At 71.8% G+C, this 57,029-nt stretch carries 52 protein-coding genes and 1 pseudogene; 20 read left to right on the top strand and 33 right to left on the bottom strand.

Going from position 1 to position 57,029, the window contains the following annotated elements:
- Positions 1–27: 27 nt before the first annotated feature.
- The gene (locus A3G1_RS0130245; RefSeq protein WP_018353253.1) at positions 28–1,047 is read right to left on the bottom strand and encodes a S1 family peptidase; all 1,020 of its coding nucleotides are present in this window, start codon (positions 1,045–1,047) and stop codon (positions 28–30) included.
- 135 nt (positions 1,048–1,182) lie between these two features.
- Entirely contained in the window at positions 1,183–2,391 is a 1,209-nt protein-coding gene (locus tag A3G1_RS0130240) for a PucR family transcriptional regulator (protein WP_211216411.1), read from the bottom strand.
- A gap of 80 nt (positions 2,392–2,471) precedes the next feature.
- Between A3G1_RS0130240 and A3G1_RS0130235 the strand changes: the two genes are divergently transcribed.
- The 3 genes from A3G1_RS0130235 (at position 2,472) to A3G1_RS0130225 (ending at position 7,045) form a co-directional block, all read left to right on the top strand.
- Positions 2,472–3,398 (top strand): proline dehydrogenase family protein, encoded by a 927-nt coding sequence (locus A3G1_RS0130235; protein ID WP_018353251.1) that lies wholly within the window; start codon positions 2,472–2,474, stop codon positions 3,396–3,398.
- Positions 3,399–3,592: 194 nt separating this feature from the next.
- The gene (locus A3G1_RS0130230) at positions 3,593–6,199 is read left to right on the top strand and encodes a proprotein convertase P-domain-containing protein (protein WP_018353250.1); all 2,607 of its coding nucleotides are present in this window, start codon (positions 3,593–3,595) and stop codon (positions 6,197–6,199) included.
- Between the two features lie 105 nt (positions 6,200–6,304).
- The gene (locus A3G1_RS0130225) at positions 6,305–7,045 is read left to right on the top strand and encodes a class I SAM-dependent DNA methyltransferase (protein WP_018353249.1); all 741 of its coding nucleotides are present in this window, start codon (positions 6,305–6,307) and stop codon (positions 7,043–7,045) included.
- Here A3G1_RS0130225 and A3G1_RS0130220 read toward each other — a convergent pair.
- Complete coding sequence (locus A3G1_RS0130220; RefSeq protein ID WP_018353248.1) at positions 7,042–7,437, bottom strand: DUF1801 domain-containing protein; 396 nt, start codon at positions 7,435–7,437, stop codon at positions 7,042–7,044. The two genes, A3G1_RS0130225 and A3G1_RS0130220, sit on opposite strands and share 4 nt — an antisense overlap.
- Positions 7,438–7,555: 118 nt before the next feature.
- On the opposite strand from A3G1_RS0130220, the gene A3G1_RS0130215 reads away from it, so the two are divergent.
- Positions 7,556–10,786 (top strand): S8 family peptidase, encoded by a 3,231-nt coding sequence (locus tag A3G1_RS0130215; RefSeq protein WP_040480333.1) that lies wholly within the window; start codon positions 7,556–7,558, stop codon positions 10,784–10,786.
- 47 nt (positions 10,787–10,833) lie between these two features.
- Here A3G1_RS0130215 and A3G1_RS0130210 read toward each other — a convergent pair whose 3' ends face one another.
- Entirely contained in the window at positions 10,834–13,005 is a 2,172-nt protein-coding gene (locus A3G1_RS0130210) for an esterase-like activity of phytase family protein (protein WP_018353246.1), read from the bottom strand.
- A 126-nt stretch (positions 13,006–13,131) separates the two neighbouring features.
- Complete coding sequence (locus tag A3G1_RS0130205) at positions 13,132–13,383, bottom strand: hypothetical protein (protein ID WP_018353245.1); 252 nt, start codon at positions 13,381–13,383, stop codon at positions 13,132–13,134.
- 53 nt (positions 13,384–13,436) lie between these two features.
- Here A3G1_RS0130205 and A3G1_RS0130200 point away from each other — a divergent pair, with 53 nt between their 5' ends.
- The 6 genes from A3G1_RS0130200 (at position 13,437) to A3G1_RS0130170 (ending at position 21,649) form a co-directional block, all read left to right on the top strand.
- The gene (locus A3G1_RS0130200) at positions 13,437–15,368 is read left to right on the top strand and encodes an ABC1 kinase family protein (RefSeq protein WP_018353244.1); all 1,932 of its coding nucleotides are present in this window, start codon (positions 13,437–13,439) and stop codon (positions 15,366–15,368) included.
- Between the two features lie 328 nt (positions 15,369–15,696).
- Complete coding sequence (locus tag A3G1_RS0130190) at positions 15,697–16,512, top strand: serine/threonine-protein kinase (protein WP_018353242.1); 816 nt, start codon at positions 15,697–15,699, stop codon at positions 16,510–16,512.
- Positions 16,443–17,666, top strand: coding sequence for a hypothetical protein (locus tag A3G1_RS0130185; protein WP_018353241.1), 1,224 nt, complete (start codon positions 16,443–16,445; stop codon positions 17,664–17,666). The genes A3G1_RS0130190 and A3G1_RS0130185 overlap by 70 nt, the downstream gene beginning before the upstream one ends.
- A gap of 88 nt (positions 17,667–17,754) precedes the next feature.
- Positions 17,755–18,513 (top strand): NUDIX hydrolase, encoded by a 759-nt coding sequence (locus A3G1_RS0130180; protein WP_018353240.1) that lies wholly within the window; start codon positions 17,755–17,757, stop codon positions 18,511–18,513.
- A complete protein-coding gene (locus A3G1_RS0130175) occupies positions 18,510–19,628 on the top strand; it encodes a 5'-methylthioadenosine/S-adenosylhomocysteine nucleosidase family protein (protein ID WP_018353239.1) in 1,119 nt (372 codons plus the stop codon). Before A3G1_RS0130180 ends, A3G1_RS0130175 begins: the two co-directional genes overlap by 4 nt.
- Complete coding sequence (locus A3G1_RS0130170; protein WP_018353238.1) at positions 19,628–21,649, top strand: hypothetical protein; 2,022 nt, start codon at positions 19,628–19,630, stop codon at positions 21,647–21,649. Before A3G1_RS0130175 ends, A3G1_RS0130170 begins: the two co-directional genes overlap by 1 nt.
- Here the strand turns inward: A3G1_RS0130170 and A3G1_RS0130165 are convergent.
- Entirely contained in the window at positions 21,632–22,687 is a 1,056-nt protein-coding gene (locus tag A3G1_RS0130165) for a WD40 repeat domain-containing protein (RefSeq protein ID WP_018353237.1), read from the bottom strand. The two genes, A3G1_RS0130170 and A3G1_RS0130165, sit on opposite strands and share 18 nt — an antisense overlap.
- 361 nt (positions 22,688–23,048) lie before the next feature.
- Positions 23,049–23,201, bottom strand: coding sequence for a hypothetical protein (locus A3G1_RS40980; RefSeq protein ID WP_018353236.1), 153 nt, complete (start codon positions 23,199–23,201; stop codon positions 23,049–23,051).
- 390 nt (positions 23,202–23,591) lie between these two features.
- Between A3G1_RS40980 and A3G1_RS42010 the strand changes: the two genes are divergently transcribed.
- Complete coding sequence (locus A3G1_RS42010; RefSeq protein ID WP_245563629.1) at positions 23,592–24,953, top strand: M23 family metallopeptidase; 1,362 nt, start codon at positions 23,592–23,594, stop codon at positions 24,951–24,953.
- Positions 24,954–25,105: 152 nt separating this feature from the next.
- Positions 25,106–25,951: a PhzF family phenazine biosynthesis protein gene (locus A3G1_RS0130150; RefSeq protein WP_018353234.1), complete on the top strand. Its 846-nt coding sequence runs from the start codon at positions 25,106–25,108 to the stop codon at positions 25,949–25,951.
- Between the two features lie 139 nt (positions 25,952–26,090).
- Here A3G1_RS0130150 and A3G1_RS40975 read toward each other — a convergent pair whose 3' ends face one another.
- Positions 26,091–26,264: a hypothetical protein gene (locus A3G1_RS40975; protein WP_018353233.1), complete on the bottom strand. Its 174-nt coding sequence runs from the start codon at positions 26,262–26,264 to the stop codon at positions 26,091–26,093.
- 286 nt (positions 26,265–26,550) lie between these two features.
- On the opposite strand from A3G1_RS40975, the gene A3G1_RS37545 reads away from it, so the two are divergent.
- The 3 genes from A3G1_RS37545 to A3G1_RS0130130 all read left to right on the top strand — a co-directional run bounded on the left by A3G1_RS37545 (position 26,551) and on the right by A3G1_RS0130130 (position 28,225).
- Entirely contained in the window at positions 26,551–26,820 is a 270-nt protein-coding gene (locus tag A3G1_RS37545) for a hypothetical protein (RefSeq protein WP_157641505.1), read from the top strand.
- 173 nt (positions 26,821–26,993) lie between these two features.
- Positions 26,994–27,953, top strand: coding sequence for a LysR family transcriptional regulator (locus A3G1_RS37540; protein WP_018353231.1), 960 nt, complete (start codon positions 26,994–26,996; stop codon positions 27,951–27,953).
- A complete protein-coding gene (locus A3G1_RS0130130; protein ID WP_018353230.1) occupies positions 27,938–28,225 on the top strand; it encodes a helix-turn-helix domain-containing protein in 288 nt (95 codons plus the stop codon). Before A3G1_RS37540 ends, A3G1_RS0130130 begins: the two co-directional genes overlap by 16 nt.
- A gap of 7 nt (positions 28,226–28,232) precedes the next feature.
- On the opposite strand, the gene A3G1_RS0130125 is transcribed toward A3G1_RS0130130, so the two are convergent.
- The 3 genes from A3G1_RS0130125 to cmk form a co-directional block, all read right to left on the bottom strand.
- Positions 28,233–28,973 carry a S1 family peptidase gene (locus tag A3G1_RS0130125; protein WP_018353229.1) on the bottom strand — a complete coding sequence of 247 codons (741 nt, stop codon included), beginning with the start codon at positions 28,971–28,973 and terminating at the stop codon, positions 28,233–28,235.
- Between the two features lie 111 nt (positions 28,974–29,084).
- Entirely contained in the window at positions 29,085–30,443 is a 1,359-nt protein-coding gene (gene der / locus A3G1_RS0130120; protein ID WP_018353228.1) for a ribosome biogenesis GTPase Der, read from the bottom strand.
- Entirely contained in the window at positions 30,440–31,105 is a 666-nt protein-coding gene (gene cmk / locus A3G1_RS0130115) for a (d)CMP kinase (RefSeq protein ID WP_026212672.1), read from the bottom strand. Before cmk ends, der begins: the two co-directional genes overlap by 4 nt.
- Positions 31,106–31,266: 161 nt before the next feature.
- Here cmk and A3G1_RS0130110 point away from each other — a divergent pair, with 161 nt between their 5' ends.
- Positions 31,267–32,295 (top strand): hypothetical protein, encoded by a 1,029-nt coding sequence (locus A3G1_RS0130110; protein ID WP_157641504.1) that lies wholly within the window; start codon positions 31,267–31,269, stop codon positions 32,293–32,295.
- A gap of 48 nt (positions 32,296–32,343) precedes the next feature.
- Positions 32,344–33,162, top strand: coding sequence for a serine hydrolase (locus tag A3G1_RS37535; RefSeq protein ID WP_018353226.1), 819 nt, complete (start codon positions 32,344–32,346; stop codon positions 33,160–33,162).
- A 39-nt stretch (positions 33,163–33,201) separates the two neighbouring features.
- Here the strand turns inward: A3G1_RS37535 and A3G1_RS0130100 are convergent, their stop codons facing one another.
- The 7 genes from A3G1_RS0130100 to ald form a co-directional block, all read right to left on the bottom strand.
- Positions 33,202–33,987, bottom strand: a complete 786-nt coding sequence (locus tag A3G1_RS0130100; protein WP_026212670.1) for a pseudouridine synthase — start codon at positions 33,985–33,987, stop codon at positions 33,202–33,204.
- A 151-nt stretch (positions 33,988–34,138) separates the two neighbouring features.
- Complete coding sequence (scpB, locus tag A3G1_RS0130095; RefSeq protein ID WP_083937224.1) at positions 34,139–34,834, bottom strand: SMC-Scp complex subunit ScpB; 696 nt, start codon at positions 34,832–34,834, stop codon at positions 34,139–34,141.
- Between the two features lie 32 nt (positions 34,835–34,866).
- A complete protein-coding gene (locus A3G1_RS37530; RefSeq protein ID WP_018353223.1) occupies positions 34,867–35,805 on the bottom strand; it encodes a segregation and condensation protein A in 939 nt (312 codons plus the stop codon).
- A gap of 83 nt (positions 35,806–35,888) precedes the next feature.
- Positions 35,889–36,269, bottom strand: a complete 381-nt coding sequence (locus tag A3G1_RS0130085) for an MmcQ/YjbR family DNA-binding protein (RefSeq protein ID WP_026212669.1) — start codon at positions 36,267–36,269, stop codon at positions 35,889–35,891.
- Between the two features lie 37 nt (positions 36,270–36,306).
- The gene (locus A3G1_RS0130080) at positions 36,307–37,203 is read right to left on the bottom strand and encodes an AAA family ATPase (RefSeq protein WP_018353221.1); all 897 of its coding nucleotides are present in this window, start codon (positions 37,201–37,203) and stop codon (positions 36,307–36,309) included.
- Positions 37,204–37,352: 149 nt separating this feature from the next.
- Entirely contained in the window at positions 37,353–38,300 is a 948-nt protein-coding gene (gene xerD, locus A3G1_RS0130075) for a site-specific tyrosine recombinase XerD (RefSeq protein WP_018353220.1), read from the bottom strand.
- A 173-nt stretch (positions 38,301–38,473) separates the two neighbouring features.
- On the bottom strand, positions 38,474–39,589 hold the full coding sequence (ald, locus tag A3G1_RS0130070) for an alanine dehydrogenase (RefSeq protein WP_018353219.1): 1,116 nt from the start codon (positions 39,587–39,589) through the stop codon (positions 38,474–38,476).
- A 259-nt stretch (positions 39,590–39,848) separates the two neighbouring features.
- Between ald and A3G1_RS0130065 the strand changes: the two genes are divergently transcribed.
- Both A3G1_RS0130065 and A3G1_RS0130060 read left to right on the top strand, forming a co-directional pair.
- Positions 39,849–40,094: a TM2 domain-containing protein gene (locus A3G1_RS0130065; protein WP_018353218.1), complete on the top strand. Its 246-nt coding sequence runs from the start codon at positions 39,849–39,851 to the stop codon at positions 40,092–40,094.
- Positions 40,095–40,293: 199 nt separating this feature from the next.
- Positions 40,294–40,641, top strand: coding sequence for an NINE protein (locus A3G1_RS0130060; RefSeq protein ID WP_245563628.1), 348 nt, complete (start codon positions 40,294–40,296; stop codon positions 40,639–40,641).
- Between the two features lie 138 nt (positions 40,642–40,779).
- Here A3G1_RS0130060 and A3G1_RS0130055 read toward each other — a convergent pair whose 3' ends face one another.
- The 12 genes from A3G1_RS0130055 to A3G1_RS0129995 form a co-directional block, all read right to left on the bottom strand.
- Positions 40,780–41,274, bottom strand: a complete 495-nt coding sequence (locus A3G1_RS0130055) for an NUDIX domain-containing protein (RefSeq protein WP_051110721.1) — start codon at positions 41,272–41,274, stop codon at positions 40,780–40,782.
- 62 nt (positions 41,275–41,336) lie between these two features.
- A complete protein-coding gene (locus A3G1_RS0130050) occupies positions 41,337–43,034 on the bottom strand; it encodes a CTP synthase (RefSeq protein ID WP_018353215.1) in 1,698 nt (565 codons plus the stop codon).
- Positions 43,035–43,401: 367 nt separating this feature from the next.
- Entirely contained in the window at positions 43,402–45,669 is a 2,268-nt protein-coding gene (locus tag A3G1_RS37525; RefSeq protein WP_018353214.1) for a hypothetical protein, read from the bottom strand.
- On the bottom strand, positions 45,666–46,703 hold the full coding sequence (locus A3G1_RS0130035; protein ID WP_018353213.1) for a glycosyltransferase family 4 protein: 1,038 nt from the start codon (positions 46,701–46,703) through the stop codon (positions 45,666–45,668). Before A3G1_RS0130035 ends, A3G1_RS37525 begins: the two co-directional genes overlap by 4 nt.
- 142 nt (positions 46,704–46,845) lie before the next feature.
- Positions 46,846–47,799 carry a hypothetical protein gene (locus tag A3G1_RS0130030; protein ID WP_018353212.1) on the bottom strand — a complete coding sequence of 318 codons (954 nt, stop codon included), beginning with the start codon at positions 47,797–47,799 and terminating at the stop codon, positions 46,846–46,848.
- 105 nt (positions 47,800–47,904) lie between these two features.
- Complete coding sequence (locus A3G1_RS0130025; RefSeq protein ID WP_026212668.1) at positions 47,905–48,831, bottom strand: copper transporter; 927 nt, start codon at positions 48,829–48,831, stop codon at positions 47,905–47,907.
- Positions 48,828–50,009, bottom strand: coding sequence for a putative cytokinetic ring protein SteA (gene steA / locus A3G1_RS0130020; RefSeq protein ID WP_018353210.1), 1,182 nt, complete (start codon positions 50,007–50,009; stop codon positions 48,828–48,830). The genes A3G1_RS0130025 and steA overlap by 4 nt, the downstream gene beginning before the upstream one ends.
- 110 nt (positions 50,010–50,119) lie before the next feature.
- A complete protein-coding gene (recN, locus tag A3G1_RS0130015; RefSeq protein WP_018353209.1) occupies positions 50,120–51,877 on the bottom strand; it encodes a DNA repair protein RecN in 1,758 nt (585 codons plus the stop codon).
- Positions 51,878–51,936: 59 nt separating this feature from the next.
- On the bottom strand, positions 51,937–52,827 hold the full coding sequence (locus tag A3G1_RS0130010) for an NAD kinase (protein ID WP_018353208.1): 891 nt from the start codon (positions 52,825–52,827) through the stop codon (positions 51,937–51,939).
- Complete coding sequence (locus A3G1_RS0130005) at positions 52,824–53,660, bottom strand: TlyA family RNA methyltransferase (RefSeq protein WP_018353207.1); 837 nt, start codon at positions 53,658–53,660, stop codon at positions 52,824–52,826. Before A3G1_RS0130005 ends, A3G1_RS0130010 begins: the two co-directional genes overlap by 4 nt.
- 10 nt (positions 53,661–53,670) lie before the next feature.
- Positions 53,671–53,820 carry a hypothetical protein gene (locus tag A3G1_RS41245; protein WP_018353206.1) on the bottom strand — a complete coding sequence of 50 codons (150 nt, stop codon included), beginning with the start codon at positions 53,818–53,820 and terminating at the stop codon, positions 53,671–53,673.
- Positions 53,817–54,317: a phasin family protein gene (locus tag A3G1_RS0129995; protein ID WP_018353205.1), complete on the bottom strand. Its 501-nt coding sequence runs from the start codon at positions 54,315–54,317 to the stop codon at positions 53,817–53,819. The genes A3G1_RS41245 and A3G1_RS0129995 overlap by 4 nt, the downstream gene beginning before the upstream one ends.
- A 93-nt stretch (positions 54,318–54,410) precedes the next feature.
- Here A3G1_RS0129995 and A3G1_RS0129990 point away from each other — a divergent pair, with 93 nt between their 5' ends.
- Positions 54,411–54,749 carry an SCP2 sterol-binding domain-containing protein gene (locus A3G1_RS0129990; protein ID WP_018353204.1) on the top strand — a complete coding sequence of 113 codons (339 nt, stop codon included), beginning with the start codon at positions 54,411–54,413 and terminating at the stop codon, positions 54,747–54,749.
- Positions 54,750–54,780: 31 nt separating this feature from the next.
- Here the strand turns inward: A3G1_RS0129990 and A3G1_RS0129985 are convergent.
- The 3 genes and pseudogenes from A3G1_RS0129985 to A3G1_RS40195 form a co-directional block, all read right to left on the bottom strand.
- Positions 54,781–55,557, bottom strand: a pseudogene (locus A3G1_RS0129985) (HAD-IIA family hydrolase); the annotation flags it as partial.
- 2 nt (positions 55,558–55,559) lie between these two features.
- A complete protein-coding gene (locus tag A3G1_RS0129980; protein ID WP_245563636.1) occupies positions 55,560–56,426 on the bottom strand; it encodes a tetratricopeptide repeat protein in 867 nt (288 codons plus the stop codon).
- Positions 56,427–56,455: 29 nt separating this feature from the next.
- A partial coding sequence (locus A3G1_RS40195; protein WP_211216410.1) for a hypothetical protein occupies positions 56,456–57,029 on the bottom strand: 574 nt, incomplete at its 5' end.

Here is a 57,029-nt window from a genome sequence, read left to right as displayed (position 1 = left end):
GATCGATGGCCGTCACCCAATCAAGATCTAGAAAATGCTGACGTTGTACCTGCCGAGCGCCTCGGTCACCGGCTGGTAGAACGTCGTGCCACCCGACTGGCAGTTGCCGCTGCCGCCCGAGGTCAGGCCGAGCGCCTTGCTGCCGTCGTAGAGCGGGCCGCCGCTGTCGCCGCCCTCGGCGCAGACGTTGGTCCGGATCATGCCCTTGACCGTGCCACCACCGGAGTAGTGGACGGTCGCGTTCAGGCCGGTTACCGTGCCGCTCTTCGTACCGGTGGTGCTGCCGGTGCGCTTCACGGACTCGCCGACGAAGGCCTCGGCTGCGGAGGCGATGTCCTGCCCGCCGACCGTGCCGCTGATCGTGATGCTGGTGTTCGTGTAGCGGACGATGCCGTAGTCGTTGCCGGGGAAGCTGCCGCCGGCCGTGTCACCCAGCTTCGTGCGGTGCTGGCCGTCGGAGAACCACTCGCCAGCGATGTCGGTGCAGTGCCCGGCGGTGAGGAAGGAGTACGTCGTGCCACTGCGGACGTTGAAGCCGAGCGAGCAGCGGTACTGCCCGCCGTAGATCGCGTCCCCGCCGGAGGTCAGCGTGGTGATCGGCCCCGGCAGCCATGCGGTCGTGGCCGCGCCGCCGGAGCGGGCGACGGCGTCGAGTACCTTGGCGAGCCGCTGGCCGCTCAGCGCCGGGTCGAGCTCGACCAGGAGCCGGCTGCCCGCCACGTCGACGGACCACGCGGTGCCGGCCACGCCCGGGTCGAGGGTCGCGGCGAGCGAGTTCAGGGTGTGCGTGCTGCGCCCGACGATCCGGGCCTGCCCGCCAGCGGCCCGGACAGCGCTGGCTGCGGCGGCATCGGTGACGTTGACGATGAGCTGGCCTGAAGCGTCCCGGTACACGCCGGCGGTGCGGTGCTCGCCGAGACCGCTGGCGAGCGCCGCGAGACGCGAGCCGTCAGCCGGGGCTGCCTGGACCGGTGCCTGGACGGCGAAGGTGCCGGCCAGCAGGGTCGCTGCGAGGGTGACTGACAGGCGGCTTTTCGTGGATTCCATGAATCCTCCCAGGTCAGCGGCCACGCCGCCCCCGAAAGGCCGCAAGGTTCGTGCTGCCGATCGTCCAGTGCGGACAAGATCAGACGCAACAGTGAACGATGGACATTGACAGTTCTCGAATTATTGTGACGACCGTCACGCAAGAAGCGGGGCGAGGGTGAGCCCCAGGTGGAGCCGCAGCCGGTCCTCGCCGTCGGCCAGGTCAAGCCCCGTGACCTCCTGGATCCGGCCCAGCCGGTAGTAGAGGGTCTGCCGGTGCACGCCCAGCGCGGCTGCTGTCCGCTGCACGTTCCCGGCCTGCGCGAGGTACTCGCGGGCGGTCGCGGCGAGTACCGGGTCCTCGTGGGACAGCAGCCGGCGGACCGGCGCGTCGAGGACGGCGTCGCGGAGCTCACGGTGCGGGCCGCAGGCGAGCAGCCGGTACACGCCGGCCTCTGCCCAGCTCACCACCGGCCGCAGCGCCGGGACGTGCTCGGAGACCCGGATCGCCAGCCGGGCCTCCCGCCAGCTCTCCCTGGCCTGGAGCAGGTCGGGGCGCGGGATGCCGATCCCGGCCACGACGTGCTCGCGCTCGCCCGGGCCGAAACGCTCGGCGTACAGGTCGCGGGCCTGCCGGGCCACGTCCAGCGCCGTACCCGGCTGGGCGAGGAGCGTCACGTGGTCGAGGCTCGCGGCGGCGAGGGCCGAGCCGGGCAGCCGCCACAGGTTCATGGGGACGGTGCGCGGGGCGGCCGGCGCGACCGCGCGGAGCACGATCGCCACGACGGGCGCGTCCCGGTCGGCCAGGCCCAGCTCGGCGATCTCCTCGGCCGCCGAGGCCGCGGTGTCCGGGTCGGGTGACAGCAGGCTGAGCAGCCGGTCGCCGGCCTGTTCCCTGGCGCGGGCCTGCTGGGCCATGATCGCCCCGGCGCGGGCGGCGCTGTGCATCGCAGCGCCGAGCAGGGCGTCGTCCAGCTCATGGCGCTCGTCGAGCAGCCAGAGGTACCCGTACGTGACGCCGTTCCACCGGGCGGGCAGGCAGACCCGGGCCAGGATGCCGCGCCCGGGGTCGGCGGCCGTGCGGACCGGCCGGTCGCTGACAGCGATGCCGAACTGCTCGAACCAGGCCCGCACCTCCGGGGCCGAGCGGCGTTCGAGGATCGAGCGCTGCCGGATGGTGTCGATGCCGGCCCCCGGCTGCGCGCCGAACGCGACCAGGTTGAAATCGCGGTCCTCGAGGGTGGCCGGGGCGGCGACGAGCCGGGAGACCTGGTCGACGATGTCCTGGAGTTCGGGCAGCACGGTACAGATCATGCCAGGCCCGTTGAGCATCTGTACGAGAAACCCGGCGGGCCCTTGCGACATCTGGCTATGGTGCCGGGCCGCCAGGGGGCCTACGTTTCTGGCTGTTTGCTTGGATCATTACTGCTCAGGTGGAGTGCCGCATGTTCTCTCAGCCCCTCCTGATGGCCTCGCGCAGCGCGAAGATGCGCAAGGCCATCACCGCCATCCCGGTCACCCGCCGGGTGGTGGGCCGGTTCGTCGCCGGCGAGACCCTCCCCGAGGTCGTCGCCATCACCGAGGGGCTGCTCAGCGAGGACCTCACGGTCACGATCGACAACCTGGGCGAGGACACCCTGGACGTCGCCGACGCGATCGCCACCCGGGAGGCGTACGTCGCGCTGCTGTCCCGGCTCGCCGACCTCGGGCTGGGCCGCCGGGCCGAGGTCTCCCTCAAGCTGTCGGCGCTCGGCCAGTCGCTGCCGTCCGGAGCCGAGCAGGTCACCCTCGACAACGCGCTGGCGATCTGCCAGGCGGCCGAGAAGGCAGGCACCACGGTCACCATCGACATGGAGGACCACACCACCATCGACCGCACCCTCGGTACCGTGACCGAGCTGCGCCGCGACTTCCCGTGGGTGGGCGCGGTGCTCCAGTCGATGCTGCTGCGTACCGAGGCCGACTGCCGCGACCTGGCCACGGCCGGCTCGCGGATCCGGCTGGTGAAGGGCGCGTACCTGGAGCCGGAGTCGGTGGCCTTCCAGGACAAGAAGGACGTGGACCTCGCGTACGTCCGCTGCCTGCGCACCCTGATGCACTCCGAGGCGTACCCAATGCCGGCCACCCACGACCTGCGCATGATCGAGATCGGCCAGCAGCTCGCCGCCGACGCCGGCCGGGCGAAGGACAGCTACGAGTTCCAGATGCTGTACGGCATCCGGCCCGCCGAGCAGCGCCAGCTCTCCCGGGAGGGGCACACCGTCCGGGTGTACCTGCCGTACGGCACCGACTGGTACGGCTACTTCATGCGGCGGCTCGCCGAGCGCCCGGCCAACGTCGGGTTCTTCCTCCGCGCCCTGGTCAGCAAGTAGTGATCGTGGGACCCCTCATGTCGCCCCAGCAGCATGAGGGGTCCCACGTTTTCCTTGCCACCGGAAGCGTTGACCTAACCAGTACCGAGCCCTGATAAAGCGAGAACATCTCAAGTCTTTACCCGAGAGCCATCGACTGTTACAGATGTAACGGTGGTGTTACACCACCTACCCCTCTCGGCAAGGAGACTGTCATGAGACGTTCCATCGCCGTCGTGGGGGCTGCCATCCTGGGGGCGGGCTTCCTCGCCAGCCTCGCCCCATCCACATCGGTGGCCTCCCCGAACCCCTCACCAGAACAGCGGGCGATCTCCGCTGCCACCAGCGCGCTCCGCACCCAGGGCCCGCTGTTCGCCGCGTCCCCCGACGACGCGTACCAGGTCTTCCGGACGATCGTCGACCCGGATGGCTCCTCGCACGTCCGGTACAACCGCACCTACCGTGGCCTGCCGGTCCGTGGTGGCGACTTCGTCATCCACAACGCGCCCGGCGGGACCTTCCGCAGCGCCGGCAACGGGCTCGCCGCCCCGCTCGCCCTGAGCACCCAGCCCCGGGTGTCCTCCGGCGACGCGGCCACCGCGGCCAAGGGCACCTTCCGCGGCTCCGGCGCCAGCGTCGGCACGCCCTCGCTGATGGTCGACGCCACCGGCGGCACGGGCGTCCTCGCCTGGGAGACCGTCGTCAGCGGCATCGCGCCCGACGGCCAGACCCCGAGCAAGCTGCACGTCATCACCGACGCGCAGACCGGCGCGGTGCGCGGCTCGTTCGACGAGGTCAAGCACACCGCAGGCACAGCCAACACGATGTACACCGGCACCGTCACGATCGACACCACCGGCACCGGCCCGTACGAGCTCAAGGACCCGGTCCGGGGCAACGGCTACACCTGCGACATGAACAACGGCTCGTCGACCTGCTCGACGATGACCGACGCCGACAACGTCTGGGGCAACGGCCTGCCGGCCAACGACCAGACCGCGGCGGGCGACGCGCACTTCGGCGCCGCGAAGACCTACGACTACTTCAAGAACGTGCACGGCCGTAACGGCATCTTCGGCAACGGCGCTGGCGTGCCGAGCCGGGTGCACTACGGCAACGCGTACATCAACGCCTTCTGGGACGGCTCCCAGATGACCTACGGCGACGGCGCGGGCAACGCCAAGCCGCTCACGTCGATCGACGTGGCCGGCCACGAGATGGCGCACGGCGTCACCGAGGCCGTGGTCTCCGGCGGCCTGACCTACTCCGGCGAGTCGGGCGGCCTGAACGAGGCCACGTCCGACATCTTCGGCAACATGGTCGAGTTCTACGCGGCCAACGCCTCCGACCCGGGTGACTACCAGGTCGGCGAGAAGATCGACATCAACGGCAACGGCACGCCGCTGCGGTACATGTACAACCCGACGCTCGACGGTTCCTCGCACGGCTGCTGGTCGACCAGCACCCAGAACGTCGACGTGCACTACTCCTCCGGTGTCGCCAACCACTTCTTCTTCAACCTGGCAGAGGGCACCGGCAACACGCCGTACGGCAACTCCCCGATCTGTGGCTCCGCCTCGCCGGTCGTCGGCATCGGGCGCGCCAAGGCCGAGAAGATCTGGTGGCGCGCGCTGGACACGTACTTCACGTCCAACACCCGCTACGTCAGCACCACCACCCCGGCGAACACCTCCCGCGCGTACACCCTGAGCGCCGCGACCGACCTGCACGGGCTGTGCTCGGCCGAGTACAAGGCCGTCCAGGCGGCGTGGACCGCGGTGAACGTGGCCGGCAGCGACTCGCCGTGCCCGCTCGGCCAGGACTTCAACGTCTCGGCCACGCCGAACTCCGGTTCGGTGAACCCGGGTGGCTCCGTGACCACCACGATCGGCACGACCACGACGAACGGCGCCCCGCAGACGGTGAACCTGTCGGCGACCGGTGTCCCGGCCGGCGTGACCGTGACCTTCGTCCCGTCCTCCGTGACCTCCGGCAACTCGGCCACCGCGACGATCGCGACCACGGGCTCCGTGGCTCCGGGCGCGTACACGATCACGATGGTCGGCACCGGCACCACGGCCACGCGGACAGCGACCTACACGCTCACGGTGAACGGCCCGCCCGGCTGCTCCGGCAGCAACGGCACCGACGTGGCGATCCCTGACCTGTCCACCGTGTCCAGCACGATCGTGATCTCGGGCTGCGCCGGCAACGCCTCGGCCACGAGCACTGTCGAGGTGCACATCCTGCACACCTACATCGGCGACCTCGTGGTCAGCCTGGTCGCGCCGGACGGTACCGCCTACGTCCTGCACAACCGGGCCGGCGGCAGCGCCGACAACATCAACCAGACCTACACCGCCAACGTCTCCTCCGAGGTGGCGAACGGGGCCTGGAAGCTCCAGGTACAGGACGCGGCAGCCGCTGACGTCGGCACGATCGACAGCTGGACGCTGAACCTGGGCACCACGGGCGGCGGCTGCGCCCCGGCGACCAACGGCACCGACGTGGCGATCCCTGACCTGTCCACGGTGTCCAGCACGATCACCATCGCGGGCTGCGCCGGCAACGCCTCGTCGTCCAGCAAGGTCGAGGTGCACATCCTGCACACCTACATCGGCGACCTGGTCGTCAGCCTGGTCGCGCCGGACGGTACCGCCTACGTCCTGCACAACCGGGCCGGCGGCAGCGCCGACAACATCAACCAGACCTACACCGTCGACCTGTCCTCCGAGGTCAGGAACGGGGCCTGGAAGCTCCAGGTACAGGACGCGGCAGCCGCTGACGTCGGCACGATCGACTCCTGGACCCTGACGCTGTAAAAGCACCACCAGCAGTACCGGGCGGGGCTGTCACCACGGCCCCGCCCGTTCCCTGTCAGCGAAACCGGGTGGCGCGGCCCGGCCCGGGCGGGCAGGCTGCCGGGCATGACGAGTAGTGATCTCTGGGACGCCGGCCACGCGGAGCGGTACGACGAGGAAGCTGCGGACATGTTCGCGCCGGGCGTGCTCAGCCCGGCAGTGGACTTCCTGGCCCGGCTGGCAGGCTCCGGCCCTGCGCTGGAGTTCGCGATCGGGACGGGCCGGGTGGCGCTGCCCCTGGCCGCCCGGGGCGTCCCGGTGTCCGGGATCGAGCTGTCCCAGCCGATGGTGGGCCGGCTGCGCGCCAAGCCCGGCGGGCAGGACATCCCGGTGGCGATCGGCGACATGGCGACCACCCGGGTCCCCGGCCAGTTCTCCCTCGTGTACCTGGTCTTCAACAGCATCGGGAACCTGCGCACGCAGGAGGAGCAGGTCGAGTGCTTCCGGAACGCGGCCCGGCACCTGGCCCCCGGCGGGCGGTTCGTGATCGAGCTGTGGATCCCGGGTATCCGCAGGTTCCCGCCGGGGCAGACGGCTGTGCCGTTCGAGGTGAGTGAGCGGCACACCGGGTTCGACACGTACGACATGGCCACGCAGCAGGGCACCTCCCACCACTACACGCGGGGGGAGGACGGCCTGATGCGCTACGGCACGAGCAACTTCCGGTACATCTGGCCGGCGGAGTGCGATCTCATGGCCCAGCTGGCTGGGATGACCCTGGAGCGGCGGGTCGCTGACTGGGACGGCGCGCCGTTCACCGGGGACAGCGAGAGCCACGTGTCGGTCTGGCGGAAGCCGCTGGGTTAGGAATCCTCTTTCAGCTTGCGCCAGCCGCCGGCGCGGTTGTTCGCGATGATCTGCCGGAAGATCTCGCCGAGGGCCCGCATGTTGACCACTTCACCCTCGTGGATGGACACCATGCGGGCCGTCTTGTTGTCGTGGCCACCCGTGATGACACCTTCTGGGTCGGGCACGATCGCGCCGTCGTAGAGGAACACGTTCACGTGGGTCTTGGCGGCGAGCAGGGCGCAGACGTTGCCGTCGAGCACGAAGTACGGCAGCCTGGTGCGCTTGACCGTCTCGGTGACCTCCGGGTCGGTGGCGTGCACGAGGTCGCGGACCGCCTGGCAGATCTGCTGCTGCCAGGCGGGCAGGCTGAGGATGTATTCGTCCACGCGCGGATCAGTCTCGTAGGTCATGCTCTCATCCTGCGTCCGCGCGGCCCGCTCCGCCGATGATATTGACGACCATCTTGTTTTGACAGTGAGGAAGCCTTACCGTTCTGGCGCTGCGTCCCCCACGCCAGGAGCGTCCACTGTGGGCAAGGTCCGTCGAGCCACTCTCGCCGCAACCCTTATTTTCTGTGTACCCGGGCCGGCCGCGGCACTCCCGGCTCCCCCGGGCACGCCCTCCGAGTCCGTCGCCGACGCCTATCGCGTCACCCTCCTGTCCGGAGACTCGGTAGGCGTGACCGTCCTCAGCGACGGCCGGACGGTCACCACAGCCCGTCCAGGGCCCGGCCGCGACCACATCGGCTTCGTGACCCGTGCGCCGCGCGGCGGCCCGGTGACCGTGACGCCCGCCGACGCTGAGCAGCCCGTCGCCGCCGGCGTCCTCGACCCGAGACTCTTCGATGTCGCCCAGCTCCGCGCGGCCGGCGCGACCACGTCCACTCCCGTGATCGTGTCCGGCGTACCGGCAGCCGGGCAGGCCCGGCCCCTGGCGAGCCTGGGTGCCCAGGCGTACGCGGCACCGCCGGCCGGGCTCTGGCCGCAGCTCGCAGCGGGCGGGCCCGGCCGCGTCTGGCTCGACGGCCGGTCCCGGATCGCCGACGGCCCGAGCAACGGCCAGATCGGCGTACCGGCCGCGCGGGCCCGGGGCCTCACCGGCGCAGGCGTGACGGTCGCCGTCCTCGACACCGGGTACGACGCCGGGCATCCCGACCTCGCTGGCCGGGTGGCGGGCGCGCGGGACTTCACGGGCGCGCCACGCGGGACCGCCGACGGGCATGGGCACGGTACGCACGTGGCGTCCATCGTGGCGGGAGCCGGTGAGGCGTACCCGGGCGTGGCTCCGGGTGCGAACCTGCTGGTCGGCAAGGTGTGCGACGACGGCGGCATATGCCAGGACTCGGCCGTGATCGCCGGGATGGAGTGGGCGGCCGGGCAGGGTGCCCGGGTGGTCAACCTGAGCCTGACCGGTCAGCCGACGGACGGCACCGACCCGCTGTCGCAGGCCGTGAACCGGCTGTCGGCCGGTACCGGGCCGCTGTTCGTCGCGGCGGCCGGCAACACGGGCGGCCGGGCGATGGCCGGCACTCCGGCGACGGCGGACGCCGCGCTCGCGGTGGGCTCGGTGGGCCGGGACGACCGGCTCAGTTCCTTCTCCAGCCGGGGCCCGCGCGTGCGGGACGCGGCCGTCAAGCCCGACCTGACCGCGCCGGGCGAGGGCATCGTGGCGGCCCGGGCGGCGGGCACGTCGATGGGCGCACCGGTCAGCACACTGCACACGGCCGCCAGCGGCACGTCGATGGCGGCTCCGCACGTGACCGGCTCGGCGGCGCTGCTGGTACAGGCTCATCCGGGGTGGTCGGCGGCGCAGCTCAAGGCGGCGCTGGTGAGCACGGCGGTGCCGGACGGGCTGGACGCGTTCGGGCAGGGAGCTGGCCGCGTCGACATCGGCCGCGCTTCGTCCACAGTGGTGTATTCAGTCTCGGGCTCGGTGAGTTTCGGGACGATCGTGCGGCCGGGGGCTGGCGGGCTGCGCACAGCCGCGATCCGGTACCGCAACGACGGCACCGAGCCGGTTTCTCTGGTCCTCAGCGTCGCCGGCGTCGGGGCACCCGGGATGTTCCGGCTGAGCGAGGGCGCCGTGTTCGTACCGGCGCGTGGCGAGGCGAGTGCCCAGCTCATCCTCGACACCGGGCTGCTCGGGCCGGCCGGTGACCACAGCGCGCGGGTGGTGGCCAGCATGGACGGGCAGCCGGTGGTGCGGACAGCTGTGGGATTCACCGTGACCTCGCCGTACCACCAGGTCACCGTGCGGCTGATCGACCGGGACGGCAACCCGGCGGCGAGCGGCCTCGGGCAGAGCGTGAGCCTGTACGAGGACGAGACCGGGGCCACGCCGTCGGTCCACGTCCGGGACGGCGTGGGGACGGTGCTGCTGCCGGCCGGGCGGTACAGCGCGACGGCGTGGATCCGCACCCCGAAATCCGGGCAGCCGGGGAAGGCCGGAGCCGGGACGGTCGTCCATCAGGTACCGGTGCGGGTCGACGGGGACCGCGAGATCGTCCTCGACGCCCGGACCGGGAACCTGGTCTCGGTGACGACCGGGCAGCCGGACGCGGTCCAGCGGTACGCGAGCATGGATGTGCTGCTCACGTCGCGGGCCGGCACGTCGCTCACGATGAGCCTCGGGCTGAACGGCTCCGAGCCCGTGTACGCGGCCCCGGTGCGCGCCGACCGGCCGGGAAGCCTGACCGCCGGGTTCAGCACGATCCTGGTCAGCCCCGGCTCGGCGTACCACGTGGCGACGCCCTTCGGGGATGGTGTGCCCGCCGATCCGCGTATCCGGGTCACGGGCGGCGAACTGGGCCGGGTGGACTCCCGGTACCGGGCGCAGGGCAGGCCGGGGCTCGGCTCCCGGGGCGCCACGCCGTTCTACCTGCCGGGGCAGGCCGGGGCCAGCGGCGGGTACGCGACGCTGCCGTTGCCGGTGCGGCGGTCCGAGTACTACTCCCCCGGCGTCACCTGGTTCCGCACGCTGTACCAGCGCCCGGCGGGTCAGGCGGAGATGTCCACATTCGACGGTGAGGTGTCGGCTGTCCCGGTCCGGTACGCGGTGGGGAACGCAGGGACCGAGGAGTGGAACAAGGCCGGGTTCTGCCCGGAACTCCAGACGAGCGCGCTCAGCAACGGCGTGCTGCGCTTCGGGAACACGCTCCAGGTGATGCTGAACATGGTCGCGCCAGCCGAGGCCGGGCACAGCGCGAACAGCTACAACCAGTTCGGCTACCTGACCGGCACGACCACGCTGTCCCGCGACGGGACGATGGTCGGCAGCAGCGGCCTGGCCGGCTTCGGGCTGTTCACCCTGCCGCCGGAGCAGGGCCGGTACACGCTGGACATCAGCATGCGGCGGAGCAACGCCTGGTCGGAGCTGAGCAGCCGGGTGGACAGCCGGTGGACGTTCACGAGCGCGGCCGGCGGGCACCCGTCGCTGATGACGATCCGGCCGTCCGGGGACTTCGACGACCTGAACGGAGCCCCCGGATTCGCCTGGTTCCCGCTCGACCTGACCGTCGGGCACTCCCCGGCAGCCCAGCCGTCCGCCGTCCGCGAGGTGCGGGCCGCGATGTCCACGGACGACGGTGCGACGTGGCAGCAGGTGTGGGTGCTGGGCGGTACCGGATCGGCATGGCGCGCCGTGCTGTTCAACCCGAACGCCGGCACGGGTACCGGATATGTGTCCCTGAGGTTGTCGGCAGCCGACGTGAGCGGCGGCACCGTCGAGACCACCATCCACCGCGCCTACAAGCTGCGGTGAGACACGGCGAGGGGCGGCACGCCGGATGCGCGCCGCCCCTCGGCCGGCTAGTCCCGCAGGCCCGGGACCTCGATGACGATCAGCTCGGTGTCGTCGGGGCGGCCGGGGATCCGGCCGTCGTTGCCGGGGAAGTTGTTGTCGTTGGCGACGAGCACCTTGTCCCCGCCCAGCGGCAGCACCGTCTCGACGGACTGGAGCGGGAAGGAGAACAGCGAGCCGACGCCGTACTCACCCGGGCGGGCCGGGCCGGAGATCTCGCGCGGGTCGGCGATCCGCATCAGGTCCACGGCGTTGCGGCGCGGCAGGTAGCCGTTCGCGTCGGCCTGGTCCAGGTCGGTGACGACGAGCCGCTTGACCCGCGAGGCCGGGCCCATCGCGTTGTCCCGCTCGATGAAGACGAGCCGCCGGCCGTCGAGCACCGCCGCGTCGCCGACCACCAGGTCGGCACTGTCCACCCGCAGCGACCAGGTCTTCCCGGTGTACTTGTTCGCCCGCACGTCGAACTCGTACACGATCCGGCGGCGCTGGTCGGGGTCGTCGGTCTTCGGGCCCTCCAGGATCGGGTACAGCGTCCTGCCGTCGGTGCTCACCGCGAGCGCCTCGAAGCCACGGCTGCCCCGGACGGTGGGCGTCTCGCCCGGCTGGAGGTCCGGCGACTGCGGGGACTTCGCGCCGTCCGGCAGCGGGATCGGCGCCTGGAGCACCTTGCCGGCCGGGTCGGTCTTCACCAGGTACGGGCCGAACTCCTCGCCCAGCCACAGGTTCCCGTCGGCGTCGCGGGCCAGCGACTCGATGTCGAAGTCCGCGCCGGTCAGCAGCCGGTCGGGCCGGGTCAGGGCGAACGGCACCTTGTGGTCGGGGTCCCGGAACGAGACGAACCCGTTGATCTTCACCTCGTGCTGGTGGTAGCGCGGGGTGATGTCGTACGCGCGGAGCAGGAAGTCCGCCGAGTTGCCCTTCGCGCCGAACCCGTTGTCCGGCATGGCGAGCAGCCGGCCGTCCGGCAGCGGGATCGCGGCCGAGAAGCCCGGAATCGGCTGACCGGGGAACGGCGCGGTCACACCGTTGACTGGCGTCGCCGGCAGCTGCGTGCCAGAGACCGGGCCAGGCTGGTACGCGGTGGCGGAAAGAATCGCGCGGGACAGCAGGCGCGCCTCGTCGCGGAGCCGGACGCTCAGGGTGTACGTCCGGGTGATCTGCGTGGCCGAGCCGTTGTCGTCGGAGATCAGGTGCAGCTCACGGCGCCCGCCGGGCAGCTCGCGGCCGAGCGCCATGCCCTCGACGTTGTCCAGCAGCGGGTTGGGCTGCGGCTGCTTGGCCGTGGCACCGGAAGACGGGCAGGCGCCGAGGTCGAAGAGGAGTTCCTTGCCGGCGAAGGTACGCGGGTCGGTCACCCCGGCCAGCGACTCCACACCGGACACGTCGGGGATGCCGGTCAGCGAGACCCGGTACACCCGGACGGTGTTACCGGCACCCGGCGTGAAACCGCGCTCCAAGGCGAGCAGCTGTGTGCCGCCGAGCGCGACCAGCTCGACCAGGCCGAGGCCGGCGTCGGCCTCGTACGCGTACTGGCCAGCGAGGGCCTGGTCGCGATAGTGGACGATCCGCAGGCGGCCGGCACCGTCACCGGCGAGCGGGCCTTCCATGCCGGCGTAGATGTCCCGGCCGTTCGGGCTCTGGGCCAGCGCCTCGAACGTCTGGTTCCGGGTGGCCTGCCCGGCGGGCGCGACCCGGAACCGGTCCGGGACGGGCAGCTCGCCGACCTGCCGGCCATCACGCAGCCGGAACCGGCGGATCGCGGGCTCCGACTCGGAACTGGCCCACGCGTACCGGGCACTGGCGTCGACGATCAGCCCCTCGCCGTCGAAGTCCGCCCCGGTGAACGGCGTACCGTCCGGCCGGCTCAGCGTGATCAGGTCCTTGACGGCTGCGTGGCCAGGTGCGAGCGCCAGCTCGTACATCCGGGCCGGGGTGGTGCCGATGTTGTCGACCAGGGCGAAGGCCCGCTCACCTGGCCGGTTGAAGGCCACAGCCGACAGCCCGGACACCGCGGTGCCCTCGAAGACGGTCTTGTCGAGCTGGTCGGAGAAGCCGAGCAGCGCGGCATCCGGCGAGCAGGGCTGCCCGGCACCAGGCTTCACCGGCTGGGCGGCTGCCGGGGCGCCGGCCGCGAGCAGGACCAGGGTCGTGGCCGCCGCGGCGATCGGGAGGGCGCGCACGTGGTACCTCCGGGGTAGGTTTCCTTACTGACCCCCCGATCCAAGGCTGCCCAGCCGAACAGCAGGTGAACACGACGGCGAACACCGGCCGTCCAAGGCCCGAAGAAGCGGGCTCACGCGACTGGTTCACATGATGGCTGAGCGACCCCGTGACTGCGGCTCGACCACCAGCACGGTCGTTCCCTCGCCGGCTTTCCTCACGCTGACCGCGCTCGTGGCAGGCGGAGTGACGCCAGCAGTCAGGTTGTCGTACATGGTGCGGCCGGCGTAGGCGTACAGCAGGAGCATGCCCAGCGCTCCGGTGATCCACACGCCCCACCGCACGCTTTCGGGGAGGGACGAGTCCAGGACGCCGGCTGTGCTGCGCCCCGCCCGCACCTCATGATCAAGTAGGCTCCCGGGCGGCTCTGGACGCCGCTGGGGAGTACACAATGGATGTTCTGATTTTCCTGATCGCCGTCGTGAGTTTCGCTGTCCTCGTGTGGGGCATGGCGGTGGCCGCGCGCCGGCTGCTCGGGGTGCGGTTCGGCTTCGCCCGGCTGGTCGTGGCCGGGATGACCGGGCTGACCGTCGCCGAGCCGCTGGCCAGGAGCCTGACGGTCGGCACGCCGCAGGACGGCTGGTTCATCCTGCTGGCCACATTGTGCGCGCAGCTCGTCACGGTGGCGTTCCTGGTGGTGACGGAGGTGCTGCTGCCGAGCGGGTCCGTGACGCCGATCCGCTGGCTGCGCAGCTGGCGGTCCAGCATGGCCAGGACCCGGCGGTATCTCCAGATCTCCCGGATCCTCATCCGCCGCGGCCTCGGGCCATACCTGCGCGGGCGGCGCAGGCTCGACGCTGCCTCACGCGCCCGGCTGGCCGCCTCGATCCGGCAGGCGCTGGAGGAGGGCGGCGTCACGTTCGTCAAGCTGGGCCAGGTGCTGTCGACCCGGCGTGACCTGCTGCCGGCCGAGTTCATCGACGAGCTGAGCGCGCTGCGCGACCAGGCGGCCCCCATCCCGTGGCCGGAGATCGCCGGGCGGCTGGAGGCGGAGTTCGGCGTGCCGCTGGGCGAGCTGTTCGCCGAGATCGACGAGCAGCCGCTCGCTGCGGCCTCGGTGGCGCAGGTGCACACGGCCCGGCTGCTGTCCGGCGCCGAGGTCGTGGTGAAGGTGCAGCGGCCGGGCATCCACGCCGTCGTCGAACGTGACCTCGACATCGTGCGCCGGCTCGCCAGGACGCTGGAGACCCGGACGTCCTGGGGCCGGTCCACCGGCGCGCTCAGCCTGGCGGAAGGCTTCGCCCAGGCGGTACGGGAGGAGCTCGACTTCAGGATCGAGGCCCGCAACATGACTGCCGTCGCCGCGGCGTCCGCCGACCCCGGCGTCGTCTATCCCGTACCCTGCGAGGGCCTCTGCACCAGCCGCGTCCTCGTCATGAACCGCCTGCACGGCGTGCCCATGTCCAAGGCCGGCCCGGTGGCCGCCGCCCGGGGTGCCGACCCGTCGGCCCTGGCCTCGATCCTGCTCCGCTGCATCCTGCGCCAGGTGATGCTCGGCGGCGTCTTCCACGCCGACCCGCACCCGGGGAACGTCCTGCTGCTGCCGGACGGCAGGCTAGGGCTGCTCGACTTCGGCTCGGTGGGCCGGATCGACTCGGCGCTGCGGTCGGCGCTGCAACGGCTGCTGCTCGCGATCGACCGCGCCGACCCGACCGCGCTGACGGACGCGCTGCTCGACCTGGTACCCCGGCCGGAGAACGCCGACCCGGCCCGGCTGGAACGCTCGCTCGGCCAGTTCATGGCCCGGCACCTCGCGGCGGGCATGACGCCGGAAGCGCAGATGTTCACGGACCTGTTCCGGATCGTGGCGGAGTACGGCCTGGCCATCCCGCCGGAGATCGCCGCCGTCTTCCGGGCACTGGGCACACTGGAGGGTGGCCTGGCCGACCTGGCACCCGGGTTCGACATGATCGGCGCGGCGCGCGGCTTCGCCACCACGTACCTGGCCGAGCAGGCCACCCCGGAAGCCATCCGCGGCACCCTCACCGAGGAACTCGTCACCGTCCTGCCGATCATCCGGCGCCTCCCCCGGCGGCTCGACCGGATCGCCGGAGCGCTCGAACAGGGCAGGCTGAGCGTGAGCGTCCGGCTGCTGGCCGACGAACGCGACCGGCAGCACATCACGGGACTCCTGCACCAGGTGCTCCTGACGATCCTCGGCGCGACGGCCGGCGTCATGGCGGTACTCCTGCTCGGCACGGACGGCGGCCCGCAGGTCACCCCGAAGGTCAGCCTGTACGAACTGCTCGGGTACCACCTGCTGGTGGTCTCGGTGTTCCTGGTGCTGCGCGTGCTGATCCGGATCTTCCGCAGCAACTCCTGACCTGGCGTGATCGTGGGACCCTTCATGTCGCTATGGCGGCATGAAGGGTCCCACGCCGCTATAGCTGGCCGAGCCAGTGGTACACGAGCAGCGAGACCGCCGCCGTCCCCGCCGCGTATCCGAGCCCGCGCGCCGCCGCCAGTGCCGCGATCCGGATCAGCTTTCCGGCCATTGTGGACCTCCCATCGTCGTTACCGTGTGACCAGAGGTCTAATGGAGAATTCCCGGCGGAGTCCGCGACAGCGGGCGATGCGGGCAGCAGGTACGCGGAGCCACAGGTCAGCGGGGTGCCCGCCGGGCCGGGTGCGGGCACGGAGGGAGCCGGGCAGTGACAGCGGAGCGGCTGTACGAGGCGCTGCGGGCGCTGGAGGACCAGGCCAGGTCGGCCGCCGGCACGCGGTACTCGCGGCGGGCGGCTGCCAGGTCCGCCGGGCTCGGCTCGCAGCGGATCGCCGACTGGGTCCCAGCGGACGCCGCCCAGGCCAAGGTGCCCCGGGACGCGGACCAGGTCTGGGCGCTGGTGCGCGCCTGGTCGGAGCTGGCCGGCGTGCGGCAGGCCCGCAGGTACTGGATCGAGCTGGTGGAGGCCGCACAGCCGCTGCCCGCCGGGGACAGCCGGACGGCCCCCGGGATCCCGGTAGCGGAGGCACTGGCCGCCGGGGCCCTGGCCTACGAGGTCCATCCCGCGATCGGAGGCGGGGACGAGGCCGGGCTGACCGCGTACGTCCGCCGGCCCTTCGACGCGCAGCTCAGAGCAGTCATCGAGGCTGGCCGGAGCCGGATCGTGGTGCTCGCTGGCGGCTCGTCCAGCGGGAAGACCCGGGCCTGCTGGGAAACCCTGGGGCTGCTGCCGGCCGGGTGGCGGCTGTGGCACCCGCTCGACGCGGCCGAGCTGGTGACCGGGCTGGCGGCCGGGCTCGCCCCGCGCACGGTGATCTGGCTCAACGAACTCCAGAGGTACCTGCTGCGCGAAGCCGGCTCACAGTGGCAGGAGGCAGCCGTCGCGCTCCGGTCGGCGTTGCGCGGCCCCGGGCCCGTCCTGGCTCTCGCGACGATCTGGGATGACCCGGGCCGGTGGCGGCGGCTCACCCAGTACCCGGGATCGGCGAGCCCGACGACTACGCGCAGGCCCGTGAGCTGCTGACCGGGCCGGCGGCCGAGGTCATCATGGTTCCGCAGACCGTCGAGGGCCACGACCGCCCGGCAGCCGAGCGCGCCGCCGAGACGGACGCGCGGTGGCGGGTCGCGCTGGAGCACGGCGGGGACCGGCCGATCCAGTTCCTGGCTGGCGGGCAGTACCTGCTCCAGCGGTACGCGGCAGGCGCGGTGGCCGCCCGCGCGGTACTGGAGGCCGCAGCCGACGCGCGCCGGGCCGGGATGCCCCGCATGCTCCCGCCGGGCTTCCTCGCGGCGGCGGCGCAGGACTACCTGCCCGATGCCGAGTACGACCTGCTGGCGCCGTCCGCCCGGGGTTCCTGGGTCGAGCGGGTCATCGAGACCGACCTGGCGATCGGCGCGCGCGGGCTGCCCGGCCCGCTCCGGCTCCCGCGCGGCGGCGAGGGCTACGAACTGGCCGACTACCTGGAGCAGCACCTGCTCCGCGAGCGGGCCACCGTCCAGCCGGCCGACAGCGCGTGGCGGGCGGCGATCGGCTGGGCCGAGCCGGCCGTGCTGACCCAGCTGGGCACGGCAGCCGCGCTCCGCGGGCGGTTCCGGCCAGCGGCCGCGCTCTTCGAGGCGGCCATCGCGGCAGGCGAGACGACCGGCCTGCGGAACCTGGCCTGGATATACGAGAACGCCGGCGAGTTCGAGCGCGCGGCGGAACTGTGCGAGCGGTCGGCCGGAGCCTGGGTGCCCTACGCCCGGGAACGCCTGGCGGAGAAGGCAGCCGCCGGATACACCACCATGGACTTCCGGATGTGGTGGGCCGACACCGAGGAAGGTACCCGCGAGAACGGCGAATGGCTGGGCGACGACGACGCCCTGTACGAGTACAGCACCCGGGTCGAGGCCCGGCTGGCCGCCGGCGACTCGCACGGCGCGGACCGGGTCGCGGCCGAGGCGGCGGCTGACGGCTGGCTGGCCCCGCTGGCGGACCTCGCCAGTACCCGGGAGAAGGCTGGCGACCTGGCCGGGGCGGCCCGGACATGGCGGATGTCGGTGGCGACCGGGAACATGTTCCGCCTGCTCAACCTGGCAGGCCTGCGCGAGGCGTCCGGCGACGAGGCGGGCGGCGACCTGATCGTCCGGTATGGCATCACAGTGGACGGTGAACCGGAGCCGGGCCTGGGAGTCTGAGCGGGACCGTAGCGGAGTGCGCGATTGACAGCGAACTGACAGCCCCAGCCCCTTTATGTCACTTGGACAATAAGGCAGGCTGTCTGCCATGACCGATGAACCGTCCGATGAGGACTGGTCGCCGCCACTCGTCATGCTGGCCGTGGATCTCGTGATCCTGACCGTGCGGGAGCGCACGCTGCGGATCCTGCTCGTCGAGCGCGGAGTGCCGCCCTTCGCCGGCATGCTGGCGCTCCCCGGCGGCTTCCTGGGCGACGAGGCCGAGGATGTCCGCCTGGCGGCCACCCGGGAACTCGCAGAGGAAGCCGGCCTCGACGCCACGACCCTCCACCTGGAACAGATCGGCGCGTACGGCGCACCCGCCCGTGACCCGCGCGGCCGGGTGATCTCCGTGGCCTACCTGGCCATCGCGCCCAGGCTGCCCGACCCCGTCCCGGGCAGCGACGCCGCCGACGCCCGGTGGGAACCGGCCACAGCCGTGCTCTCCGGGCAGCTCCCGGTCGCCTTCGACCACCGCGAGATCATCGCCGACGGCATCGAGCAGGCCAGGGCGAAACTGGAGCACACCACGCTCGCGACGGCCTTCTGCCACGAGAACTTCACGATCACCGAACTCCAGCACGTGTACGAGGCCGTCTGGGACCTGCGGCTCGATCCGCGCAACTTCGCCAGGAAGGTACGGCGGACCGAGGGCTTCGTGGCTCCGGCCGGGACGCCGAGGCGCACGGGCAGCGGCAGGCCGGCCCAGCTCTTCCAGCGCGGCGAGGGCCGGGTGCTGTACCCGCCGATGACCCGCGCGACCACAGCCACAGTCACGGGAACGCCCGGGGAGGAGACGGCCGGATGAACGAGCCGACGGTAGCGGTGCTGACCGCGCTGGAACTGGAGTACCAGGCAGTACGGGACCGGCTATCCGGTGTGCGGGCGCACCTGCACCGGGCCGGGACGCGGTTCGAGGTGGGGCGGACCACCGCCGGTACGAGAATCGCGCTGGCGCTGGCCGGCAAGGGAAACAACAGCGCTGCCGTACTCGCCGAGCGGGCCATCACCGAGTTCGGCCCGTCGGCGCTGCTCTTCACCGGCGTGGCTGGAGCGCTCTACAGCGACGTGAAGCTCGGGAGTCTCGTCGTGGCCACCCACATCTACGGCTACCACGGCGGCACCAGCCAGGACGACGGCTTCATGGCACGGCCACGGGCGTGGGAGGCACCGCACGGCGCGCTTCAGCTCGCCCAGCACGTGCGCCGTACGGGCGCATGGGACTTTGAGGTCCATTTCGGCGCCATCGCCGCTGGCGAAGCCGTCGTGAACTCGACGCGGTCCGTGGAGGCCGTCCGCCTGCGGAAGCACTACAACGACGCGATGGCAGTGGAGATGGAGGGTGCCGGCGTCGCGCAGGCCTGTCACCTCAACCGGTCACTGCCCGTCATGGTGATCCGGGGCCTGTCCGACCGGGCCGACGGCAACAAGCTGGCCGCCGACAGCGAGGGCTGGCAGCCCGTCGCGGCCCGCAACGCGGCCAGCTTCGGGCTGGCCCTGGCCGACGAGCTCGCCGCCGATGAGAAGAACAGTCCAGTGAGGAGCACAGTGATGAACACCCAGCCTGGAAACTCCAACTACGCCGGCACCAACACCGGCATCATGATGGCCGGCGGAACCGTCCACGGGAACATCAACGTGGGCGCACCAGGCCCGGTGCCGGCCCGCAGTTTCGCGGAGGAGCTGGACTCGTTCCGCACGAGGCTGACGCAGGCACGCGTCACCGGCGAGGTCGACGAGGACACCTACACGGCGGCGGAGGCGGAGCTGTCGGTCATCAGCGACTCGCTCGCCGCCGGGGAACCCGCGAGCGGCGGCCGGATCCGGCTGGCGCTGAAGAAACTCCGGGGCCTGGTGGAGGAGGTCACCGGGCTGGCTGCCGCCGTGGCCGCGATCCTGACTCTGACCGCTGGCGGGCGGTGATGGACACTCCGCAGGAGCGTCCCGCAGCCGCTGGCGGGCTCAACCACGCCCAGGACAACCACGGCGCCCAGATCACGACCCTGCACGGCGAGGTGCACATCTACCAGGCCGCACCAGGGCAGCAGCCACAGCAGCAGTACAACGCGGGGAAGTTCTGGCTGGCCAGCGGCGTTCCCCGGCAGGCTGAGCCGCTGATCGCCGAGGCTGTGCGGGGCGGCTGGCTCAGCGCGGAGAGCTGCCTGCACTGGGTGCTCTCCCTCCTGAGTGGCCGGTCGCTCGACCAGCTGAGCGTGGCCGAGCATGCCCGGCTGTGCGACGCGTTCACGCTCGGGGCCGGTGTCCAGGGCGGCAGCTGGGGTCCCGCGCTCGGCGTGGTCAACCGGCTGGCCCGGGTGCTGGGCAGCCGGGAGGCAGGCGGAGACGCCGAGGAACTGCCAGAGGTCCTCGCCGGCCTCGACGCGCTGCCCGCCGGCCATCGCGACCTCATCCTCCGTCACCTCCAGGTGATGCTGGACGGCGTGGATGAGGACCGGCACCTGGCGGCGGCCTTCGACCACATCCTGGAGCAGCGGTTCGCTGGCGGGCGTAAGGACCGGGCCTCGAAGTACTTCGAAGCCGACCCAGCGTCCCCGCGTGCCCGCAAGCCCGTACCGCCCCAGTCCTCGCGGTATCTCGGCCCTGCGGCCTGGCTCGGGGCGGCCCTGCTGGGCTTCGGCCTGTTCCTCGCCGGTCTGGTACTCGCCAGGGACGGCCAGACGAAGAGCCTGACCGCCCTGGTGCTCAGCGCCTTCGGCGGGTACCTGTTCGCCTGGCACGGCATGACCTGGCGGTACTGCGCCGAGCGGCTCGCGCTCCTGGAGCGCCGGTACCGCAAGCCGTCCGACCGGGCCACCCGGCGCGCCCCGGCCGACGGCTTCACCAGCCAGGTGAACCAGATGTTCAAGTACTACACGCGGCGTGTCCTGGAGGACGTCCCGGGCTGCGCCGAGGCCACGGCCGGAATCCGCAGGTACCTGAGGGACGAGATCCTTGAGCAGTACCGCGAGCGGCGCATCCCCGCGGCCAGGGTGCGCTGGCTGATCAGGTTCCGGATCCGGGAGCTCAGGCAGCAGTGGCAGGCGGGGACGCTGCACGCGTACCGGAGCCGGTACCAGGTCCCCGGGGCGACGCGGCTGCTGTGCGTCACGGGCGGGGCTGCACTGGCCACGGGCGGGCTCTGGTCTCTGGTCGCGACCCTGATCGCCGACCCCGTTTCGGGACTGGCGGTCATGGTACTGATCACGGCAGGCGCGCTGATCGGCATGCGGGCTGGATGGCGGCTGTTCGCGGAGGACCACCGGTCACGCGACGACGCGGCAGAGTACGCCGAGCGGATGGCGACGGCAGAGGGCGAGTTGCGCCGCTGGAAGGCCAGGCTGGCCGACCGGCCCGACGACCCCGAGATGGCGGCCTGGCTCCATGCCGACAAGCTCGCGCTGAAGCGGCTCGCGATGCAGCAGCACGGCCTGGCGAACCGGGACGTCATCGGGCACCCGATCCTCGAGGAGGCTGTACGGGGCTGCAACAAGGCCCGGGTGGAAGGCGGCCCGGCCCGCTACTCGGTGTACAAGCTCATCATGCTGCTGCTCACGAGCGGCGGCGTGTGGCAGGTCACCGCAAAGCTGCACTTCACGACGGGTGAGCTGACCGTGCTCACGAGGCGCGAGTACCGCTACGACGTGGTGGCCTCCGTGCACGTCGATGTCGCGGGCAAGGAGCCGTCCTTCCGGCTGCGCCTGATCAACGACGAGGCCATCCACGTCCACGTGGAGAGCTTCGACGCCGACCTGGCGGGCGAGGCCGACACGGAAACCAGCCTGTACCAGCTGGCGCTCGACAGCTCCGGCATCAGCGGCGTCCTGCACATCCTGGAGGGTGTGGCGGCCGAGGGCCGCGACTGGATCGCCCGGCGGGACGAACGGTTGCGCCGCAGGCTGGCCGTTGCCGCGCTCCCGTCGATGGACCTAGCGGCTCGCCAGTGACAGGAAACTGATCCGGCCGTCGCGGGAGGCGACTGCGAGCTGGCCCGGTCCGGCCGCGAGGGGCAGCAGCGCGCCGGGCTCGTGCCGGAGGTTCACCGGGTCCGGCAGGACCAGTTCGGTGATCACGCCCGCCCGCCAGCGCCACAGGCGCAGCTGTGTGCCCGAGCCGGTGGTGAGGTAGACATCACCACCGGGCACAGTGGACAGCGCCAGGACACGGGCGGGTGTCTCGCCGCCGACCTGGCCGAAGGCGGCGAGCCGGCGCCAGGCACCTCCCCGGGACGCCGCCCACAGCTCGAAGGTTCGCCCGATCACCCCGGCGGCCAGCAACTGCCCATCACCCCAGGCAAGCCGCTGCACGGCCACCGGGGCTTTCTCCACAGTCCATTTTGTACCGTCGGCGGAGCGCCACACCTCATCACCAGCCAGGACCCAGCCGTCCGGTAGCACCGCGCCATCGATCGCCATCCGGTTCTCCTCGGCCGGGGCCAGCCGGAAGTCCACACCGTCCGCAGACAGCCAGGCCGTCGCACCCGGGTGGTTCCCGGCGACCAGGAACCCGCCCGGCCCGGCCGTGATCCGGAAGATGCCAGCCTCCCGTGGCCCGCCGAACAACTCGACCGGCGCCTCCTTCTCGGCCAGCGTGCCGCCCTTCAGGTACCAGGTACTCGTCCGCGGCTTCCCGTGTGCTCCGCCCGGCGCGGCCCCGAGGACGGCGAGGCGGTCACCCGTGCAGGCGGCCGAGTAGAGGAGGTGCCGCGGGCCGTAGACGGTGACCGGGGCGAGCGGGACGGCGGTGAAGGTGCGGCCGTCGGCGGAGTACCAGGCGGCCGGACCCTCCCCGTCCCGCCCCGTCACGTACCAGCCGCCGGAACAGGCCACGACATCGGCGACCGTCACGGTGGTACCCGAGCGTGGCAGGACGGCCTCGCGCCAGGCCGGCCGTTCGGCGGAGGCCGCCGGCCCGGGTGGGGCCGCCGAGCCGAGTGGCAGGACGGCGAGAAGCGCGAGCAGGAGGGCAAGCCGGGAACGCCGCACCCCGCGAGGGTAGCCAGCGGGGCGGAGGTCACGACACCCCTTCCCAGAATGCCCGGAATGTGCGGTAGGCCGGCTGGCAAGTGTTGCCAATCCGTGTCAATCGGGCTGTTCCCAGATACCGGTCGCAATGCATAGCGTGGTTGCTCCCAGGAGGCTCTGAGCTGGGAGGACACGGATGGCAGGCTTAGCTCGGCAAGGCACGCTCGGCGTCGCGCTGTGCGCGGCGCTCCTGCTGCCCGGCGCCCCGGCCGCGGCGGACTCCACCCCGGGCCCTGCCCCAGCACCGGCCGGCACCACCCCGCCCGCGCCGGCCCCGGCACCCGCCCCGGAAACCGAGCCGGCCCCGCCAGTTCCCGCCGCTTCACCCGAGCCCGAGCCGGAACCCGAGCCAGCGCCCGAGCCGGAACCGCAGCCGGAACCGGAACCAGAACCGGCTGCCGCTGAGCCGCCGCCACCGCCGCCTGCTTCGCAGGAAGAGCCGCCACCGGTCGAGGAGCCAGCCCCGGGCCCGCAACCGTCCACTGAGGACCCTGCGCCTCCGGTGCCAGCACCGGACCCGGCGCCGACGTCTCCGACGCCCTCGCCAGCTCCGGCCTCATCGCCAACGCCAGCACCCGCGCCAACGCCGTCGGCCAGCGCGCAGCCGCCATCACCCACACCCGAGCCTTCGCCCTCGGCAGCGCCTTCACCTTCGCGGAGTGGGCAGTCAGCCGAGCCTGGGACGGTTAGTTCGCCTACTCCGGCGGCGCAGCCTGCGGTTTCACCGTCCGCGCCGGCTTCGGGTGCTGTCGTCGCGCCGTCCGGCACGTGGCCCAGGCGGATCGGGCCTGTGCAGCCGGTGCGGCCCGCCGGGTCGGTGCCCGAGGAGGGAACGGACGAGGAAGTCCCGCGGCCCGATCCCACCGTGGCGGAGAACGAACGGCGGCGGGCGCTCATCGCCGGGGCCCAGAAGGAGGCCGACGACGCCGAGGCGACCCGGGTCGCCGATGCGGCGGCGGTGCAGGCTGCCGAGGGGACGGTCCAGCGCTGCGAGGACAGGCTCAGCCAGGTCCGGGCCGCCCTCGGCAAGGTCGCCGGGCAGCTCTACCAGGGCACCGGTTACCAGGACCTGCGGCAGTACGGCGTGAACGGCCAGCTCGACCAGGCCAGGACACTCGCGCTCGACGTCGCGGCGGCCGAGGCCGGGCTGGCCGAGGCCGAGGCGGCGCTGACTGCCGCGCAGCGGAGACTGGCTGCCAGCACGGGTGCGGCGACGGCGGCGAAGGAGAAGCTGGAGCGTACGAAGAAAGAGAACCCTGACCTGCCGCCCACGCCGCCGCCAGCACCCGGGCCTGTTCCGCTGGCGACGGCCGAGGGCACCGGATGCCAGGCGGCCGTGCCGGGCCTGACGGATGTCCAGGCCGCCAACGCGGCCACGATCGTCCAGGTGGGACGGCAGATGGGTATCCCGGAGCGCGGGCTGGTGATCGGGGTCGCCACCGCGATCCAGGAGTCCTCGCTGCGCAACCTCGCCAACGAGACCTACCCGGAGTCCCTCGCGCTGACCCGGGAGGGCACCGGGGCGGACCACGACTCGCTCGGCCTGTTCCAGCAGCGGCCGGCCACGGGGTGGGGCGCTCCGGCTGACGTGATGCGGCCCGAGTACGCGGCCGGGCAGTTCTACCAGGCCCTCCTGCGCGTCCCCGGCTGGCAGGACCTGCCGCTGAGCCAGGCGGCGCAGGCCGTGCAGCGCAGCGCGTTCCCCGACGCGTACGGCAAACACGAGACGCAGGCCCGGCAGGCCGTGTCGGTACTGGTCACCGTGTCGTGCGTGCCGCCCGGCTGGGTGGTGCCGGTCGGCGCGCCGGTCGTGTCCGGGTTCCACACGCACGAGCGGCCCGGCCATCACGGCGTGGACCTGGGCGCGGCTCGTGGCGCGCCGGTGCTGGCCGCCGCCAGCGGTACGGTGCTCGCCGTCGTGTGCAACGCGTCCACGGGGAACTGTGATGTGGACGGGTCGCCGGCCGTGTCGGGCTGCGGCTGGTACGTGGACATCGAGCATGGTGCCGGGCTGGTCACCCGGTACTGCCACCTGGGCAGGCGGCCGGTCGTGCGGCCGGGCGACCAGGTCGGCGCCGGCCAGCAGCTCGGCGTGGTCGGCAGCAGTGGCAACAGCTCCGGGCCGCACCTCCACTTCGAGGTACGGCTCGACGGGGCACCCCTCGACCCGGTCGCGTGGATGCGCGGCCGTGGCGCCCCACTCGGCGACGACCCCAAGGGAGGCTGACTGGACACCGGGACACACGACCCCAGAAGCCGGCAGGGGACGGTCCTCCTCCAACCATGTCCCGTCCCCTGCCCGCTGTTGAGGGCCGGCCGGCTCCGCGTCTGCCTGACGGAGCCGGCCGGCCCCATGAAGAAGCTGGTTACGATGGGCCGATGTCCCGCCCGGCCGTCGCGATCGTCAACGCCTGCCTGCGTGATGGCCTGGGCGGCAGCCCGACCGCCGTCCTGGCGGAGGACCCGGACCTGAGCGAGGATCAGCGCCGCGCTGTGCCCGTCCGGTCGGGGACCTCGCACGCTGTCTTCGTCTCGCGCGCCGGCGACGCCGTCTCGCTCCGGTTCTACACGGCGACGGGAGAGCTGCCGGCGTGCGGCCACGGTACCGTCGCGGCGCTCGCGCATCTGGCGGCCGAGGCCGGTACCAGCGAATACACCACGATGCTCCGGGCTGGCGGACGCCTCTTCACCGGCCAGGCCACGGCTGCGGCTGGACAGTACTCCGCCACCTTCGACCCGGGTCCCGTCACGCTTCAGCCCGCCCGTGACACCCCGGCCGTGCTCGCGATCCTGAGCGCCCTCGGACTCGGAAGCCGAAACCTCGTCACGGAAGACCTGTGCGTCGCCTCTGCCGGCAGGCCAAGGCTCCTCGTGCCGGTCCCCAGCCGGCCGGTCCTGGACAGCCTCGCCCCCGACCCGGACCAGCTACGCGCGGCGTGTGACCACAGTGGACTCCTCGGCTGCTACGTCTACACAGTCCCGTCCCCCACCGGCCGTACCGCAGCGCGGATGTTCGCCCCTTCGATCGGCGTGCCCGAGGACATCGCCAACGCGAACAGCACGGCCTGCCTTGCCGGGTACCTGGCCAGCCGGGACGGAACCGCCACTGTCACGTCCGACATGGGCGACTCGCTCGGCGCCCCGGCCACCATCACGGCGACGGCCAGCCGCACCACCGCCGGCCTCGCCGTGCAAGCCGGCGGCGCAGCCAGCGTCAACGCTTAAACGAAAAGGCCCAGCCACCGGCCCCGGGCGCCGTCACGGTGGCGACGGAGCCCGGGGCCACGAGCGGACCGGGATTGCGACGCGTTCGAGCCACGCGCGCTCGAACGCGTGCTTCAGGCCTGCGACAGCTTGGGCAGGGTCACGCGCGGGGCGTGGCCGGAGTGGACAGCGGCTCGCCGTCCGCACCCAGGCACAGGTATCCGCCGTGGCCGTGCACCGGCCCCCAGATCGCGTCCACGCGCAGTGGATCCTCGCAGTACTCGCAGGTCAGGCTGCCGAGCACGGGGCGGCTCGCTGTGTCGGTCACGCTCATGGTTCCCCCCAAACTGTCGATCCCGGCCTTTCCGGGGTGCCCCGACATCCTGTACCAGGTCCGCCAGCCGCACTGTCAGCCACCTGCTTGAACCCGGATCCTGGACAGCGTTCTGCCGGTGTTTCCGCCGGACCGCCTTCCCAGCTCCAGAACGTGATGTCCGCGATCCGGCGTTGACCAGCCCGGAGCCGCGCCTCATCCTGAGAGGACACGCGCCCTGGTGGGCGCCTGATCTTCAACGGGGGTTGACGCGCTGATGCGCGGTCGGTTAGGTCTCGCTCTGCTCATGGTCCTTGCCCTTCTTCTTGTACCCGTGCCGGCGCTCGCCAAGGGCGGCGGCGGTGGCGCCAAGGGCGGCAGCAGCGGCCGCTCCGGCAGTGGCCACAGCGTCCCCTACCGAGGGGGCAGCGGCTCCGGTTCCGGCTCCAGTTCGGACGATGACGACCGCAGGAGCGGCTCCGGTGGCAGCGGCGCCAAGCCGTGGCTGTGCCTGGGCGCGTTCGTGCTCACAGCCGGCGGCGGATACCTGCTGTACCGCAGGCGCAGCCGTTCCTGAACACGCCCGCGAGCTGGGTGTTCTGTCACGCTCCGGCAGGAAGCGTCCACTGAGGGCAGCAAATCCATAAGCTTGCCTGAAGAACTGGCATCTGGCCTTGTCCGGCGGTACACCCGGTCGTAATCTCAGCCCTGCCGACAGCCGTGGCACAGCCGATGTGCGAGGGGGCGCCCGTGCGGATCGACCTCAGGCACCTGCGGATCCTGGTCACGATCGCCGAGGCCGGCAGCATCCGGCGGGCGGCGGCCAGGCTGCGGATCGCCCAGCCGGCCCTCACCCGGCAGCTGCACCGGATCGAGGAGGCCCTGGGGTACGCGGTGTTCGTCCGGACGGCTCAGGGCGTGGAGCCCAGCGCCCCCGGTACGGAGACGCTCGCGCAGGCCCGCGCCGTGCTCGCCGATGTCGACGAGCTGTGGGCCGGCACGCAGGAGATCCTCACCGCGCGCCGCCCCGATCCCCCGCTGCGGGTCGGCGGCGTGCTCGGCGCCTACACCGACGCCCTCGTACCGGTGGCCGGCGCGCTGTCCGGCGGCCCGGTGACCAGCCACGGGCACCGGCTGGTCAGCCGCCTGGTCGACCTGCTGGCCGCCGGGCAGCTCGATCTGGCTGTGCTGCACGAGTTCCCCGGCTTCGACGTCCGCCTGCCGTCCACACTGGACCGTGCGGTGCTGCGCAGCGAGCCCATCTTCGCCGCGCTGGCCGACGGGCACCCGCTCGCCGCCCGGCGCGAGATCAACCTCGGCCAGCTGTCCAGCATGGACTGGGCGATGCCGCAGCTCGACGACGGCGGGCTCCACGCGAGTTTCCAGCGGGCCTGCGCGGACGCCGGGTTCACTCCGCGCGTGCGGCACTGGACGACCGACTCGTCGGCCTCAGCCGCGCTCGTCGTCACCGGCACCGTCGTCTGCGGGCTGTATCCGACGACGTACGAGCTGCCGGGCGTGCGCGCCGTGCCGCTGGCCGGTGCCCCGCTGCGACGCCGGCTCCTGCTCGCCTGGCGGCGGGACTGCCCGGCCGCCGGGCTGGCCGGTGAGCTGACGGAACGGCTGCACGCCTGGTACGAGGACGTGGCAGCCCAGCGGCCGGCCTACCGGGCCTGGCGCGCGGGGAATCTGGCATGCACCTGGAGCTGAGCCATCTGCGGCTCGTCGTGGCCGTCGCCGAGGCCGACAGCCTCCAGGCCGCGGCGCACCAGGTGCAGCTGAGCCTGCCCGCGCTGCTCGACCGGCTGCGGCGGATCGAGGAGGCCTTCGGCGGGGCGCTGTTCGTCCTGAGCGGACAGTACGCGGAGCCGACCCCGGCCGGCTGGTTCGCCGTGGGCTACGCCCGCCGGATCATCGCGCGGATGGCCGACGGCTGGAGTGGTACCCGGCTGGTGTGCGGCCACCAGCCGGGTACAAAATAGATCTTTGTTATGTGGCGATGGTGGACATGATCCAGGTGCGGACAGCTGTCGCGTCGCCATAGATCGAGTTGGTCCGGCCGCAGGTGCTGGAGCCGGAGCCGGTCGCGCCCCGGCTGGTCACGCCGACCAGCTTGCCGGCCACGAAGGCACCGCCGCCCGAGTCGCCGTAGCAGTCGGTGGCCGTCGTCGACGTGTCGAAGCAGATCTCGACAGAGCCGCTGATCCCGCCGCAGTTCCCGTCGGAGGTGACGGTCGTGCCGACGTACTTGAGCACGGAGCTCATGCCACCGCAGCCGTACGGCGCGCAGGTCTGGCCGAAGCCGTACAGCGTCGCGGCGGTCCCGGTCGACGGGGACGTGGTGGCGACCGTGGCCGGTGCCTGGCTGACCGGGGCCGACAGCTTGTAGAGGCGGAAGTCGTACGCGCCGTTGCTGTAGTTCGGGTGCTTCACCGACCGGCTGACCGTGGCGAGCGTGCCGCCGCTGTTCAGGTTCTTCGAACCGATCCGGATCCGGGTCGCACCGCTACAGTGGCCGGCGCTGAGCACCCACTGGTTCGAGACGAGGGTGCCGGAGCACCACATGCCGCTGCTGTCGCCGACCGCGGCGGCCCAGGACGGGGCGGTGCCGACCTGGCTGCCGCCGACGATGTCCTGTGCCGGGGGCTTGGCGAGAGCCGGGGCCGACGTCGCGGCCAGGGCGACCGCGGCGCCTGCGACCACGATGGCCGCACGGAGATGCATCTTCATGGATGAGCCTCCCTGAGGGGTTGAGGCCGTGGGTACGGCCCTGCCCGGGAGGCTATTGCCGGTGCCGGTACCGCCGGGAGATGCCACCCGGCGATACCTGGCGCTGGCGTCCTACTTGGTCTTCTTCTGCCTGGCCTTCACGGTCAGCTGGATCGGGCTGCCCGGGAAGCCGAACTCCTCACGCAGCCGCCGCTCCACGTACCGGACGTAGCCGGCGTCGAGCTGGCCGGACGTGAACAGCACGAACTTCGGCGGGCAGACCCCGGCCTGCGTCGCGAACAGGATCTTCGGCTGCTTGCCGCCGCGCACCGGGTGCGGGTTGGCCAGCGTGAGCGCGGTGATGAACTGGTTGAGCTGCCCGGTCGGTACCCGCTGCTCCCAGCTGTCCAGCGCGATCCGCATGAACGGGGCGAGCTTGTCGACGGCCCGGCCGGTCAGCGCGGAGATGTTGACCCGCTGCGCCCACTGGATCCGCTTGAGCTCGGTCTCGATCTCCTTGTCGAGGTAGTAGCGCCGGTCGGGGTCCATCAGGTCCCACTTGTTGAACGCGATGACCAGCGCCCGGCCCGACTCGATCACCATCGTGATCAGCCGCTGGTCCTGCTCGCTGATCACCTCGGAGGAGTCCAGCAGCACGATCACGACCTCGGCGGCCTCGATCGCGGCGTTGGTCCGCAGGCTGGCGTAGTACTCGGTGCCGCTGGCCTGCCCGACCCGCTTGCGCAGCCCGGCCGTGTCGACCAGGTGCCAGATCTCGCCGTCGATCTCGACGAGGCTGTCCACCGGGTCCACAGTGGTACCCGCGACGTCGTCGACGAGCGCGCGGTCCTCGCGGGACAGCTTGTTCAGCAGGCTGGACTTGCCGACGTTCGGCCGGCCGACGAGTGCGACCCGGCGGGGGCCGCGCGGGGCCTCCTCGATGATCGGCGGCGGCTCCGGCAGCATCTCCAGGATCTTGTCCAGGAGGTCACCGGCACCCCGGCCGTGCAGGGCGGAGACGGTGAACGGCTCGCCGAGGCCCAGCCCCCACAGGGACAGCGCGTCGGCCTCGGTCCGCTCGTCGTCCACCTTGTTGGCGACGAGCAGCACCGGCTTGCCGCTGCGGCGGAGCATCTTCACCGCGGCCTCGTCCACGTCGGTCGAGCCGACGCGGGCGTCCACGACGAACAGGATCGCGTCGGCGGTGAGCGTCGCGACCTCGGCCTGCGCCGCGATCCGCGCCGCACGGTCCTTGGCGTCGGGCTCCCAGCCGCCGGTGTCGACGACGGTGAACCGGCGGCCGGACCACTGCGCGTCGTAGGCCACCCGGTCGCGCGTGACGCCCGGGATGTCCTCCACCACTGCCTGCCTGCGGCCGATCAGCCGGTTGACCAGCGTGGACTTGCCGACGTTCGGCCGTCCGACGACAGCGATCACCGGAGCGGGGGCCTGCGGTTCCTCGTCGGCCACCCACTCAGAAAACTCGGTCACGAAGATCTCCCCAGGAGGTTCAGCAGATGCGCGACGACCTCGTCGATCGACATCGCGGTGGTGTCCAGCTCGACGGCGTCATCAGCACGGCGCAGCGGGTCGGCCTTGCGGCCGGAGTCATGGTTGTCCCGGCGGACCAGGTCGGCGGCAGTGGCCTCGTGGTCGGCGTCGTGCTCCTGGCTGCGCCGGCGGGCGCGCTCGGACACGTCGGCCGTCAGGTACACCTTGAGGACGGCGTCCGGGGCGACGACGGTGCCGATGTCGCGGCCCTCGACGACGATCCCGGCCGTGGCCTGCGTGATCAGGGTGCGCTGGGCGCTGACCAGCAGCTCGCGCACGCCCGGCACGGCGGCGACGGCGGACACGGCGGCCGTGACCTCCCCGCCGCGGATCGGGGCGTCGACGCTGGTGCCGTCGACGGTCATGTGCGGGGCGGCCGGATCGGTACCGATCTCCAGCACCACCGACTCGACGATCTTCATCACTGCGTCGGGATCAGCCGGGTCAGCCCCGGCGGTGAGCACGGCCCAGGTGGCCGCCCGGTACATCGCGCCGGTGTCGAGGTAGGCAGCGCCCAGCGCGGAGGCCAGCCGGCGCGACACGGTCGACTTCCCAGAACCGGACGGCCCGTCGACCGCGACAACCCCACGAAACACGCTCATCCATCCCAACCTGCGGACCCGGGCCAGCGGTGCGCCGGCTATCCCTACCATCATGCCCGGTCGCCGCCGGGACTCCACGGGCAGGTCTTGACAGCGTGACCCCCCACCCTGATTCAATCGGACAGGAATCGACCAATCTCGACAGGGGGCTCGTGACGGCGATGCGACGCTGGAACCGCCGGATCCGCCGCAATCCCCGGCAGTTCGCCGCGCTCGCGGCCCTGGCAGCACTCACCGCCGGCATGCTCGGCGCCGGAGCTGTGATCCGCACCGGGTACCCGCACGAGCTGCTGGTGAACGTCGGCGCGGGCCTGGGCATGGTCCTCGCCACATTCCTCGTGCTCGAACCGCTGATCCGCGAGCTGCGCAAGCCCGACGTGGAGAAACACTCCCGGCTGGACTTCACCGCGTTCTTCGACAGGGCGGGCCGGGCGCGCAGCGCGATCGCGATCCTGGAGACCGGTACGCACGCGCTGAGCCACCACTACGTCGCCGACTTCCGCGAGGCGCTGGCGACGGCGTTCCGCAACGACGTCGAGGTGCGGATCCTGCTGCTCGACCCCGACTCCCCCGCCGCCGTCCAGCGCACGGAGGAACTGGCCGGCCGGGCTGACATCCGCGACCTGGTCATGACCAACCTGCGCAACATCCACCAGATCACCGAGAGCCTGCCCAGCGCCCGCAGGCTGCTGCACGTGCGGCTCTACAGCGTCAACCCTTCCGTCCAGATGTACCGGTGGGACGACAAGGCATACCTGTCCTTCTACCCGGTCGGCCGGCGCTCCGACGAGACGGAGCAGCTGGAGATCTTCCTGGCCAGCCCGTGGGGGCAGTTCGTGCAGGAGCGGTTCCGGGAGCTGTGGTCGGACAAGGGCACCCGGCCGGTCGGCGACTACTTCCAGCTCAGGGTGCGGATGGTCTACGACGGGCGCGGGAACGGCGAGCGGGCGCTCTCCTACGTCTGGCATGACAACGCGTGCTATGTCCCGATCAGTGACCTGGGTGACGACGCGATCTTCGGGGACAGCCGGCGGCTGGAGCTGCACGCGGGCGAGCACCGTGGCCTGGGCAAGCTCCGGCTCGACCGGGTCGGACAGGACGAGGCGGACACCGTGGAGCATGTCGCCCGGCTGTTCCACGCCAAGTACGGCCGCGGGGAGCGTGCGGTGGTGCGCCTCATAGCCGGGTGAGCGCGACGCTCACAGGCAACCTCCAGGTAAACGCGTCACGCTGGAACCATGCGACGGACGCGGGGGCTGCGGATCGCCATCGCCGCACTGGGTGTGGCGGTGCTGGCGGCGTGCGCCCCTGCGGTCAGCGCCCGCCCGGCCGATCCGGGGCCGGCGCCGGGTGCGGGTTCAGTGCCCGCCGCCGGGCCGCTCGTCTCGCATGCCGAGGTGCTGGTGGAGGTCGACGGCTGGGCCTCGTGGTCGCTGCTTGATCTCACGACCGGCGCCCAGGCCGGTTCGCCGGACTCCGCCGAGGAGACGAACAACACCGAATCCATGATCAAGGCGTGGATCGCCGCCGACTATCTCGCGGGCGCCGAGGGCCGGCCACTGACCGCTGACGAGAAAACCATGATCCAGAACATGATCTGGTACTCCGACGACGACGCGGCCGAGGTGCTCTACCAGGCGCGCGGGGCGGACGCCGTGATCGACCGGCTGGCCGGCGAGTGCGGCCTGACCGGCACGTACCTGGAGCACGACTGGTGGTCGTACACCCAGATCACGGCCGCCGACGCGGCGAAGATGATGGGCTGCGTGCTCGGCAGGTCCGCGTACCTCGACGAGCTGCTGCGGACCGTCGACCCGTCCGGGCGGTTCGGGATACCGGAGGCGCTGCCCGCCGGTACCGAGGTCGCGGTGAAGAACGGCTGGACGCTCCAGTCCTCCGACGGGCAGTGGCGGGTGAACTGCCTGGCGAGCTGGGACCACTGGGCGCTCGCCGTGCTGACCCAGTACCCGGCGGCATACGGCCAGGACTACGGCGCCGGGATCTGCCGGAGCGTCACGAGCCAGCTCTTCGACGGGTCCGCGACCCTCAAGAGGTGACCACGCGGGTGTGTTCACCCCCGTGGCCACCCGTCCGGCTCAGTCTTCCTTCTCGACCGCCTTGAACAGCGCGGCGATCTCCGGCTGGCTGAGCTTGCGGACCTTGCCGATCTTCTGGTCGCCCAGCTCCACCGGGCCGATCGCCGTCCGGATCAGCCGGTGGACCGGGTGGCCCAGCTCGTCCAGCAGCCGCCGGACGATGTGCTTGCGGCCCTCGTGCAGGCTCAGCTCCACCAGCGCCCGGCGGCCCTGCGCGTCGACGACCTTGAACGAGTCGGCCTTCGCCCAGCCGTCCTCCAGCTCGACGCCGGTCATGATCCGCTTCTTGAAGCCCTGCGGAATCGGGCCGACGACCTCGGCCAGGTACGTCTTGGACACGCCGAACGACGGGTGCGTCAGCTTGTGCGCGAGGTCGCCGTCATTGGTCAGCAGGAGCAGGCCCTCGCTGTCCTGGTCGAGCCGGCCGACGTGGTAGACCCGCTGCGGGATCTTGCCCAGGTAGTCGGCGATCGACTCCCGGCCCTTCTCGTCCGCCATCGTGGAGACCACGCCGCGCGGCTTGTTCATGGCCAGGTAGACCAGGCGGGTGTTGGTGACCAGGCGCTCGCCGTCCACATAGATCTCGGCGCTCGCCGGGTCGGCCTTGTCGCCGAGCCGGGCGACCCGGCCGTCGACCATGACCCGGCCTTCCTCGATCAGCCCCTCGCAGTCCCGGCGGGAGCCGATCCCGGCGGCCGCGAGGATCTTCTGGAGCCGCTCGGCGCCCTCCATGTCCGCGATCGGCTTGGCGGCCCGGCCAGCCGAGTTACCCCGGCCGGCCCGCATGTCGGGGCCGCCGATCCGGCCGATCGCGCCGAACGCCTCCCGCTGCGTCTGGCCCTCCCGGCTGATCGCGCCGGGCTGCTCGCGGGGGCCGCGCTTCGGCTTGGAGCCGGTCTTCTTGGCCGGCTTGGAGCCGGAGGAACGGCGGGACGGGTTAGGACTGGTCATGAGATTCCGCCAAAGCGTCGATGTCGTCGGGAAGGTAAGGGGCCAGCGACGGCAGATCCTCAGGGGAGTTGATGCCGAGCTTCTCCAGGAACAGAGTGGTCGTCCGGTACAGGTACGCGCCGGACTCCGGCTCGCTCCCGCACTCCTCGACCAGGCCGCGGGTGAGCAGGGTACGGAGCACGCCGTCGCAGTTCACGCCGCGGATCGCCGAGATCCGGCCCCGGGTGACCGGCTGCTTGTACGCGACGACGGCCAGCGTCTCCAGCGCCGCCTGCGTGAGCTTGGTCTGCTGCCCGTCGAGGACGAACTTCTCCACGTACGGTGCGTAGTCGGCCCGGGTGTAGAACCGCCAGCCGCCGGCCGCGCGGCGCAGGTCGAAGCCCCGCCGGTCGGCCGCGTACGCCGCGGCCAGCTCCGTGAGGGTCGCGGCGATCAGGTCCTCGGGGAGTTCGAGGACGACGGACAGGTTGAGCTCGGAGACCGGCTCGTCGACGACCATCAGGATCGCCTCGAGGGCAGGCCGGAGATCGGCGGGGTCGATGACCGCAGCGGGCTCGGGCGTCTCTTCCGGCACGGGCTCCGGCTCCGGTTCGGGTGCTGGGGTGACCGCCTCGGGCTCGGGGTCCGGTGCGGTCTCGCCGTCCTCCGGCTCGCGGGACCAGGGCGGGGTCCAGGCCGCCATGTCCTGGGCGAAGGCCCGCTCGGCTGATGTCGTCACTGATCCCCCTCGTCCTCGGCCGCGTGGCCGGGAACCTCTCCGGCCGGTGAGCCGTCGTCGTCCAGCAGGGTCTCGCGCTGGGACGGCAGCCGCTTGCGCCGCCGAGGGCGCTCCTCGTCCTCGGCGCCGTCGTACTCTTCCACGTCGATCTCCCGGACGTCCTGCCCGGCGATCCAGCGCACGGTCAGCTCGCCGAGCGCCTGGACCTGGTCGAAGCCGACCAGGTTCTCCCGGTACAGCTCCAGGAGCGCGAGGAACCGGGCCACCACCTCGAGCGTGCTCTCGCAGTCGGCACACAGCACCCGGAAGGTCGCAGTGCCCGCCCGCATCAGCCGCTCCCGGAGCAGCGCCGCGTGCTCACGGACGCTGACCTTCACGTTGTGCACGTGCGAGATCGAGACGGTCGGCGGGATCTTCGGGGTCATCGCCCGCGCGGCCAGCCTGGCGAACCGGTCGAGCCCGATCCCCAGGACCAGCTCGGGCAGCGCGTCGGCGTACTGCGGCTCCAGGCCCACGGACCGGGCGTAACGCTTGTCACCGCCGGCGATCAGGCCGGCGATGTGCGCGGCGGCCTCCTTGAACGCCTTGTACTGGAGCAGCCGGGCGAACAGCAGGTCGCGGGCCTCCAGCAGCGCCAGGTCCTCCTCGTCCTCGACCTCGGCCGCCGGGAGCAGCCGGGCTGCCTTCAGGTCGAGCAGCGTGGCCGCGATGAGCAGGAACTCGCTGGCCTCGTCCAGGTCCCAGCTGTCGCCCATCCCACGGATGTAGGCGATGAACTCGTCGGTGACCTTGTGCAGCGCCACCTCTGTCACGTCCAGCTTGTGCCTGCCGATGAGCTGGAGCAGCAGGTCGAACGGGCCCTCGAAGTTGGTGAGCCTGACCGTGAAACCCGTCTCAGGCGCCGAGGGCGCTTCTGGGTTCTCGGTAACGGTCACCGAGGGATCCTACATTGCCTGCCAGTGCGCCCCGCTCAATCGTGCAAATCAGCCGAAGTCCCAGCGAATACCAGGGCACGCGGTTACTCGGCGTCGAAGGCCTTCACGAGCCTGCGCGGGGCCTGGCAGCGCCACGCGTCGGTGATCAGCTCACGCAGCTCGTCCTCACCGATCTCCGCGAGGCGGACCAGCACGGCCGGGTACCCGTCGTAGTGCGGCTCGGTGAAGAAGATGCCCGGGCCGGAGGCGAGCAGGCGCTCCTTGTCGTCCAGGCTCGCGACCCGGACACCGAGCACGGCGGGCTGCGGCACCCGGGCCTTCTTCGGCTCCAGGCGCTCCAGCCAGACCCAGCAGATCCCCTTCGCCTTACCCCCGGCGCGCACCGAGAAGGCGAACCGGTCGTCCTCCTCGGTCACCTCGGGCAGCCCGAGAGCGATCCGCCGGACGAGTTCCTGGCCGGCCATGCTCACCCCGTACCGGAAAAGGGTCCTGATCTTGGGGTTAACGCCGCTCTGCGGAAGCAGCGATGACCTCGCGCGCCAGCTGGCGGTAGTTGCGGGCGCCGGCGCTGGCCGGGTCGAGCGTGGTGATCGGGGCACCGGCCACAGTGGATTCGGGGAACTTGACGGTCTTGGTGATGACCGTCTGGTAGACCTTGTCGCCGAACGCCTCGACCACCCGCTGGAGGACCTGGCGGCAGTGCGTCGTCCGGCTGTCGTACATGGTGGCCAGGATGCCCTCGAGCTCCAGGTCGAAATTGAGCCTCTCGCGAACCTTGTCCACTGTGTCCAGCAGGAGCGCCACGCCACGCAGGCTGAAGAACTCGCACTCCAGCGGCACGAGCACGCTGTGCGCGGCGGTCAGCGCGTTGATCGTGAGCAGGCCGAGCGACGGCTGGCAGTCGATCAGGACGTAGTCGTAGTCCTTGAGCACCGGGCGCAGGCAGCGGGCCAGGGTCATCTCCCTGGCGACCTCGTTGACCAGCTGGATCTCGGCCGCCGACAGGTCGATGTTGGCCGGGAGCAGGTGCAGGCCGTCGATGTTCGTCTTGTGGATGACCTCGTGGATGGTGACCTCCTCCTGCATCAGCAGGTTGTAGACGGAGATCTCCAGGTCGTGGGGGTTGACCCCGAAGCCGACCGACAGGGCGCCCTGCGGGTCGAAGTCCACCATGAGCACCTTGCGGCCGTACTCGGCGAGAGCCGCACCCAGGTTGATGGTGGTCGTGGTCTTGCCGACCCCGCCCTTCTGGTTGGCCATCGCGATGATCCGCGCCGGGCCATGCCGGTCGACCGGCTCGGGCTGCGGGATGGGACGCCGGTCCAGCAGGGTCGCGGGATCAACGGTGGAATCGCCACCGCCGCCCAGTGCACCCCAGCCATCGTCTTCGTTCGACATCCTGTTACGCCCTTCCCCAGATCGGCGCTGCCATCAGCAGCCGGGCGGTCGTGCGTGTCCCGACTGTACGCCACATGGCGGACGCGCGCCGATGGTTCGCCATCGGCGTGTCGCGCGCCCGCGCAGCCCTGGACACGGTACTGGACTCGTCACGCGAGCGCTCGCGGATGCGCCGAGACGTACACCTCCCTGAGCCGGTCCACTGTCACCAATGTGTAGATCTGGGTGGTGGTGACGGAGGCGTGGCCGAGGAGTTCCTGGACAACGCGCACGTCAGCACCCCCGTCCAGCAGATGCGTCGCGTACGAGTGCCGCAGGGTGTGCGGGCTGATATCGCCGGAAATTCCCGCCCGGTCGGCGGCGCGCCGCAGGATCGCCCACGCCGACTGCCTCGACAGTGGAGTGCCACGGGCGTTGAGAAAGACTGTCGGATTACCGCGCCCGGCCGCCGCGAGCACCGGCCGGCCCCGGACGAGGTACGCCTCCAGCGCCCGCCGGGCGTACCCCCCGACCGGCACGAGCCGGGTCCTGCCGCCCTTCCCGTGCAGGGTGGCCACCCCGGCTTCGAGGTCGAGATCGTCCACACAGGCCCCGACGGCCTCGGAGATCCGGGCTCCCGTGCCGTAGAGCAGTTCGAGCAGCGCCCGGTCGCGCAGCCCGCGCGGGCTGTCGTCCCCGGCGGCGGCGAGCAGCTGGTCCACGTCGGCGACCGGCAGCGCCTTCGGCAGCCGGCGCGGCGTACCGGGCGGCTTCACCTCCCGCGCCGGATCCACCTCGCACAGCCCGTCCCGGACCGCGAACCGGTGCAGCCCACGGACGGCGCTCACCGCCCGGGCCGCCGAGGCCGCCGACAGGGGCGGATGCCCGGGCTCGCCCTCGCGGAGCGTGGCCAGGTACTCGCCGACGTGCGCCGGGGTGACCTCCGGAAGCCCCGTCACGCCGGCCGCAGCGAGGGACGCGACGTAGCGGGTGAGGTCCCGCCGGTACGAGAGAAGGGTGTTGCGCGCCAGCGCCCGCTCCACAGTGAGGTGATCGAGGTACCCGAGCACCACCCGGCTGAGGGCTGGCGGAATCTGGGGTTCGTCCACTGCGGCCATGCCGCCCAGCGTACGACGTCAGGTTTTGGGCTTATGGTCCTGATCTGATGTTTTTGATCTCACGCGCGGTGGCCCGCTGAGCGGAAATCTGATCGCAGACGCGGAAGCCCGTGTACTGGTTGTACACGGGCTTTTGCGTTGCGCAGCTCAGATTTTCGCTCAGCGGGTCGGCACTATCCGAGGATCTGCTCGAGGGTCAGGTGTGCGGTGCCGTGGGCCTCGGCGACCGGGCCGTAGGTGATGTGGCCGTCGTGCGTGTTCAGGCCGAGCGCCAGGGAACGGTCGGAACGCAGCGCGTCCTTCCAGCCCTTGTTCGCCAGGTCGAGCGCGTACGGCAGGGTCACGTTGGTGAGCGCGTACGTCGAGGTGTGCGGGACGGAGCCCGGCATGTTGGCGACGCAGTAGAACACCGAGTCGTGCACGCGGTAGACCGGGTCGGCGTGCGTGGTCGGCCGGGAGTCCTCGAAGCAGCCACCCTGGTCGATCGAGATGTCGACGAGGACGCTGCCCGGCTTCATCCGGGACACCAGCTCGTTGCTGATCAGGGTCGGGGCCTTGGCGCCCGGCACCAGGACGGCACCGATCACCAGGTCGGCCTCCAGGACAGCCTTCTCGATCTCGAACGCGTTGGACGCGACGGTCTGCAGGTGACCACGGTAGATCTCGTCGGCCTGGCGCAGCCGCGCGATGTTCTTGTCGAGCAGCGAGACCTCGGCCTGCATGCCCAGCGCGATGGTCGCGGCGTGCTTGCCGGACACACCGGCGCCGATCACGACGACCTTGGCGGCGTGCACGCCCGGGACGCCGCCCATCAGCACGCCACGGCCGCCGGCCGGGCGCATCAGGTGGTACGCGCCGACCTGCGGGGCGAGCCGGCCGGCCACCTCCGACATCGGGGCGAGCAGCGGGAGGGAGCCGTCGGGCAGCTCGACGGTCTCGTACGCGATGCCGGTCACCTTCTGCGTGACCAGGGCGTCGGTGCACTCCTTGGAAGCGGCCAGGTGCAGGTACGTGAAGAGCACCTGACCCTCGCGCATCCGGTGGTACTCCTCGGCGATCGGCTCCTTGACCTTGAGGATCAGGTCACCGGCAGCCCACACGTCGTCGGCGCTGGGCAGGATGGTCGCGCCGGCCGCGACGTACTCCGCGTCGGTGATCGACGAACCGACACCGGCGCCGGCCTCGATGTACACCTCGTGGCCCGCACGCCTGAACTCGTGCACACCAGCAGGGGTGATCGCCACCCGGTATTCGTGGTTCTTGACCTCGCGCGGGATTCCGACCTTCACCTGACGACCCTTTCCTTGGTGGCACGGCTCCGTTGCCGTCGTTTCCAGGCGGAGTCTAGGTTCGAATCCACCCCGCCGAGGGTGACAGACCGTAACCTTCTTCCGCGCTCAGCTGCCGATGTGTAGCCAGGCAGGGTAAAGCTAACGCTAATAAGTCATGATATGCCCGATACGGGGCAGCGGAAAGTGAGGCACGCCGAGCCAAGATCGGACGAACGGATGAGACATCGAGCTTCGCTATCGCCTAGGGTGTGCCCTCATGACCACTCCTCACTACGGCGGCCCGGTTTCCGACAAGAGCAAGCTTGTCGCCGGCCTCCTCCAGATCCTGCTCGGCGGCTTCGGCGCGGGGCGCTTCTACACCGGGCACACCGGCATGGCGATCGGCCAGATCGCTGCCACCTGGCTGACCTGCGGCCTCGGCGGTCTCTGGCCGCTGATCGACGGCATCATGATCCTCGTCAAGGGCGGGACCGACGCGCAGGGCCGTCCGCTCAAGGACTAGCCGGGCCACCACCTTCACCAGAGCCCGGCCGCATGCACTGCGGCCGGGCTCTTCTCTGGGCTCAGGTGGCTGGCCGGGCTGCGCCTGGAGCCCTGTGGCCTCCCGCCGGCCGGTCCACTGCGGAGTCCTGCGCGATCGGGCAGCCCGGATGCGCCAGGTGACGTAGTGGCGGCTGGCAACCATCCACTAACCTGTGCCGGTGAGCTACAACCCTCCTCCTTCGTATGACCCGTACGGCAACCCGATCTCCGGGCCGCCGGTGACGGGCGGCCCCTATGGCGCGCCGCCCGCCGGTTTCGGGATGCAGCAGCCCTACTACGGCCCGCCGATCTCCGACAAGAGCAAGCTGGTCGCCGGTCTGCTCCAGCTCCTGCTCGGTGGCTTCGGCGTCGGCCGGTTCTACACCGGTCACGTCGGCATGGCCATCGGTCAGATCGCGGTGACCTGGCTGACCTGTGGTTTCGGCGTGCTGTGGCCGCTCATCGACGGCATCATCCTGCTGGTCAGCGGCGGCACGGACGCGCAGGGCCGCCGCCTGAAGGACTGACCCCGATCATCCGGAGCCCGGCCAGGCGGTCCGCTGAGGACGCTGGCCGGGCTTCATCATGCCCGGGCACCGGCCACACCCAGCGAAAGCGAAACGGCGGGCACCGTCTCCGGTACCCGCCGTCTGTATGCCTGTTTCTCAGAGCTGTGCCGCCGCCAGTACGCCGGCCAGGCACGCCCCGTTGGTGATCTCGCCGCGCAGGCCCATCGCCACGGCCTCGGCCAGCGGTACCCAGTGGGTGGTCAGCCCGGCCTCCTCCGCCGTGCGGACGTGCCGCTCGTCGTCGGGCACCGCGCTCAGGCCCCGGGCCACGAACACCCGGATCCGCTCGTCGGAGCACCCCGGCGACGGGTGGATGTCGATCAGCTGGGCCCACTCGGCGGCCACGAGATCGGCTTCCTCGGCCAGTTCCCTGGCTGCCGCCGCTTCCAGGGGCTCGCCGGGCACGTCGATCAGCCCGGCTGGCAGCTCCCAGAGCACCTGGCGGACCGGGTGCCGGTACTGCCTCAGCAGCAGCACCCGGTTCTCCTCGTCGAGGGCGACGACACCGACCGCGCCCACGTGCTTCATGTAGTCACGGTTGGCGACCTCGCCGTCGGCGAACTTCACCTGGTCCGTCACCACGTCGAACATCCGGCCGTGGAAGTGCTCCACGGTGGACAGCACCTCGGGTGCCGCCCCTTCGACCTCGGTCGTCACTTCTTCGCGGCCTTGGCCGGAGCCGGGGTGGACTCCTTGGCCGGGGAAGCGTAGGCCAGGGCCGCCGAGATGAACGCGGCGAACAGCGGGTGCGAGCGCGTCGGGCGGGACTTGAGCTCCGGGTGGGCCTGGGTGGCCACGAACCACGGGTGCAGCTCCCGGTCCAGCTCGACGAACTCGACCAGCTTGCCGTCCGGCGAGGTACCGGAGATGCGCAGGCCGGCCTTCTCCAGGGTGTCGCGGTAGGAGTTGTTGACCTCGTACCGGTGCCGGTGCCGCTCGGAGACCTCCGTCGCGCCGTACGCCTCGGCGACCAGCGAGCCGGCGGTCAGCGCCGCCGGGTACGCGCCCAGCCGCATCGTCCCGCCCAGGTCACCCTTGCCGGCCACGATGTCTTCCTGGTCGGCCATCGTGGAGATGATCGGGTCGATGGTGTTCTCGTCGAACTCGAGGGAGTTCGCCCCCGCCAGCCCGGCCACGTTCCGCGCGGTCTCGATCGCCATGCACTGCAGGCCCAGGCACAGGCCGAGCGTCGGGATCTTGTTCTCGCGGGCGTACTTGATCGCACCCAGCTTGCCCTCGATGCCCCGCACGCCGAACCCACCCGGGATCAGCACCGCGTGCACGCCCGACAGCGCCTTCTTGGCCCCGGCCGGGGTCTCGCAGTCGTCGGAAGCCACCCAGGTGATCTTCACCCGGGCGTAGTTGGCGAACCCGGCGGCCCGCACGGCCTCGGACACCGACAGGTACGCGTCCGGCAGGTCGATGTACTTGCCGACCAGCGCGACCGTCACCTCGTGCTTCGGGCTGTGCACCCGGTCGAGGAGGTTGTCCCAGGCCTTCCACTTCACGTCGCGGAAGCTCAGGTTGAGCCGGCGCACGACGTACGCGTCGAGGCCCTCCTTGTGCAGCACCTTCGGGATGTCGTAGATGCTCGGCGCGTCCGGGGCCGCCACGACGGCTTCCTGGTCCACGTCGCAGTACAGGCTGATCTTGTGCTTGAGCTTCTCCGGGATCTCCCGGTCGCTGCGGCAGACGAGCGCGTCGGGCTGGATACCGATGTTGCGCAGCTGCGCGACCGAGTGCTGGGTCGGCTTGGTCTTCAGCTCGCCGGACGGCGCCAGGTACGGCACGAGCGAGACGTGCAGGTAGAAGCAGTTGTCCCGGCCGATGTCGTGCCGGATCTGCCGGATGGCCTCCAGGAACGGCAGCGACTCGATGTCGCCGACCGTGCCGCCGACCTCCGTGATCACCACGTCGGGGGCCTTGCCGGACTCGTCCGGCTTGGCCATCGCCCGGATCCGGGCCTTGATCTCGTTGGTGATGTGCGGGATGACCTGGACCGTGTCGCCGAGGTACTCCCCGCGCCGCTCCTTGGCGATCACCTCGGAGTAGACCTGGCCGGTGGTGACGTTGGCGTTACGGTCGAGATCCCGGTCGAGGAACCGCTCGTAGTGGCCGATGTCGAGGTCGGTCTCACCGCCGTCCTCGGTGACGAACACCTCACCGTGCTGGAACGGGTTCATGGTGCCCGGGTCCACGTTCAGGTAAGGGTCGAGCTTCTGCATCACGACCCGCAGCCCACGGGCGGTCAGGAGCATACCGAGACTGGAGGCAGTGAGCCCCTTGCCGAGCGAGGACGCGACGCCCCCGGTGACGAAGATGTGCTTGGGCGTACGAGCCGAACTGGCCAAAACCTGCTCCCGTGGTCGTCGAGGGCTGGGCCTCTGTGCAGAGAAAGCGCTCAAGAATCGGCGCGACCCACGGGAGTCCAGCCTAGCATCCCTCCCCAGGTCAGGGACGCTCCGCCCGCCAGACCCGCCGCGCTCCCCCGCCCAGACCGGCCATGATCAGGCACTCTTGCCGGCGCAGGCCACGCCCCGGCCTCCCCCTGCCGCCCGCCAGCACCCCGATAACCGTGATCATCATCATGTACCGGCTGCCCAGCCCACGGCCGCGCGCGGCACCCGCCGCCCGCCCGCCACTGGCTGCCAGCAGAAGCCGTAAGCCCTCAGCCACCCAAAGCCCCCGGCCCCCCGTGCCCCCAAGGTGCCCGGGCCCTCACGTGCTCAGCGGCCGACGCTCAGCCGGATGCCCGTAGCCCTTCCCGTTCCCGTTCGCGTTGCCGTTCCCGTCGACGGCCCCGCCCTCCTCCGGCTGGCGCATGTCCACCGGCTTCACCCGGGGCTGCTCGCCCGTGTGGTGCTGCTCGATCCGGCGGACCACCCGGAACCCGGCCAGGATCAGCACAGGGGCCATCGTGGCCGCCGCCGCGCCCGCCGCGATCACGCCGGCCCCGTCGACCAGGCCGCCGACCAGGCTCGCGACCATCCCGCCGTAGATGCCGCCCCGGATCGCCGGGTAGAGCCCGAAGACCCGGCGCAGCCCGCCCCAGGGCCGCAGCATGACGAAGTAGCCGTACAGGCCGCCGACGAGGAACAGCCAGGTCAGCGGGCTGCTCGCGAACGCGACGACATTCGCCTCCGCGAGCCGCTGGAACACGACCTGCCCCTGGCCGGCCTCCGACAGCAACCGGCCGAGGCTGCCACGCTCGTCCTCCGGCCGGCCCAGGTCGACCAGCACGAACACGACCGTCACGGACAGCCCGGCGATCACGGCGGTCAGCAGCCGGGTCATCGTCAGCCAGCCGCCCTGGACCAGCGCGGCAGCCACGCACACCCCGAGCATGAGCGCGATCGCCCCGCCCGGGTCGGCGCCCAGCTGGGGCGCTCCGACGAGGACGGTGCCGAGGATGCCGATCCCGAGGACCAGCGGCGGCCGCCACGGCCGGGTCACCGCCCGCTGCGCCAGGCACGCCGAGCCGAGCAGCAGCCCGGCGGCGAACACGCCGAACCCGATCGTGCCGAGCCCGGTGTACCGGGAGCCGGACAGCGCCGAGTACCCGGCGACGCCGTTGAGCTGGAGTTTCGCCCCGGTCAGCACGTCGAGGCCCACCACGGCAGTGGCGATCGCCGCGACGAGGACGAGCGGGCCGAGCGGGCGCCGCCCGAGCCGGGAGAACCACACGCCCGCTGTCAGCGCCGCGAGTACCGCCACGCCCAGCCCGGCGAACAGCAGGCCAGGCCTCGGCACCCGCCACCACGGGACCAGGTCAGTGACCAGCGCCGCCGGGATCGCCAGGGCTGCAGCCAGCAGGATCATCTCCAGCCCCGTGAGGAACCAGCCGGGCGGGGGCGGTACGGGATGACGGGTCTTGGAACGCCGCAGCCAGCGGAGCACCGGGATCATGACGGCCAGCAGCGCGAGCTGGAGGATCACCAGTACGAGGAAGAAACGCCCTGCGATCTTGCCTTGGGCACCCGCCTCCCGGTCGGCGTCACCCAGCTCGGCCACCGCGTCCTTCAGGGCTGACGGCCGCTCCTGGCTCGCCCGGATGGCGGGCTGGCCGACGAAGAGCTTGGCCGGCCTGGCCCGGTCCAGCGCGGACAACGCCGTCGGAGCCAGGTCGACCAGCTGGAGGTATCCGGGCCGGCCCGTCGCCGACGACATCAGCCAGCCCCCGCCGAACCCGGGGCCGTCCGCGATCGCGACATGCAGCCGCGACGGCGCCTCGGTGTCGGACACCCCGGCCACGAGCACGAGCGAGCGCTCCGGCCGGGCGGCCAGGACCTCGCCGAGCAGCCGGTCGGCGCGCTGCGCTGCCGCCTTGCGCTCCGGCCCGGCCCCAGCGACCGGCCCAGCGTCCACAGCGGACAGGACGCACTGGGCCAGCAGTTGCTTGAGGTCTCCACCGGCGGGCTCTGGCGCGTACCGGTCGACCCGGCCCAGCGGCCTGGCCAGCGCCACAGCCCCGCCCTCGCCGATCGCCGTGCTGCACCGCACCTGCTCGGCGAGGGCACCCGGACGGGCACCCCAAGGCCGGCTGCGATTGTGCTCGGAGACGCTCGCCTGGTCAGCGATCGAACCACCATCGCCGGTCACCTCGACGGACACGTCCAGCGGCGTGCACTGGCCGGCCACAGGCGGGGCGGGCGGGCGTTCGGAGTAGTTGCCGGCCCCCAGCGTCAGCCAGCCGTCCGCCGGGCAGGTCAGGCGGCGCGCCGACCGGACGGACAGCGCCCCGATCGACCCGCGCTCGGCCAGTTTCCACAGCGACGGCGTCGCGACCGGGTCCAGATCGTCCCAGCGCAGCCCGGCCGCGCCGACGACCACCACGTACTCCACGGGCCGGGGAGCCGCGGCCACCCGGGCAGGCCCGAGAACCATCCCGCCGAGCAGGGCCAGGACCGCCGCGACCGCGACAGCCACCCGCCCCCGGGCAGGCCTCGCGGTGAACCCCGCGCCCCCGGCCGCCGGGAGGCTGCTCATGCGGCCCCGGTCAGCTCGCGGTAACAGGCGAGTACCTGCCGGACGGTCGCAGCCTCATCCGGCCAGCCAGCAGCACGTTCCTGCCCGCGCTGGGCCAGCTGCGCCCTGCGGTCCGGGTCGTCCAGGAGCCCCCGGACGGCCCTGGCGACGGCGTCAGCGTCACCCGCCGGTACCAGCACGGCCGCGTCGCCCACCAGGCCAGGCAGGCCGCCCACCCTGGTCGCCACCAGCGGCACGCCGGCCCGCATCGCCTCCTGCGCGAAGAGCTGCCGGGCCTCCCAGTCGCTCGTCACGACGGCCACGTCAGCGGCGGCCAGCAGGTCAGCCACGTCGTTGCGGTGCCCGAGGAACGTGACCCGCCGCTGGCCGGTCATCGCGCGCAGCTCACTCTCCGCCGGGCCGGACCCGGCGACGAGCACCTGCGCGTCCGGCCACTGCCCGGCAGCCTCGATCAGCACGTCGTACCGCTTCTGCGGGTGCAGCCGGCCCACCGACAGGATCAGCGGCCCGTCGCCGAACTCCTTCCGGATCGCCGTCCCGTCACCCGCCGGCAGGTACTGCGCGCCGACCGGCCCGAGCCGGACATCCCGGCCGCCGAGCGAGGTGACCCGCGCGACCAGGTCTTCCGAGGCGCCCAGGGTCAGGGTCGCCCGGCGCGCGACGATCTTCTCGAGCTGCTCGTACACCTTCTGCTTCGCGCCCTCGGCCATCACCGTGTTGTGCCAGGTGACCACGAGCGGCTCGGCCCCGGCCAGCGCGGAGACCAGCCCGGCCCGCAGCCCGTGCGCGTGTACGACGTCGGGGCGCATCGCCCGCAGCTCCGCCCGCAGGTTCCACACGGCGGCCACGTCCCTGGGGTGCGGGCCTGCCGAGATCTCCACCGGCCGGAACAGCGGGAAGCTGAACTGCTCCCCCACCGAACGGGGGCCGAACACCACGACCCGGTGCCCCTCGGCGGTCAGGCCGCCCGCGAGTGACTCCACGTGCTTGCCGACGCCTCCCGTGCTCGTGCCGAGCACCAGCGCGATCTTCATGGCTTAGCCCCCTGCTGCGCACATCCGGCGGCCTCGCGCCACCACGATGACCATATCGGGACCCCGGACGCCTGCGGATCGGACCTCACCAGTCCGCTGTGGACTCCCGCCTCACCCGCCCGCGGGCGGCCGAGTGGTCTGGCTAGCTACCAGCCCCGGGGGCCAGCGGCAGCTCACCTGGCAGCTCACCGGCCAGCCCGGTGCTGTGGTCCTCCACAGTGGCAGGCTCCGGCGGGGTGACAGCCCCGGCGGGCCTGCGCCCCAGCGCGTCCAGCTCCCGCAGCACCGGTGTCCGCTCGATCACCTTCGTGAAGCTGACCTTCTCGCTGGCCAGGGTCAGCCCGGCCAGCCCGGCGAGGATCACGCCCCTGCTCACCGGGCCGCTGCGCGCCGCGACGGCCAGGCCGAGCAGCGCGCCGAGCGCGTTGGCCCCGGCGTCGCCGAGCATGACCCGCTCGTCGAGGTCGTCAGCCAGCAGCACACCGGCCGCGCCGACCGGGCCAGCGGCCAGCCCGCCGGCCGCGCCGCCCATCAGTGGCGCACCGGTCAGCAGGGCGGCCTTGAGCGCACGGCCAGGGCGGAGATCCAGCAGGTTCAGGAGGTTGGCGCTGCCGGCGATGACCCCGGCGCCGAGCAGGACATGCGCCGCCCGGCCAGCGGCGGTGCGGTGCCTGCCGCCACCCAGCAGGGCCGAGGCGATCAAGCCGGCGGCGCCGATGCCGCCGATCTTCACCAGGCCGCTGGTCACCTTGCCCTGCTTGAGCGCGGACAGGTGACCACGGAAACCCTTCGCGGTCTTCTGGTCGGGCCGGTTACCCACGACGTCGTCATACAGCCCGACCGCGCCGGAACCGAGCCCGGCAGCCAGGGCGGCAGCGGCGACCGGCAACGTCGGAGCGCCCACAGCGGCAGCGCCAGCCGCAGCCACTGCGACAGCGGGGCCAGCGGCCAGGCTGACCGTCCGGCCACGGTGGTTGACCCGGTCGAGGGGCTTGGCGGCCGGGGAGGCCAGCAGCGCCCGGAGAGTCGCCTGCGCGGCCACCGCACCTGCTCCTGCGAGCAGCAGACGCCCGGCGATCCGCGAAGCCCTGCTCATCTGCGACCTCCAGGTCTCTGCCGTCTCACGACCCGCGGCACCAAGGTACCCGGCACGGGCAAACTGTCCACACAGTACCCGCCGGGGACAGCGCCAGCGCGTCCGCTACTTCTTCTCGGCCTTTGGCGCGAGCCCGGCCGAGCCTGCGCCGATTCCGTAGTGCCCGACGTGCGAGCCGAACTGCTCGGCCAGCGCCAGTGCGGTGACGAGCTGCCCGACCGCGCCAGCCGCGTTGTCCACGGTGGAGATCGTCTTCTGGAGGGCTGGGTCGTTGCGGATGGCTCCGATGACGTTCCCGTCGCCGCTCGCGCCCGGAGCGGCCACCACGATCGGGCCGGCCTTGTCGAACTCCTCGGCGACGGCCACCACGGCGTCGTTGCGCTTGGAAGCTTCCCTGTCGGTCGAGGGCGGCCCGCTGACCAGCACCGTCGCCTCGGCGGCCTCCGCCGGACTGCCGTTCACCGTGATGAACCGGCCCTCAGTGAACGCGGTGATCACGGTCGTCCGCTGTTCCTTCGTGACGGCGGGCGTCCGGTCGATCAGGACCCCGGCCAGCAGCGCGGCCGCCGACTCCGGGCCCCAGCCGTTGGTGGGCGGGGTGATGCCGGGCGGCAGCACCTTCGTCACCCGGTCGAGCATGACCTCGCTGCGCAGCGGGTTGGTGAACTCGTCGGTGATGGTGATCCGGCCGGTGATCTTCGCGCCGGCCGTCTCCAGCATCTGCCGGACCCCGTCGACCTGCTCTGCCTTCGCGCCGGAGATGTCGAGCAGCAGGACCCGCTTGCCGGTCAGCTTCCCGGCCAGCACGCCCGGCGCCAGCTCCGTGACGAACTGCTCCTGCTTCTTGATCTCCGATTCGAGGTGCCCGACCTGGTCACGGAGGTTCTGGTTGGTCTTCGACAGCGAGCCGACCTGGTCGCGGAGCGTGTCGGCGATCGGCCCGTTCAGGGCGGTGGTGCCGAGGATCAGCCCGATGGCGAGCGCGAGGAAGACCGCGGTCATCGAGACCACGTGGTACCGGAAGTTAATCAAGACAACAGCCTGTCCAGGGAGAAGATCAGATTGTCCCACCACTCGGCGACCACGTTGAGGAACGTGCGGCCGACGGTGGACACCGCGAACGCCGCGCCCATCGCGGCGACGGCAGACAGGATCAGCAGGAGCAGCGAGGACGCGGAGATGTTCGACCGGTAGAGCCTGCTCACGCCCTTGGCGTCGACCAGCTTCCCGCCGATCCGCAGCCGGGTGAGGAACGTGGACGCCATGCCGCCCCGGCCCTTGTCCAGGAACTCGACGAGCGTCGCGTGCGTGCCGACCGCCACGATCAGGGTCGCGCCCTTCTCGTCGGCGAGCAGCATCGCGATGTCCTCGCTGGTCGCGGCCGCCGGGAAGGTGATCGCCGAGACGCCCAGCTTCTCGACCCTGGCCAGGCCCGGGGCCCGGCCGTCGGGGTAGGCGTGCACGACGATCTCCGCACCGCAGCGCAGCACGTCGTCGGACACCGAGTCCATGTCCCCGATGATCATGTCGGGGGTGTACCCGGCCTCGACCAGAGCGTCCGCCCCGCCGTCCACGCCGATCAGCACCGGCTTGAACTCCCGGATGTACGGCCGCAGCACGTCCAGGTCTGCCTTGTAGTCGTACCCGCGGACCACGATCAGGCAGTGCCTGCCGCTGAGCGTGGTCGTCACGTCCGGCACGCCGACCCCGTCGAGCAGCAGGTCACGTTCCTGCCGCAGGTACTCCATCGTGTTGGCCGCGAACGCCTCGAGCTGGACGGACAGGCCCTCACGGGCCTCGGCCATCGCCCGGGCGACCGTGGCGGCGTCGTGCCGCACGCCGACCGAGATCTTGTCCTCGCCGAGGAACACGACGTTGTCCTCGATCCGGACGGTCGCGCCCTCGCGCAGCCGCTGGAACGCGTCCTCGCCGAGGTCGTCGATCAGCACGATCCCGGCGGCGATCAGCACCTCCGGCCCCAGATTCGGGTACCGGCCCGAGATCGAGGGCTTGGCGTTGAGCACCGCCGCGATCCCGGCCGCCACCAGTGAGTCGGCGGCGACCCGGTCGATGTCGACATGGTCAATGAGCGCGATGTCGCCTGGCCGGAGCCGGCCAGCGAGCCGCTTCGTCCGTCGGTCGAGTCGCACCGGTCCGGTGATCACGCCCGCCTCGACCGGACGGGCGCGCCGCAGCGTGGGTAGCCTCATCGAGCCCCATCTTGGCACTCCAGGGCGGCCATTGCGGGCCGCGACATGCGCAGATGGGCGAAATACTCGTAATTGCCCTGCCCACCGCACGGGGATCTTCTCACGTTAGCTCAACCCAGCCGGGCTTTTTCCGCCGCCGCCACCGCCAGCAGTTCCTCGGCGTGTGCGATGCCGAGGTCGGAGTCTGGCAGGCCGGCCAGCATGCGGGACAGTTCGCGGGCGCGTTCGCTGTCCTCGACTACCCGGACGCCGCTCGTCGTCACCGCGCCGCCGGTGTCCTTGAGGACCACCAGGTGCCGGTCGGCGAACGCCGCGACCTGCGGCAGGTGCGTGACGACCAGGACCTGGTGCCGGTGCGCCAGCCGGGCGAGCCGCTTGCCGATCTCCACGGCGGCCTGACCGCCGACGCCAGCGTCGACCTCGTCGAAGACCAGGGTCGGCGGGCCGCCCGATCCGGCGAAGACGACCTCGACGGCCAGCATCACCCGGGACAGTTCGCCGCCGGAGGCCCCGCGCTGCAACGGCAGGGCCGGCGCGCCGGGATGCGCGAGCAGCCGCAGCTCGACCTCGTCGACCCCGTCGGCGGTGGCACCCAGCTCCACGCCGGTCACCGCCAGGGTGGCCTCGCCCTTGCCTGCGGGCCGGGGCAGCACTGCCACCTCGATCCGCGCGTGCGGCATCGCCAGGCCCGCCAGCTCGGCGGTCACCGCGCCGGCGAACTGCCCCGCGATGTCCGAGCGCGCCACGGACAGCCGGGCGGCGAGCTCGGCGGCCCGCTCGCCCAGCCGGTCACGCTCGTCGGCGAGGGCGGCCAGCGCGTCGTCGGAGACGTCCAGTTCGGACATGCGCTGCTGGGCCCGCTCGGCCCACGCCAGCACCCCGTCCACATCCTCCGCGTACTTCCGGGTCAGCGACCGCAGCGCCGCCCGCCGCTCGTAGATGGCGGTCAGCCGGGCCGGGTCGGCGTCGAGCGCCGCGACATACGTGCCCAGCTCGCCCGCCACGTCCGCGATCAGCGTGTGCGCCTCGGCGACCCGGCCGGCCAGCTCGGCCAGCTTCGGGTCGACCTGGCCCTGGCCCTCCAGCGAGCGCCGCGCCTCGCCGAGCAGCCCGGCGGCGTCGTAACCCTCGACATCCTCGGTACCGGTCAGCGCCGCGTGCGCCGTCGCCGCGGCCAGCCGCAGCCCCTCGGCGTGTTCCAGCCGCTGGGCCTCGATCCGCAGTTCCTCGTCCTCGCCCGGCAGCGGGCTGACCGCGGTGATCTCGGAGAGCCCCAGCTTGAGCAGGTCGGCTTCCCTGGCCCGCTCGCGGCTCGACCGGCTCAGCTCGGCCAGCTCCTCGTCGGCGCGCCGCCAGGCGGTGAACACCTCCCGGTACGCCGCGAGCAGCTTGTCGTGGTCAGCCCCCGCGTACCTGTCCAGCGCCGCCCGCTGCTCGGCCGGCCGGAGCAGCCGGAGCTGGTCCGACTGCCCGTGCACGGCGACAGCCTGCTCGCCGATCTCCCCGAGCAGGTTCGCCGGGACGGAACGGCCGCCGACATGCGCCCGCGACCGGCCCTCCGTGGTGACCGACCTGGCCAGCACGAGGCTCCCGTCGTCGTCCGGCTCGGCACCGGCGTCGGCGACCCGGGCCGCGACGGCGGCGGCGACCGGCCCGGCCAGCCTCAGCCGGCCCTCGACCACGGCCCGCCCGGCGTCGGCCCGGACCCGCCCGGCGTCGGCACGCCCGCCGAGCAGCAGGCCGAGGCCCGCGACGACCATGGTCTTGCCAGCCCCGGTCTCGCCGGTGATGACAGTCAGGCCGCGCGCCAACGGCAGCACAGCTTCGTGGATGACACCCAGTCCGGTGATCCGGAGCTCCTCCAGCACACCGAGAACCCTAGCCCGTGGGTCTGACATCCCTCCACCCACGCCGTCCCGCAGGACGTCTAGCCCCGGGAGTTGCCCCGCCACCCGTTCACCGGCAGCGCGAACTTCGCCACCAGCCGGTCGGTGAAGGAACCGGGCCGCAGCCGCGCCACCCGTACCGGCAGCACGCCCCGGCGTACGGTGACCTCACTGCCCGGCGGCAGGTCCCACACGCGCCGGCCGTCGCAGCACAGCACGGCGGATGTCGTGTATGGATCGACCGCGATGCCGATCGTGGCGGCCGGGTTCGTCACCAGCGGGCGGCTGAACAGCGCGTGCGCGCTTATCGGGCAGACGATGAGCGCTTCGAGATCGGGCCACACCACCGGCCCGCCAGCCGACAGCGCGTAGGCTGTCGACCCGGTCGGCGTGGCGACGACCATGCCGTCGCACCCGTACCGCGACAACGGCCGCCCCTCCACCGACAGCATCACCTCGAGCATCCGCGCCCGGTCGCCCTTCTCGACGCTGACCTCGTTCAGCGCGAAGGACTCGGCGAACACCGTCCCGTGCAGGCTGGCGGTCACGTCGACGGTCATCCGCTCGTCCACTGTGTACGAACGGTCCACCACGTCCTTGACCGCCTGGTCGAGATCCCCGATCTCCGCCTCGGCCAGGAAACCGACCTTGCCCAGGTTGATCCCGAGCAGCGGTACGCCGACCGGCCGGGCCAGCTCGGCCCCGCGCAGCAGCGTCCCGTCCCCGCCGAGCGCGAACACGATCTCCGCGCCCTCGGCGGCCGACACGTCAGCCGGCACCGGCACCGTACCGGGCAGTTCCAGGTCCCCGGCCTCCTCGGCCAGGATCCGCACCTCGAACCCCGCGCTCGCCAGATCCAGCGCCACCGTACGGGCATGCTCGGTGTTCGCACGTTTCCCGGTGTGCGTGACCAGCAAGGCGACCCGGCTCACTCAGCTTCCCCCATACCGTCTGTCATGGACGTGGCGCTGCCGAGCCCATCCACCACAACGGACCGGATCAGCGCCTCGGTGGCCGGCGGGGCGTCGCGCCGCAGCCAGAGGAAGAATTCCACATTGCCCGATGGGCCGGGCAGCGGGCTCCGTGCGACGCCCGCCACACCGAGCCCGAGTTCCCACGCGGCGGCCGCCACGTCGAGCACGGCCTCGGCCCTCAGCTCGGGGTCGCGGACCACCCCGCCGGAACCGACCCGCTCCTTGCCCACCTCGAACTGCGGCTTGACCATCGGCAGGAGGTCCCCGCCGTCAGCGGTACACGACGCGAGGGCCGGAAGCACGAGCCGCAGCGAGATGAACGACAGGTCGGCGACCGTCAGCTCGGCCTGGCCGCCGATCACGCCGGGAGCCAGCGTCCGGACGTTGGTCCGGTCGTGCACCTGCACCCGCTCGTCGCTCTGCAACGCCCAGACCAGCTGCCCGTAGCCGACATCCACCGCCGCGACCGACGCCGCACCAGCCTTGAGCAGCACATCCGTGAAGCCGCCCGTGGAAGCGCCCGCGTCGAGGCAGCGCCGTCCCTCCACCACGATCGCAGGGAAAGCCGCCAGCGCGCCAGCCAGCTTGTGCCCGCCGCGCGACGCGTACTCCGTCCCGCCGTCGTCGATCACCCGGATCGCGTCCGCAGGGTCGACGGAGGTGGCCGCCTTCGTCGCTGTCGTGCCCTTGACCTCGACCCGGCCGGCCGCGACCAGCTCGCCGGCGTGCTCACGCGAGCGGGCGAGCTTGCGCCGGACCAGCTCGGCGTCGAGTCTCCTGCGCTGCGCCATCAGGCACCCATCAGGCTTCGTCGACGCTGGCCAGCGTCTCCTGCAGTGCCCGGTGCGCGGCCTCGAACGCTGCGACCTGCTCGGCGGGCGGCAGCACGGCGGCCTCGGCGAGCTGCCCGAGCGCCTCGTCCACCCGCGTCGAGCCCGTACTCTCGGTCATTCAGCGGCCTTCTTCGCCGCAGCCTTCTTCACGACCTTCTTGGCCACGACCTTCTTCGCCGGAGCGGCGGAAGCGGCAGCCTTCTTCACGGCCTTCTTCTGAGCAGGCGCCTTCTCAGCCGGTGCCTTCCCAGCCGCGGCCTTCTTCGCCGGGGCCTTCTTCACGAACGGGGCCGGCTCGGGCGACGCGGCGGCTGCCTCGGCGGCCCGCAGCTTCCGCTCCAGGTCCTGCACCCGCTCGGTGAGTTCCGCGACCTCCTCCGCCGTCGCCAGGCCCACCCGGCCCAGTGCGCGGTCGAGCTCGTAGCGGACCAGCTTGCCGACGGCCTCACGGTTCGCCAGGCTGGTCGAGATCAGCTCCTCGGCGATCGCCTGCGCCTGACCGGCCTTCGAGCCGCTCTCCGCGACCAGCTTCCTGGCGACCTTCATCGCCTTCTTCTTCGACGCCTCGGTCAGGCCCAGAGCCAGTTCCAGGTACGCCCGCCATGCCTCCTGCATCGCCGCACACCCCCTTCTACTCACCCGTCACGCTACCCGTCAGTCTTTCGGGTAGCGTGACCGATCGGCGATGTGTCTCGCAGAGGGGGGTTCATGGCGACGCTGGAGGAATGCCGCACCGCGCTCGAGAAGCTCGACGCGAAGCTGGCGGCCAACGCCGCGCAGGTACAGCAGAAGATCTCCCTGGACAGGGCGATGGCCTGCACGATCAAGGATCTGGGCGCGGCGTTCCGCTGCCGCCTGGCCGACGGCCGCCTGCACGACATCACGGACGGCGACGACCCGGACGCGAAGATCCGGCTGATCGTGACCAGCGACGACCTGGTCTCGCTCGTGGACGGCCAGCTCAACTTCGCCCAGGCCTGGGCGCAGGGCAGAGTCTCGGTCAAGGCCAGCTTCGGCGACCTGCTGAAGCTGCGGACCCTGCTCTAACCCGTCAGACCTTTTCCTTTGTACCTGCTGCGAAAAGCGCGCCAAGGTCGCCCCCGACGTAGGTCGGCCGCTCCGCGGCTGGCGCGAGCTCGGCTTCCGCTGCGGTGGACACCCCGGTGAGGACCAGCAGGCTGTCGAAACCGGCTCGATGCGCGCCCAGGATGTCCGTGTCGAGCCGGTCCCCGACGAACAACGGCCGCTGCGCCCCACGGCTCTTCGCCGCGCTCCACAGCAACGTCGGCTCGGGCTTGCCGACCACCACGTCCGGCTGCCGCCCCAGCGCTGTCGCCAGGGCCGCGACCAGCGACCCGTTTCCCGGCAGCGGCCCGCGCGGCGACGGGAGGGTCTTGTCGGTGTTCGTCGCGACCCACAGGGCACCAGCCCGGATCGCGACACTCGCCTCGGCCAGGTCGGCCCAGCCGACCTGCGGCCCGTAACCCTGCACGACGGCCTCAGCCGTGCCTGCCTCCCGGACCGGCACCAGCTCGGCGAGTTCCACTTCGGCCCGCAGCGCGTCCGACCCGACCACCAGCACGGGTGTCCCGGGCGGGAAACGCTCGGCGAGCAGCCGGGCCGAAGCCTGAGCCGCGGTGACCACTTCAGCGGCCACCGCGGCGATTCCCAGCTTGTTCAGCAGGGCGGCGACCTCGCCGGCGCCCCGTGAAGCATTGTTGGTGACGTACCCGACCGGCACACCGGCCGACCTCAGCCGGGCGATCGCCTCGACGGCACCCGGCACGGGCTCCTCACCCAGGTAAACGACGCCGTCCAGGTCCAGCAGGACGGCGTCGTACCTGTCAACGAGCATCGTCACCGCTTCTCGTCGGCACCCGGAGCCAGGAAGGGAGAGGTGCTCGGCGGCGTGGCCTTCGACGGGCCCTTGTCCTCCGGCTCGTCCCCGGCAGCGTCTTCGCCGGCGTCGGTGTCCTCGTCCTCGTCTTCGTCTTCGAAGTCGTCGTCGAGATCCTCGTCGGCGTCGTCGATCACGTTGGACGAGTCGTCGACCTCTTCCTCGTCCTCGTCGTCGTTCTCGTCGTCGTCGTTCTCGTCGTCGAACGCGTCGACGGGCTCGCCGTCGCCGTCCTCGTCCTCGTCGCCGTCCTCAAGGCTGACGCCGTCCAGCTCCAGGAGCCGGTCAGCCGCGTCGGTCTCACCCTCGGTGTCAGCGGCGGCGGCCTTCGCGAACCACTCGTACGCCTCGTCCCGCTTGCCCGTAGCCAGCAGGATGTCCGCGTACGCGTACCGCAGCGGCGCGGCCTCCAGCGCGTCGTCAGCGCCGTCCAGCTCCGGTACCCGCAGCATGGCCAGCGCGGCGTCGGCCTGCTCCATGTCCATCCGGGCACCCGCCGCGACGATCAGCAGCTCGATCTGCTCGCTACGGTCCAGGAGCGCCTGGTCGGTGTTCCGGTACAGGTCGATGGCCCGCTCGGGGCGGCTCTGCGCCCGCTCGCAGTCGGCGATCATCGCGATGTGCGTGAGCTTGCCGCTGAGCCGGTGGTACGTGCGCAGCTCGGCGATCGCCAGCTGCCACTCACCGCTCAGGTACGCCGCGATACCCACGGCCTCCCGCACGGCGGGAACCCGCGCGGCCATCCGGCGCGCGACGAGAGCGTGCTCCAGTGCCTGCTTGGCGTCCACGTCGACCAGCTCGCCGGTCGCGACCAGCCGCCCGGCCACCGCCTCGGCCAGCGACTTGCCCAGCGTCTTCAGCTCCTCGCGCACCTCGTCGTCGAGGTCCAGCGGGTCGATGCCCTCGGGCAGCGGAAGAGTCTCGGGCTTCGGGCCCTCGTCCTCCCGGCCCTCACGCACGAAGCCCTCACGCGGCTGCTCGTCGCGGCGCGGGTAGCTCCCCCGGTCGTCACGCCGGAACCCGCCACGGTCATCCCCGCCACGGAAGCCACCACGGTCGCCACCGCGATCCCGGTCACCAAAGTCACGGCGCGGACGGTCATCGCCACCGGGACGGAACCCGCCACGGTCGCCACCACGGTCGTTCCGGTCACCAAAGTCACGACGCGGACGGTCATCGCCACCCGGACGGTACCCGCCACGGTCGCCACCGCGATCCCGGTCACCGAAGTCACGACGCGGACGGTCATCGCCACCCGGACGGAACCCACCCCGGTCGCCACCACGGTCCTGCCAGCCCGGACGGTCCCCACTCGGACGACCACCAAAGCCACCACGGTCGCCCCGGTCGCCAAAGTCACGGCGCGGACGGTCATCGCCACCCGGACGGTATCCACCACGGTCGCCACCCGGACGGCCACCGCTGAACCC

The organism is Longispora albida DSM 44784 (assembly GCF_000379825.1).
Classification (GTDB): Bacteria; Actinomycetota; Actinomycetes; order Mycobacteriales; family Micromonosporaceae; genus Longispora; species Longispora albida.
Note: the sequence above shows the minus strand (reverse complement) of the source record. Positions and strands in the feature narration are given on the sequence as shown.

What these genes read in the sequence shown, in the direction of transcription:
- steA (WP_018353210.1), bottom strand. Translation starts at nt 50,009, where the DNA reads ATGAGGCTACCCACGCTGCGGCGCGCCCGTCCGGTCGAGGCGGGCGTG.
- A3G1_RS0130220 (WP_018353248.1), bottom strand. Translation starts at nt 7,437, where the DNA reads ATGACCTACGAGACTGATCCGCGCGTGGACGAATACATCCTCAGCCTG.
- A3G1_RS0130030 (WP_018353212.1), bottom strand. Translation starts at nt 47,799, where the DNA reads ATGAGCAGGGCTTCGCGGATCGCCGGGCGTCTGCTGCTCGCAGGAGCA.
- A3G1_RS0130175 (WP_018353239.1), top strand. Translation starts at nt 18,510, where the DNA reads ATGAACGAGCCGACGGTAGCGGTGCTGACCGCGCTGGAACTGGAGTAC.
- A3G1_RS0130005 (WP_018353207.1), bottom strand. Translation starts at nt 53,660, where the DNA reads ATGGCGCAGCGCAGGAGACTCGACGCCGAGCTGGTCCGGCGCAAGCTC.
- A3G1_RS0130150 (WP_018353234.1), top strand. Translation starts at nt 25,106, where the DNA reads ATGTCCCGCCCGGCCGTCGCGATCGTCAACGCCTGCCTGCGTGATGGC.
- A3G1_RS0130110 (WP_157641504.1), top strand. Translation starts at nt 31,267, where the DNA reads ATGCGACGCTGGAACCGCCGGATCCGCCGCAATCCCCGGCAGTTCGCC.
- A3G1_RS0129990 (WP_018353204.1), top strand. Translation starts at nt 54,411, where the DNA reads ATGGCGACGCTGGAGGAATGCCGCACCGCGCTCGAGAAGCTCGACGCG.
- A3G1_RS40975 (WP_018353233.1), bottom strand. Translation starts at nt 26,264, where the DNA reads ATGAGCGTGACCGACACAGCGAGCCGCCCCGTGCTCGGCAGCCTGACC.
- A3G1_RS0130170 (WP_018353238.1), top strand. Translation starts at nt 19,628, where the DNA reads ATGGACACTCCGCAGGAGCGTCCCGCAGCCGCTGGCGGGCTCAACCAC.
- cmk (WP_026212672.1), bottom strand. Translation starts at nt 31,105, where the DNA reads ATGAGCGTGTTTCGTGGGGTTGTCGCGGTCGACGGGCCGTCCGGTTCT.
- A3G1_RS0130180 (WP_018353240.1), top strand. Translation starts at nt 17,755, where the DNA reads ATGACCGATGAACCGTCCGATGAGGACTGGTCGCCGCCACTCGTCATG.
- A3G1_RS0130230 (WP_018353250.1), top strand. Translation starts at nt 3,593, where the DNA reads ATGAGACGTTCCATCGCCGTCGTGGGGGCTGCCATCCTGGGGGCGGGC.
- A3G1_RS41245 (WP_018353206.1), bottom strand. Translation starts at nt 53,820, where the DNA reads ATGACCGAGAGTACGGGCTCGACGCGGGTGGACGAGGCGCTCGGGCAG.
- A3G1_RS0130085 (WP_026212669.1), bottom strand. Translation starts at nt 36,269, where the DNA reads ATGGCCGGCCAGGAACTCGTCCGGCGGATCGCTCTCGGGCTGCCCGAG.
- A3G1_RS0130100 (WP_026212670.1), bottom strand. Translation starts at nt 33,987, where the DNA reads ATGCGGGCCGGCCGGGGTAACTCGGCTGGCCGGGCCGCCAAGCCGATC.
- scpB (WP_083937224.1), bottom strand. Translation starts at nt 34,834, where the DNA reads ATGGCGGCCTGGACCCCGCCCTGGTCCCGCGAGCCGGAGGACGGCGAG.
- A3G1_RS0130200 (WP_018353244.1), top strand. Translation starts at nt 13,437, where the DNA reads ATGGATGTTCTGATTTTCCTGATCGCCGTCGTGAGTTTCGCTGTCCTC.
- xerD (WP_018353220.1), bottom strand. Translation starts at nt 38,300, where the DNA reads ATGGCCGCAGTGGACGAACCCCAGATTCCGCCAGCCCTCAGCCGGGTG.
- A3G1_RS0130125 (WP_018353229.1), bottom strand. Translation starts at nt 28,973, where the DNA reads ATGAAGATGCATCTCCGTGCGGCCATCGTGGTCGCAGGCGCCGCGGTC.
- A3G1_RS0130130 (WP_018353230.1), top strand. Translation starts at nt 27,938, where the DNA reads ATGCACCTGGAGCTGAGCCATCTGCGGCTCGTCGTGGCCGTCGCCGAG.
- A3G1_RS37525 (WP_018353214.1), bottom strand. Translation starts at nt 45,669, where the DNA reads ATGAGCAGCCTCCCGGCGGCCGGGGGCGCGGGGTTCACCGCGAGGCCT.
- A3G1_RS0130055 (WP_051110721.1), bottom strand. Translation starts at nt 41,274, where the DNA reads ATGTTCGACGTGGTGACGGACCAGGTGAAGTTCGCCGACGGCGAGGTC.
- A3G1_RS0129995 (WP_018353205.1), bottom strand. Translation starts at nt 54,317, where the DNA reads ATGCAGGAGGCATGGCGGGCGTACCTGGAACTGGCTCTGGGCCTGACC.
- A3G1_RS0130235 (WP_018353251.1), top strand. Translation starts at nt 2,472, where the DNA reads ATGTTCTCTCAGCCCCTCCTGATGGCCTCGCGCAGCGCGAAGATGCGC.
- A3G1_RS37535 (WP_018353226.1), top strand. Translation starts at nt 32,344, where the DNA reads ATGCGACGGACGCGGGGGCTGCGGATCGCCATCGCCGCACTGGGTGTG.
- A3G1_RS0130080 (WP_018353221.1), bottom strand. Translation starts at nt 37,203, where the DNA reads ATGTCGAACGAAGACGATGGCTGGGGTGCACTGGGCGGCGGTGGCGAT.
- A3G1_RS0130065 (WP_018353218.1), top strand. Translation starts at nt 39,849, where the DNA reads ATGACCACTCCTCACTACGGCGGCCCGGTTTCCGACAAGAGCAAGCTT.
- A3G1_RS0130245 (WP_018353253.1), bottom strand. Translation starts at nt 1,047, where the DNA reads ATGGAATCCACGAAAAGCCGCCTGTCAGTCACCCTCGCAGCGACCCTG.
- A3G1_RS37545 (WP_157641505.1), top strand. Translation starts at nt 26,551, where the DNA reads ATGGTCCTTGCCCTTCTTCTTGTACCCGTGCCGGCGCTCGCCAAGGGC.
- A3G1_RS0130240 (WP_211216411.1), bottom strand. Translation starts at nt 2,391, where the DNA reads ATGTCGCAAGGGCCCGCCGGGTTTCTCGTACAGATGCTCAACGGGCCT.
- A3G1_RS0130225 (WP_018353249.1), top strand. Translation starts at nt 6,305, where the DNA reads ATGACGAGTAGTGATCTCTGGGACGCCGGCCACGCGGAGCGGTACGAC.
- A3G1_RS0130035 (WP_018353213.1), bottom strand. Translation starts at nt 46,703, where the DNA reads ATGAAGATCGCGCTGGTGCTCGGCACGAGCACGGGAGGCGTCGGCAAG.